This is a genomic window from Achromobacter sp. UBA4530, assembly GCF_002388205.1.
GTDB classification, from domain to species: Bacteria; Pseudomonadota; Gammaproteobacteria; order Burkholderiales; family Burkholderiaceae_B; genus Achromobacter; species Achromobacter animicus.
In genome coordinates this window covers 96796-152792 of record NZ_DGMA01000026.1, presented here as the reverse complement: position 1 = coordinate 152792, position 55997 = coordinate 96796, and the positions used below count along the sequence as shown (strand labels likewise).

The 55997-nt window shown below is 66.5% G+C and carries 53 protein-coding genes, 1 tRNA gene, 2 pseudogenes and 1 riboswitch (1 of these 57 running past the window's edge); of the genes and pseudogenes, 35 read left to right on the top strand and 21 right to left on the bottom strand.

Annotated features, from left to right (window positions below; genetic code table 11):
- The 3 genes in view from B2W22_RS19870 to B2W22_RS19860 are tightly spaced (at most 18 nt apart) and all read right to left on the bottom strand, a layout consistent with a single transcriptional unit that may run on beyond the window.
- On the bottom strand, positions 1-674 hold the 5' portion of the coding sequence (locus tag B2W22_RS19870) for an ABC transporter ATP-binding protein (RefSeq protein ID WP_286939319.1). Its footprint begins 115 nt before the window's first position; only the first 674 of its 789 coding nucleotides appear in the window; its start codon is at positions 672-674; its stop codon lies beyond the left edge, outside the window.
- Entirely contained in the window at positions 662-1432 is a 771-nt protein-coding gene (locus B2W22_RS19865; RefSeq protein ID WP_175124152.1) for an ABC transporter permease, read from the bottom strand. The genes B2W22_RS19870 and B2W22_RS19865 overlap by 13 nt, the downstream gene beginning before the upstream one ends.
- A gap of 18 nt (positions 1433-1450) precedes the next feature.
- Positions 1451-2449 carry an aliphatic sulfonate ABC transporter substrate-binding protein gene (locus B2W22_RS19860; RefSeq protein WP_286939318.1) on the bottom strand — a complete coding sequence of 333 codons (999 nt, stop codon included), beginning with the start codon at positions 2447-2449 and terminating at the stop codon, positions 1451-1453.
- 202 nt (positions 2450-2651) lie between these two features.
- Here B2W22_RS19860 and B2W22_RS19855 point away from each other — a divergent pair, with 202 nt between their 5' ends.
- The 4 genes from B2W22_RS19855 (at position 2652) to B2W22_RS19840 (ending at position 6213) form a co-directional block, all read left to right on the top strand.
- Positions 2652-3839, top strand: a complete 1188-nt coding sequence (locus B2W22_RS19855; RefSeq protein ID WP_286939317.1) for an NAD(P)/FAD-dependent oxidoreductase — start codon at positions 2652-2654, stop codon at positions 3837-3839.
- Positions 3823-4464: a HutD family protein gene (locus B2W22_RS19850; RefSeq protein WP_286939316.1), complete on the top strand. Its 642-nt coding sequence runs from the start codon at positions 3823-3825 to the stop codon at positions 4462-4464. Before B2W22_RS19855 ends, B2W22_RS19850 begins: the two co-directional genes overlap by 17 nt.
- A gap of 67 nt (positions 4465-4531) precedes the next feature.
- Positions 4532-5281 (top strand): electron transfer flavoprotein subunit beta/FixA family protein, encoded by a 750-nt coding sequence (locus B2W22_RS19845; RefSeq protein ID WP_175185127.1) that lies wholly within the window; start codon positions 4532-4534, stop codon positions 5279-5281.
- Positions 5281-6213 carry an electron transfer flavoprotein subunit alpha/FixB family protein gene (locus B2W22_RS19840; protein WP_286939315.1) on the top strand — a complete coding sequence of 311 codons (933 nt, stop codon included), beginning with the start codon at positions 5281-5283 and terminating at the stop codon, positions 6211-6213. The genes B2W22_RS19845 and B2W22_RS19840 overlap by 1 nt, the downstream gene beginning before the upstream one ends.
- 90 nt (positions 6214-6303) lie before the next feature.
- Here the strand turns inward: B2W22_RS19840 and B2W22_RS19835 are convergent, their stop codons facing one another.
- Positions 6304-7317: a LysR family transcriptional regulator gene (locus B2W22_RS19835; protein ID WP_175124158.1), complete on the bottom strand. Its 1014-nt coding sequence runs from the start codon at positions 7315-7317 to the stop codon at positions 6304-6306.
- Between the two features lie 32 nt (positions 7318-7349).
- Positions 7350-8153 carry an N-formylglutamate deformylase gene (gene hutG / locus B2W22_RS19830; RefSeq protein ID WP_175138903.1) on the bottom strand — a complete coding sequence of 268 codons (804 nt, stop codon included), beginning with the start codon at positions 8151-8153 and terminating at the stop codon, positions 7350-7352.
- 266 nt (positions 8154-8419) lie between these two features.
- On the opposite strand from hutG, the gene B2W22_RS19825 reads away from it, so the two are divergent.
- Together B2W22_RS19825 and B2W22_RS19820 are read left to right on the top strand one after the other, a co-directional pair.
- Entirely contained in the window at positions 8420-9103 is a 684-nt protein-coding gene (locus B2W22_RS19825; RefSeq protein ID WP_279975433.1) for a MarC family NAAT transporter, read from the top strand.
- 254 nt (positions 9104-9357) lie between these two features.
- Positions 9358-9591, top strand: coding sequence for a hypothetical protein (locus B2W22_RS19820; protein ID WP_286939314.1), 234 nt, complete (start codon positions 9358-9360; stop codon positions 9589-9591).
- A 32-nt stretch (positions 9592-9623) separates the two neighbouring features.
- Here the strand turns inward: B2W22_RS19820 and B2W22_RS19815 are convergent, their stop codons facing one another.
- On the bottom strand, positions 9624-10910 hold the full coding sequence (locus B2W22_RS19815) for an LLM class flavin-dependent oxidoreductase (protein ID WP_175124161.1): 1287 nt from the start codon (positions 10908-10910) through the stop codon (positions 9624-9626).
- A 228-nt stretch (positions 10911-11138) separates the two neighbouring features.
- A riboswitch (TPP riboswitch) is annotated at positions 11139-11245 on the top strand.
- Between the two features lie 100 nt (positions 11246-11345).
- Between B2W22_RS19815 and B2W22_RS19810 the strand changes: the two genes are divergently transcribed.
- The 5 genes and pseudogenes from B2W22_RS19810 to B2W22_RS19790 all read left to right on the top strand — a co-directional run bounded on the left by B2W22_RS19810 (position 11346) and on the right by B2W22_RS19790 (position 15352).
- Positions 11346-12797, top strand: coding sequence for a sodium:solute symporter family protein (locus B2W22_RS19810; protein ID WP_175124162.1), 1452 nt, complete (start codon positions 11346-11348; stop codon positions 12795-12797).
- 101 nt (positions 12798-12898) lie between these two features.
- Complete coding sequence (locus B2W22_RS19805) at positions 12899-13567, top strand: DUF6088 family protein (protein WP_286939313.1); 669 nt, start codon at positions 12899-12901, stop codon at positions 13565-13567.
- Between the two features lie 26 nt (positions 13568-13593).
- Positions 13594-14241: pseudogene (locus B2W22_RS19800) on the top strand (nucleotidyl transferase AbiEii/AbiGii toxin family protein); the annotation flags it as partial.
- A gap of 122 nt (positions 14242-14363) precedes the next feature.
- Complete coding sequence (locus tag B2W22_RS19795) at positions 14364-14639, top strand: hypothetical protein (protein ID WP_254595000.1); 276 nt, start codon at positions 14364-14366, stop codon at positions 14637-14639.
- A 14-nt stretch (positions 14640-14653) separates the two neighbouring features.
- Positions 14654-15352, top strand: coding sequence for a metallophosphoesterase (locus B2W22_RS19790; RefSeq protein ID WP_175124164.1), 699 nt, complete (start codon positions 14654-14656; stop codon positions 15350-15352).
- 149 nt (positions 15353-15501) lie between these two features.
- Here the strand turns inward: B2W22_RS19790 and B2W22_RS19785 are convergent.
- The 5 genes from B2W22_RS19785 to B2W22_RS19765 all read right to left on the bottom strand — a co-directional run bounded on the left by B2W22_RS19785 (position 15502) and on the right by B2W22_RS19765 (position 18685).
- Positions 15502-15577: transfer RNA gene (locus tag B2W22_RS19785), tRNA-Ala, on the bottom strand.
- A 70-nt stretch (positions 15578-15647) separates the two neighbouring features.
- Positions 15648-16430, bottom strand: a complete 783-nt coding sequence (gene xth, locus B2W22_RS19780) for an exodeoxyribonuclease III (RefSeq protein WP_286939312.1) — start codon at positions 16428-16430, stop codon at positions 15648-15650.
- Positions 16431-16772: 342 nt separating this feature from the next.
- The gene (locus B2W22_RS19775) at positions 16773-16994 is read right to left on the bottom strand and encodes a hypothetical protein (protein WP_175138907.1); all 222 of its coding nucleotides are present in this window, start codon (positions 16992-16994) and stop codon (positions 16773-16775) included.
- Positions 16995-17081: 87 nt separating this feature from the next.
- Positions 17082-17864 carry a 3-oxoacyl-ACP reductase gene (locus B2W22_RS19770; protein WP_286939311.1) on the bottom strand — a complete coding sequence of 261 codons (783 nt, stop codon included), beginning with the start codon at positions 17862-17864 and terminating at the stop codon, positions 17082-17084.
- Positions 17865-17881: 17 nt separating this feature from the next.
- Positions 17882-18685 (bottom strand): FadR/GntR family transcriptional regulator, encoded by an 804-nt coding sequence (locus tag B2W22_RS19765; RefSeq protein WP_175185135.1) that lies wholly within the window; start codon positions 18683-18685, stop codon positions 17882-17884.
- Between the two features lie 291 nt (positions 18686-18976).
- Here B2W22_RS19765 and B2W22_RS19760 point away from each other — a divergent pair, with 291 nt between their 5' ends.
- Positions 18977-20413, top strand: a complete 1437-nt coding sequence (locus B2W22_RS19760) for an aldehyde dehydrogenase family protein (protein ID WP_200952151.1) — start codon at positions 18977-18979, stop codon at positions 20411-20413.
- Between the two features lie 139 nt (positions 20414-20552).
- Positions 20553-21257: a riboflavin synthase gene (locus B2W22_RS19755; protein WP_056569982.1), complete on the top strand. Its 705-nt coding sequence runs from the start codon at positions 20553-20555 to the stop codon at positions 21255-21257.
- Positions 21258-21328: 71 nt separating this feature from the next.
- Here the strand turns inward: B2W22_RS19755 and B2W22_RS19750 are convergent, their stop codons facing one another.
- Positions 21329-22825 carry a M81 family metallopeptidase gene (locus B2W22_RS19750; protein WP_286939310.1) on the bottom strand — a complete coding sequence of 499 codons (1497 nt, stop codon included), beginning with the start codon at positions 22823-22825 and terminating at the stop codon, positions 21329-21331.
- Between B2W22_RS19750 and B2W22_RS19745 the strand changes: the two genes are divergently transcribed.
- The 12 genes from B2W22_RS19745 to B2W22_RS19690 all read left to right on the top strand — a co-directional run bounded on the left by B2W22_RS19745 (position 22796) and on the right by B2W22_RS19690 (position 36067).
- Positions 22796-22966, top strand: coding sequence for a hypothetical protein (locus B2W22_RS19745; protein ID WP_239214438.1), 171 nt, complete (start codon positions 22796-22798; stop codon positions 22964-22966). The genes B2W22_RS19750 and B2W22_RS19745 overlap by 30 nt on opposite strands.
- 165 nt (positions 22967-23131) lie before the next feature.
- Entirely contained in the window at positions 23132-24565 is a 1434-nt protein-coding gene (locus B2W22_RS19740; protein WP_286939309.1) for an amidase, read from the top strand.
- Between the two features lie 59 nt (positions 24566-24624).
- Positions 24625-26208: an ABC transporter substrate-binding protein gene (locus tag B2W22_RS19735; RefSeq protein WP_286939308.1), complete on the top strand. Its 1584-nt coding sequence runs from the start codon at positions 24625-24627 to the stop codon at positions 26206-26208.
- Positions 26209-26226: 18 nt separating this feature from the next.
- Positions 26227-27168: an ABC transporter permease gene (locus B2W22_RS19730; protein ID WP_175185139.1), complete on the top strand. Its 942-nt coding sequence runs from the start codon at positions 26227-26229 to the stop codon at positions 27166-27168.
- An 8-nt stretch (positions 27169-27176) separates the two neighbouring features.
- Positions 27177-28040 carry an ABC transporter permease gene (locus B2W22_RS19725; protein ID WP_175124173.1) on the top strand — a complete coding sequence of 288 codons (864 nt, stop codon included), beginning with the start codon at positions 27177-27179 and terminating at the stop codon, positions 28038-28040.
- 5 nt (positions 28041-28045) lie between these two features.
- Positions 28046-29698, top strand: coding sequence for an ABC transporter ATP-binding protein (locus B2W22_RS19720; protein ID WP_239214445.1), 1653 nt, complete (start codon positions 28046-28048; stop codon positions 29696-29698).
- An 11-nt stretch (positions 29699-29709) separates the two neighbouring features.
- A complete protein-coding gene (locus tag B2W22_RS19715) occupies positions 29710-30636 on the top strand; it encodes a 2-hydroxyacid dehydrogenase (RefSeq protein WP_175185141.1) in 927 nt (308 codons plus the stop codon).
- 48 nt (positions 30637-30684) lie between these two features.
- Positions 30685-31665 (top strand): alpha/beta hydrolase fold domain-containing protein, encoded by a 981-nt coding sequence (locus tag B2W22_RS19710; RefSeq protein ID WP_239214450.1) that lies wholly within the window; start codon positions 30685-30687, stop codon positions 31663-31665.
- A gap of 8 nt (positions 31666-31673) precedes the next feature.
- The gene (locus B2W22_RS19705) at positions 31674-32393 is read left to right on the top strand and encodes an FMN-binding negative transcriptional regulator (protein WP_239214452.1); all 720 of its coding nucleotides are present in this window, start codon (positions 31674-31676) and stop codon (positions 32391-32393) included.
- 18 nt (positions 32394-32411) lie between these two features.
- Positions 32412-33152: a class II aldolase/adducin family protein gene (locus B2W22_RS19700; protein WP_175124178.1), complete on the top strand. Its 741-nt coding sequence runs from the start codon at positions 32412-32414 to the stop codon at positions 33150-33152.
- Positions 33149-34351 (top strand): pyridoxal-phosphate-dependent aminotransferase family protein, encoded by a 1203-nt coding sequence (locus tag B2W22_RS19695; RefSeq protein ID WP_286939307.1) that lies wholly within the window; start codon positions 33149-33151, stop codon positions 34349-34351. Before B2W22_RS19700 ends, B2W22_RS19695 begins: the two co-directional genes overlap by 4 nt.
- 144 nt (positions 34352-34495) lie before the next feature.
- The gene (locus B2W22_RS19690) at positions 34496-36067 is read left to right on the top strand and encodes an ABC transporter substrate-binding protein (RefSeq protein ID WP_286939306.1); all 1572 of its coding nucleotides are present in this window, start codon (positions 34496-34498) and stop codon (positions 36065-36067) included.
- 25 nt (positions 36068-36092) lie between these two features.
- Here B2W22_RS19690 and B2W22_RS19685 read toward each other — a convergent pair whose 3' ends face one another.
- Complete coding sequence (locus tag B2W22_RS19685) at positions 36093-36884, bottom strand: IclR family transcriptional regulator (RefSeq protein WP_175124180.1); 792 nt, start codon at positions 36882-36884, stop codon at positions 36093-36095.
- A gap of 185 nt (positions 36885-37069) precedes the next feature.
- Between B2W22_RS19685 and speG the strand changes: the two genes are divergently transcribed.
- Positions 37070-37654 (top strand): spermidine N1-acetyltransferase, encoded by a 585-nt coding sequence (gene speG / locus B2W22_RS19680; protein WP_175124181.1) that lies wholly within the window; start codon positions 37070-37072, stop codon positions 37652-37654.
- Positions 37655-37762: 108 nt separating this feature from the next.
- Here speG and B2W22_RS19675 read toward each other — a convergent pair whose 3' ends face one another.
- From B2W22_RS19675 to B2W22_RS19655, 5 genes are all read right to left on the bottom strand, one after another.
- Positions 37763-38080 carry an NIPSNAP family protein gene (locus tag B2W22_RS19675; RefSeq protein ID WP_056316357.1) on the bottom strand — a complete coding sequence of 106 codons (318 nt, stop codon included), beginning with the start codon at positions 38078-38080 and terminating at the stop codon, positions 37763-37765.
- Between the two features lie 34 nt (positions 38081-38114).
- Positions 38115-39101 (bottom strand): tripartite tricarboxylate transporter substrate binding protein, encoded by a 987-nt coding sequence (locus B2W22_RS19670; protein ID WP_175124182.1) that lies wholly within the window; start codon positions 39099-39101, stop codon positions 38115-38117.
- A 49-nt stretch (positions 39102-39150) separates the two neighbouring features.
- Positions 39151-40836: a thiamine pyrophosphate-binding protein gene (locus B2W22_RS19665; RefSeq protein WP_286939305.1), complete on the bottom strand. Its 1686-nt coding sequence runs from the start codon at positions 40834-40836 to the stop codon at positions 39151-39153.
- A gap of 191 nt (positions 40837-41027) precedes the next feature.
- On the bottom strand, positions 41028-41927 hold the full coding sequence (locus tag B2W22_RS19660; protein WP_175185145.1) for a helix-turn-helix domain-containing protein: 900 nt from the start codon (positions 41925-41927) through the stop codon (positions 41028-41030).
- 180 nt (positions 41928-42107) lie between these two features.
- Positions 42108-44267 (bottom strand): heavy metal translocating P-type ATPase, encoded by a 2160-nt coding sequence (locus tag B2W22_RS19655; protein WP_414631992.1) that lies wholly within the window; start codon positions 44265-44267, stop codon positions 42108-42110.
- Positions 44268-44351: 84 nt separating this feature from the next.
- On the opposite strand from B2W22_RS19655, the gene B2W22_RS19650 reads away from it, so the two are divergent.
- The 7 genes from B2W22_RS19650 to lpdA all read left to right on the top strand — a co-directional run bounded on the left by B2W22_RS19650 (position 44352) and on the right by lpdA (position 51179).
- Positions 44352-44621 carry a hypothetical protein gene (locus tag B2W22_RS19650; RefSeq protein ID WP_175126098.1) on the top strand — a complete coding sequence of 90 codons (270 nt, stop codon included), beginning with the start codon at positions 44352-44354 and terminating at the stop codon, positions 44619-44621.
- A gap of 103 nt (positions 44622-44724) precedes the next feature.
- On the top strand, positions 44725-45159 hold the full coding sequence (gene cadR / locus B2W22_RS19645; protein WP_175126100.1) for a Cd(II)/Pb(II)-responsive transcriptional regulator: 435 nt from the start codon (positions 44725-44727) through the stop codon (positions 45157-45159).
- 104 nt (positions 45160-45263) lie between these two features.
- Positions 45264-45857, top strand: a complete 594-nt coding sequence (locus B2W22_RS19640) for a nitroreductase family protein (RefSeq protein WP_175185146.1) — start codon at positions 45264-45266, stop codon at positions 45855-45857.
- Between the two features lie 199 nt (positions 45858-46056).
- Positions 46057-47289: a 3-methyl-2-oxobutanoate dehydrogenase (2-methylpropanoyl-transferring) subunit alpha gene (locus B2W22_RS19635; RefSeq protein ID WP_175126102.1), complete on the top strand. Its 1233-nt coding sequence runs from the start codon at positions 46057-46059 to the stop codon at positions 47287-47289.
- A gap of 2 nt (positions 47290-47291) precedes the next feature.
- Complete coding sequence (locus B2W22_RS19630; protein ID WP_175126103.1) at positions 47292-48335, top strand: alpha-ketoacid dehydrogenase subunit beta; 1044 nt, start codon at positions 47292-47294, stop codon at positions 48333-48335.
- 1 nt (position 48336) lies between these two features.
- On the top strand, positions 48337-49773 hold the full coding sequence (locus B2W22_RS19625; RefSeq protein ID WP_175138923.1) for a dihydrolipoamide acetyltransferase family protein: 1437 nt from the start codon (positions 48337-48339) through the stop codon (positions 49771-49773).
- A gap of 2 nt (positions 49774-49775) precedes the next feature.
- Complete coding sequence (gene lpdA / locus B2W22_RS19620) at positions 49776-51179, top strand: dihydrolipoyl dehydrogenase (RefSeq protein ID WP_175138924.1); 1404 nt, start codon at positions 49776-49778, stop codon at positions 51177-51179.
- Positions 51180-51349: 170 nt separating this feature from the next.
- Here the strand turns inward: lpdA and B2W22_RS19615 are convergent, their stop codons facing one another.
- The gene (locus tag B2W22_RS19615) at positions 51350-53371 is read right to left on the bottom strand and encodes a PEP/pyruvate-binding domain-containing protein (RefSeq protein ID WP_286939304.1); all 2022 of its coding nucleotides are present in this window, start codon (positions 53369-53371) and stop codon (positions 51350-51352) included.
- Positions 53372-53535: 164 nt separating this feature from the next.
- Here B2W22_RS19615 and B2W22_RS19610 point away from each other — a divergent pair, with 164 nt between their 5' ends.
- A complete protein-coding gene (locus B2W22_RS19610) occupies positions 53536-53955 on the top strand; it encodes a type II toxin-antitoxin system HicB family antitoxin (RefSeq protein ID WP_175185149.1) in 420 nt (139 codons plus the stop codon).
- Positions 53956-54026: 71 nt separating this feature from the next.
- Here the strand turns inward: B2W22_RS19610 and B2W22_RS19605 are convergent, their stop codons facing one another.
- Complete coding sequence (locus B2W22_RS19605; protein WP_175126108.1) at positions 54027-54464, bottom strand: GFA family protein; 438 nt, start codon at positions 54462-54464, stop codon at positions 54027-54029.
- A gap of 96 nt (positions 54465-54560) precedes the next feature.
- On the opposite strand from B2W22_RS19605, the gene B2W22_RS19600 reads away from it, so the two are divergent.
- Positions 54561-55451, top strand: a complete 891-nt coding sequence (locus tag B2W22_RS19600; protein WP_286939303.1) for a LysR family transcriptional regulator — start codon at positions 54561-54563, stop codon at positions 55449-55451.
- A 123-nt stretch (positions 55452-55574) separates the two neighbouring features.
- On the opposite strand, the pseudogene B2W22_RS19595 reads toward B2W22_RS19600, so the two are convergent.
- A pseudogene (locus tag B2W22_RS19595) lies at positions 55575-55997 on the bottom strand (argininosuccinate lyase); the annotation flags it as partial.

The window sequence follows — 55997 nt, the reverse complement described above, 5'->3', positions numbered from 1 at the left end:
GGCAGGTCGTTCTGGATGTCCTGCACGATGCGGCCGGGCTTGGAACCCATGACCGCCATCCGCGTCGACAGGGTCAGCGCCTCGTCGATGGAGTGCGTGATGAAGACGATGGTCTTGCCGCTCTGCTCGTAGATCGACAGCAATTGGTCCTGCAGCACCTGCCGGGTCATCGCATCAAGCGCCGCGAACGGCTCGTCGAACAGCATCACGTCCGGGTCGTTGGCCAGCACGCGCGCAATCGACACGCGCTGCTTCATCCCGCCCGACAGCGCGTGCGGATACTTGTCCGCCGCGTGCTTCAGGCCCACCATCTCGATGAACTTGCGGGCGATCGGCGCGCGCTCCTGGCGCGACATGCCGCGCATCTTCAGGCCGAACTCCACGTTCTCATGCACCGTGCGCCACGGAAACAGCGCGTACTGCTGGAACACCATGCCGCAGGCGGCGGTCACGTCGGTGACCTTTTTGCCGTTGATCTCCACCGACCCCGTGTTGGGCGTGATGAAGCCCGCCATCAGGTTCAGCAGTGTCGATTTGCCGCAGCCCGAGGCGCCCAGCAGCACCAGGAATTCTCCGCGCTTGACCTCCAGGTTGACCTTGTCCAGCACCGGCACTTCGCCATAGGCCTTGGAGACGTCCGTCAGCCGGATCATCGTGTCGTTCATCGCTGCCATGCCAGCACCCATCGTTCAAGAAGCCGCAAACACAGATCGGTCACCAGCACGGTGAAACTGATCAGCACCATGCCCAGCACCACGGTGTCGGTCTGGAAGAATTCCTTGCCGTTCATGATCATGAAGCCCAGGCCTTCCTTGGACGCCACCAGTTCGGCCGAGATCACGCAGGTCCAGGACAGGCCCAGGATGATCTTCATGCCCGACAGGATCTGCGGCAGACAGCCCGGAAACAGCACCTCGCGCATGACCTGCCAGCGGTTGGCGCCCAGGTTGCGCGCGGCGCGCACCAGCACCGGGTCGATGCTGCGCGAGGCCTCCATCACGTACAGCAACGCGGGCACGAAGGACCCCATGAACACGATGCTGTACTTCTGCGTTTCGGTGATCCCGAACCACAGCAGCGACAGCGGAATCCAGCTCATGGACGGCAGGGGACGCAGAAACGAGATGATGGGATCGAAGACGGCGCGCGCCACCTTCGACGTGCCCAGCAGGATGCCCAGCGGAATCGCCACGATCACGGCAGCCAGAAAGCCCACCATGACGCGGCGCGTGGAGGCCAGCACGTTGTAGAACAGCGTGCCCTGGTCGGACATGGAAAGCGCGCGCGCCAAGACCTGGGACGGCGCGGGCAGGAAGATGGGATCGACCGCGCCGGCACGGCACAGGCCTTCCCACATCAGCAGAAAACCCAGCAGCGAAAACACGCTGACCCAGAGCAGGCGCGTTTCGCGGGATGACGAACGTGTGGACATAGGCAGACTGTCCCGGGTTTAGAGGTACGAGGACTGGACCCAGTCCTTGACGGTGGGCGCGCGGTCGATCTGCTTGAGCGACACCAGCATCTCAGCCAGCTTCTGCATGCCGTTCACAAAGTTGCCGGGCTCGATCATCAGCGCCTTCTGGTCTTCAGCCGAATACCACTGCGTCTGCTTGATAACGGCAAGCTGCTCGTCCTTGGACAGCCCGGTCAGTTCCAGCAGCACGCCGGCCGCTTCCTCGGGCTGGTTCGTCAGCATGGCGTTGGCCTGGAACACTGCCTGCAGGAATTTGCGCACGGCGTCTGGGTTCTCCTTGCCCAGCTTGGCGTGCGTCAGCAGCACGTCGGGTCCGGGCGTGATGGCGTATTGCTTGTAGAGCGAGAACGCGGTGTCGTCCAGCAACACGTGCGTGTCCGGCACGGCCTTGATGCGGTCAAACGCCGGCGTCCACGCCACGGCCGCGTCGATCTGGTTGCCCTGGTAGGCAGACAGCAGGTTGGTCGCGGGCAAATTGATGATCGAGACATCGCGATCGGGATTCAGGCCGGCCTGGCGCAGCACGTCCAGCAGCAGCACGTGGGCGCTGGAGGCGTACGTGACGCCGATCTTCTTGCCCTTCAGGTCGGCAACGGATTTGACGTTGTCGCGCACGAGCACGCCTTCGGCACGGCCGAAGTTGTTGGGGGTGGCGATGACCTGGAACTGGCGCGCGCCCGCGGCCATCAGCGCCAGCGACGACACCACGCCGGTGCCCGCCAGATCGACGTTGCCCGCCATCACCGCGCTCATGCGGTCCGACGACGTGGCAAAGCTCTGCCACTTGATGTCCAGACCCTGCTTGGCGAACAGCCCCGTCTTCATCGCGATGTAGGCGGAGTAATGGCCCAGCCAGGCCGAGCCGCCATAGGTGTAGGACGCGCCGGCGGCGCGGCCGATCATCGGAAAGCCCAGGGCGCTTGCGCCCGCAAGTGCAGCGGTGCGCACCAGCATGGCGCGGCGATTCATGTTCATATTTTCCCCTACTTGAATGTAGATTGACCGATAGATTCCATGTCGCCGGCACTCTGGGGTGCGGCAGACGAGACTTTCGCCCGAGCGCCTGGCGGCGGCATGAATATAAGGAGCGGCGATGGTCAACATCAGCGGCGCTTAAATTTCTGCAGCTCCGAAACGGCGGGTCCACACTCGCCGCACTTGTCCTTGGAGCCTTGTCGTGAAAAGTTTTGACGTGATCGTGATTGGTGCCGGCGTGATCGGCAGTTCGGTGGCGTTTCACCTGGCCGAACTCGGTGCGAAGAACGTGCTGGTGCTGGACCGCGAGACCATCGGTGCGGGCACCACGTCGCAGTCGTCCGGCATCCTGCGCACGCACTATTCCGTGCGCGAGAACGTGGAGCTGGCCCAGCGTTCGTGGAGCGTGTTCAACAATTTCGCCAGCTATCTGGGCGACGATGAGGCCTCGTGCGGCCTGGTCAAGTGCGGCTACCTGATCACCGCCGCCGACGACGACAAGCTGGAACCGTTGCGCGGCGCGCTGGCGCAGCAGCAGGCGCAGGGCATCGCGCTGGAATTGCTAGATGCGACGCAGGCGCGTGAGCTGCTGCCCATTGCGTCCTTCGACAACGCCGCGCTGATCGGCTATGAGCCCGAGGCGGGCTTTGCGGACGCGTATCTGGTGGCCACCAGCTTTGCGCGCGGCGCCCGCCGCCGCGGCGTCACCATCCGCGAAAACGTCAACGTCCAGCGCCTGATCATCGACAACGGCCGCGTGACGGGCGTGGTGACGTCCGAAGGCGACTACAGCGCGCCGCTCGTCATCAGCACGCAGAACATCTGGACGCCGGAACTCGCCGGCTGGACCGGCGTGGCGATGCCCGTCGTGCCGGAGCGCCACGCCGTGCTCGCGCTGGAATGCGACGCGGCGCCCTATACGTATTCGATGCCGGTCTTCAAGGACCTGGCCTCGCCCGGCATGCTGTATTGCCGCAGCTACGGCGGCAACCAGATGCTGGTCAGCGAAGGCATCGTCGGCGAGGCGCTGCAAAAGAGCGACGCCGAGCAGGGCGACATTCCGCTGGACTACGTGGCCGAGGTCGGCGCGCAGGTGGCGGACCGCTTCCCCGCCTATGAGACCGCCGGACTGGCATCGTCGTGGACCGGTGTCTACGACGTGACGCCTGACTGGAACCCCGTGCTGGGCCGTGTGCCGGGGGTCGAAGGGCTGATCGTGGGCTTCGGCTTCTCGGGCCACGGCTTCAAGCTCTCGCCCACCGTGGGTCGCGTGCTGGCGCAGGAAGCGCTGGGTCTGGCGACCGACGTGTCGCTCACGCCTTACGAATTGGGGCGCTTTCAGCGCGGCGCGCTGTTGACCGGGAAGTACGGCCTTGGCGCAGTCTCCTGATCCGCGCGGTCCGGTGCAAGCCAGCTGGTTGGCGCTGCCGCCCGAGCCGTGGAAGAACGGCGGGGGTGTCACGCGCACGCTGGTGGCCGACCCAGCCGGACGCTGGCGCGTCAGCATCGCCGATATCGAACGCGACGGCCCGTATTCACGGTTTCCCGGGTATGACCGCGTGTCGGTCGTGCTGGCGGGCGAGGGCGTGATGCTGCAAGGCGAGGGTGTGGCCGTGCCGTTGCGGCTGCGTGAACCGGCTGTGTTTGGCGGCGATGCGTTGCTGCAATCCACGTTGGTGGGCGGACCGGTGCAGGTGCTGAATCTCTTTGTCTTGCGCGGCGGTGCGAGGGCGTCGGTGACCTGTTCGGGGTCGGCGTCCGGTTGCTGCGAGGTCGGCGCGTTGCCGGCCGGCGCGGATGGGCTCGAGGTTACGCGGGTGCGGGTGACGGCGGGGGCATACGAGATAACGCGCAGCGTGGAAATGCCGGGCGTCGATTCGCCGGGCGTCGACACGCCGGGCGTCGATACGCCGGGCGTCTGTACGGCGGGCGTCGCCACCCCCGGCGCCCCAGCCACGCAAACCGACTTCACCGTGATCCTGGACATCACGGTCCAGAAAAGCTTCCCGGACTGACCAAACTACAGCCGTCCCAGTCACAACCCGGGGCGTCCGTTGATTCCTTTCACTCAGGAGTGTTTCCATGAAGGTACTTGCCGCGGTCAAACGCGTGGTTGACTACAACGTCAACGTGCGCGTCAAGGCCGACCAGAGCGGCGTGGACATCGGCAACGTGAAGATGTCGATGAACCCGTTCGATGAAATCGCCGTCGAGGCAGCCGTGCGCCTGAAAGAGCAGGGCGCGGCTGCTGAAGTCGTGGCCGTGTCGTGCGGCACGGCGCAGTCGCAGGAGACGTTGCGCACCGCGCTGGCCATCGGCGCCGACCGCGGCGTGCTGGTGCAGACGGATGCCGCCTTGCAGCCGCTGGAAGTCGCCAAGCTGCTGCGCGCCGTCGTGGTCAAGGAAGCGCCCGCGCTGGTGATCCTGGGCAAGCAGGCCATCGACGACGACGCCTGCCAGACCGGCCAGATGCTGGCGGCCCTGCTGGGCTGGCCGCAGGCCACCAACGCCAGCGCCATCGCCATCGGCGACGGCACGGCGCGCGTGACGCGCGAAGTGGACGGCGGCCTGGAAGTGGTGGAACTGACGCTGCCGGCCATTGTGACGGCGGACCTGCGCCTGAACGAGCCGCGCTATGTCACGTTGCCCAACATCATGAAGGCCAAGAAGAAGCCGCTGGATGTGGAAACGCCGGAGGCGCTGGGCGTGGACCCGGTGTCCCGCCTGCAGACGCTGCGCGTCGAAGAGCCGGCGGCGCGCGCACCCGGCATCAAGGTCGCCGACGTGGCCGCGCTGGTCGACAAACTGAAGAACGAAGCCAAGGTGATCTGATGACTGTCCTTGTTATTGCCGAACACGATAATCGGGCGCTGAGTGGCGCCACGCTCAACGCCATTTCTGCCGCGGGCAGGCTGGACATGCCGGTCCACGTACTGGTCGCGGGCGATGGCGCGCAGCCGGTGGCCGAGGCGGCTGCACGGGTCGCCGGGGTGGCAAAGGTGCTGCTGGCGCAGGCGCCGCAGCTTGCCAATGGCCTGCCGGAAGCCGTGGCCGCGCAGGCCGTGGCGGCGGCCGCCGGCTACTCGCACGTCTTCCTGGCCGCGACGGCGCAGGGCAAGAGCGTGGCGCCGCGCATTGCCGCGTTGCTCGATGTGGCGCAGGTGTCGGACGTGATAGAAGTGCTGGCGCCTGATACGTTCAAGCGTCCGATCTACGCCGGCAACGCGATCGCGACGGTCAAGAGCGGTTATCCGGTGGTCGTGGCCACGATCCGCCCCACGGCATTCGATGCGGTGTCTGCCGAAGGCGGCAGCGCCACGGTGGAAGCGGTCGAGGCCGTGACGGCGGCGGGCCAGTCGCGTTTCATCAGCCGCGAGATAGCGGTGTCAGAACGCCCCGACCTGGGCGGCGCGCGCGCCGTGGTGTCGGGCGGACGCGGCCTGGGCAGCGCGGAAAACTTCAAGCTGCTCGATCCCCTGGCCGAAAAGCTGGGCGCGGCGCTGGGCGCCTCGCGCGCTGCCGTCGACGCGGGTTATGCGCCGAACGACTGGCAGGTCGGCCAGACCGGCAAGATCGTTGCGCCGGACCTGTACGTGGCCGTCGGGATTTCGGGCGCGATCCAGCATCTGGCGGGCATGAAGGATTCCAAGGTCATCGTCGCCATCAACAAGGACGGCGACGCGCCGATCTTCGGCGTGGCGGATTACGGGCTGGTGGGCGACCTGTTCGAAGCCGTTCCGGCGCTGACGTCCTCGCTGCCGTGATGGATGCGGCGTTGGCGCCGCAGAACGCGCCAACGCCGCAGGCAGCCCTTCGCTGCCGAACCCCGCGTTCGGGGCGCCGCGGGCGTTACGTCAACGCCGCAGGCTGCGCCACAGCGTGGCCGGCGGCAGCCCCAGCGCCGGGGCCAGTTCCTTCTGGATCAGGCGCTCCATCGCCATCAGGATCACGTCGCGCGCCTCGGCGGGCAGCTTGCCCACCTCCTGCTGGCGCGCGGCCAGATACAGCGTGCGCGACAGCGCGGGATCGTCGGCCCGCGCCGCGCCCAGGAAGGGCGCCAGCGGCAGCACGCGCAACTGGTCCAGGAAATGGCGCGACTGCCAGATGCACAGCGGCGTGCTGATGCCAAAGCCCAGCCCGGCCGTGACCAGGCTGAGCAGCGGATCGGTATTGTCGAATTCGTAGGTCCGCTCGATCATCACGCCGTGCGACTCGACCAGCCGGTCGATCTCGGCGCCGATGAACGAACGCGCGCTGTAGCGGATGAACTGGGCGCGCTGGCCCAGTTCCTTCAGCGTGTCGATCCGGTCCATGCTCATCGAGCGCGGCACGATCAGCACGTAGGGTTCGCTGAACAGACTGTACTTGCGGATGGTGGGCCTGCCTGCCGATGCGCTGGTGGTGACGACGAGGTCTAGCTGCCGGTCTTCCAGCTGCTTGTCCAGCACGGGCGTGATGCCCGACCACAGCCGGATCTGGCGCGACGCGCCGGACAGGCCGTGGATCAGGGTCGGTCCCAGCGTGCCGGCAAACGAGTCCACGCAGCCGAAGCGCACGATGTTGCGCTTGGCCCGGCTAAGGTTGCGCACGCTTTCCGTCATGTCGCCGGCCTGCGCCAGCAGCCGCGCGGCGTGTTCGAACAGCAGCTCGCCGGCCGGCGTGGGCCGGGCAGGGCGGGTGCTGCGGTCCAGCAGTTCGGTCGACATGGCGGCTTCAAGCTGCTTGATCCGCTGCGACACCGCCGCCTGCGAAAAACCCAACAGCCGCGCCGCGCCCGAGACCGACGCCGCTTCCACCACCGCCACCCACGTCAGCAGCAGGCTCCATTCCGGATAGTTTTCCGTGCTGGTGAACGAAAAGCGGTTCATGGCGTGGGCGTCCGGCGGCGTTTCAACAGGGCTTAGCGCTGGCGCGCCGTGGTCTGGCGCAGCGCGGCAGTCACCATGCCTTCGACCACCGGAATGACCTTGTCGGCCAGATCGGGGCGATAGCCGTACGGGTATGTTTCGTCCATGTAGGTGGACTGGCACATCTCGAGCTGGATGGCGTGCACATTGTCAGCCGGCGAACCGTAATGGCGCGTGATGTAGCCGCCCTTGAAACGGCCATTGACGGCCCAGGTGTAATCCTTGCAACCGTTCAACTGTTCATGCACGGCGGCCAGGATGTCGGGCGCGCAGGAGGCGCCGTCGGACGTGCCGATGTTCAGGTCGGGCAGCTTGCCCTCAAAAAGGCGCGGCAGCACGCTGGCGATCGAGTGCGCTTCCCACAGCAGCACCGTGCCGTGCTCGGCCTTGATGCGGTCAATCTCTTCTTGCAGCTTGGCGTGATAGGGCTTCCAGTACGCCTCCAGGCGCTGGGCGCGTTCCGCGTCGGTCAGCACGGCGTCGTTCTGGTAAAGCGCATCGCCGCGAAAGGCCTGGGTGGGGCACAGGCCGGTCTTGGTCTGCCCGGGATACAGGCTTTCGTCGTTGGGCGGGCGGTTCAGGTCGACCACGTAACGCGAATAGCGCGCGCCCAGCACGGACGCGCCCAACGCCTGGGCGAACTGGTACAGGGTGTCCAGATGCCAGTCGGTGTCGCCGGATTGCAGAGCTACGTCCGTCATGTGCGGACGCTGCGCGTCGGGAATCTGGCTGCCGAGGTGGGGAATGGAGATCAGCAGCGGGGCGGTGCCGCGGCTGAATTGAAAGAGGTCGGTCAAGAGGAAACTCCGGGTGGCAATGGCAATGCGCCGCGGCAGAGCCGCAGGCAACGGGCGCTTGTATGCTAGGCAGCACGGCCCGCTGCGGGAATTGCATCAGTTTAATGGATGCTGATGATTAGCCGCGCCGATGCTCATTCCGATGGCCGCGGCGTGGTCACGATGAGCGGCGTTCTGGGTCGCGCTGGTCAGCCGCTGCCCGTGGACCGAGTTGCTGGGCCGCGGGTGAGGTAGAGTAGACGGCGCGCACACTCTAGCGAGCGGACATGATTGATGAACTGATTCAACTGGGCAAGCTCGTCAGCCTGGGTCTGGCGCTGATGCTGCCGCTGGCCAATCCGCTGACGTCCATGACGCTGCTGCTGTCGCTTGGCCAGCAGATACCGTTCAAGGAACGGCAGAAGCAGGTGACCCAGGCGGCGTTCTACGTGGTCGGGATCATGCTGGTGACCTACTACGCCGGCGCGCTGCTGATGCACACCTTCGGCATTTCCATCCCCGGCCTGCGCATTGCGGGCGGATTGATCGTGGTCAGCATCGGCTTCAGCATGCTGTTTCCGTCGGACCAGCCGCGCGCCCTGGAGGCCGAGGCCGCGGCCGACGCGCAGGAGCGCCAGAGCCCCAACATCGCATTCGTGCCCCTTGCCCTGCCCGGCACGGCGGGACCCGGCACGATCGCCATGATCATCAGCGGCGCATCGTCGGTCGATTCGGCCATTGCACCGGACTATGCGCGCTGGGTGGTGGGCGTGGCCCCGGTCATCGTGTTTGCGCTGCTGGGGCTCTTGTTCTGGGTCTGCCTGCATTTCGCGGGCCGCATCGTCGCCGTCATCGGCAAGAGCGGTGTCGAGGCGATCTCACGCGTGATGGGATTCCTGCTGGTCTGCATGGGCGTGCAGTTCGTCATCAACGGCGTGTTGGAGATCGTGGAGAAGTTTCCCAACGTGTAGCGGGCATAGCGTCAGGCGGTCCGTCCTTGCCTGCCTGCGCTGCGCCGGGCAGTCCATAAAGTCACGCGGATTTTGATTTCACCCCGTTTCGTGAAGCTTGTAGAAACATAATCTACGCTACATTACATTTTTGATTTTTCGCCGTGGGCAGTCATGCTTGCCCGCGACGGCAGTTTTTGTATGTGCAACATCATTGAAGACAAGATCAGGCAGTGCGCGGTAGCCCGCGAATCCATCGCGGTCGGCGCGCCGAAGTGCCGGTCAAGCTCCTGCGGTACGGCCGCCGCAATCTGCAAGCGTGCGTCATGATGGCCTGGCTACCCTTGATCGTGTTGGGGCTGGTGGTCAGCGGCGTAGTCACCGCCTTGATGCGCGAGCCGGGCGTTCGCCTTTACGACTGGATCGCCACCCGTGCTCGCCGGCCGCAACCGGCTGCCCGGCCGCGTGTCCCCGAAACCGAACGCGAACCATTGACCCAGACAAGCTGATCGGCACGCTTTTCGGTCCGGCGTCTGCCCTCTCAGCGGCCCGGTCGTTCCAGGCCCAGATGCCCGCGCAGCGTGGCGTGTTCGTAGTCCTTACGGAACAGCCCGCGCTGTTGCAGCACCGGCACCACCTGCTCCACAAAGTCGTCGATGCCGCCCGGCAGTGACGGGGGCATCAGGTTGAAGCCGTCGGCGCCTTCATTCCTGAACCAATGTTCCATCCGGTCCGCGATCTGCTCCGGCGTGCCCACCATCGTGCAGTGCCCGCCGCCCGCGGCCAGCCGGCCGAGCAACTGGCGCACGGTGGGCTGCTCGGTTTCGATGATGCGCAGGATGGTGCCGTAACGGCCCTTGGGACCTGTGAACTCGGGCAGCGGAGGCAGGGGCGGCACGGGCGCGTCCAGTTCCCAGCCCGAACAATCCTGCAGGACGAACGTCCCAAGTTGGCGCAATGAGGCGTCCGCGGGCAGGAGTTCGTCCAATTCGCGCTGCTTGGCGCGGGCCTCGGCTTCGGTCGAGCCGACATAGGTCACGAGGCCCGGCATGATGGGCACGAACGCGTCGCGGCCAGCGGCCCGGACACGTTGCTTGATGTCGCGGTAATAGGACTGCGCGGCGGGCAAGTCGTAGGCCACGGCATAGATGGCTTCCGCGCGGCGCGCCGCCAGATCGCGGCCCTGATCCGAGGCGCCCGCCTGGAACAGCACCGGATGCCCCTGCGGCGGTCGCGGCACGGTAAGCGGGCCGTCCACCAGAAAGTGTTCGCCATGGTGATCTATCTTGTGCAGGCGGTCCGGCACGCCGAAGTGGCCGTTGCGGTCGATGACCAGCGCGTCGTCGTCCCACGAGTCGAACAGCCTCAGCGCAACGTCGACAAATTCCTCGGCGCGCGCGTAGCGCCAGTCGTGGCCGGGCATGGCTTCGTAGCCGTGATTGCGCGCCTCGGCGTCGAACATCGAGGTAACCACGTTCCAGCCCATGCGGCCGCCGGAAATGTGATCCAGCGAGGCCACCATGCGCGCCGCATGAAAGGGCGTGAAGAACGTGCTGGAAACCGTGCTGATCAGGCCGATGCGGGTGGTGGCGCGGGCGATCGCGGCCATCGTGGTGAGCGGTTCGAGATACCAGCGCGGCCCGTCGCCGATGTTGTCCATCGACTGGCCGTCGGCAAAGAAAATGGCGTCGAGCTTGCCGCGCTCGGCCGTGCGGGCCAGGCTTTCGTAGTAGCTGATGTCGCCCAGCCGCTCGGCCGCCGAGTCCGGGTGGCGCCAGGCCGCGCGATGGTGGCCGCAGCCGAAAATGAACAGGTTCAGGTGCATCATGGCGATCAGCTCGTCGATTGCGTCATCAGTTGCGTCATTGATTGCGTCATTGATTGCCGCGTCCGGCACGCCCGCAGGTGCCGCAAGCGGGCGAACTTAGCATAAAACGGCGGGCGGGCGCGGTTGCGGTGGGCGGGGCTTGCGCGGCCGCGGCGCCTGCCCGGCATGCCCGGCCCAACGTTTCTCACGCCGCGCGTTGACATCGCCGCGCCGCTCTCCTAACCTTGCGGCAATTCCTGGGGGAGCCCTGTACGGGCTGAGATTCCGCGTCTATGCGGTAACCCTTTGAACCTGATCCGGGTAATGCCGGCGAAGGGAAGGACACCGCAAGTCTCTCGCGCGCCCTCCCTGATTCCATTCATCTCGCGGCTCCCTGACGGCGGGCCGCCGCGTTACGCGTCCGGCCTCAGGCCGCCCGCGGGAGGACCGACCTTCATGTTGACCCAAACCACCGCCCTGGTATGGCTGCTGCTGTTCTCGGGCGGCTTCGCCGTGGCCAGCGTGCTGTACACCCGGCGCAAGCGCGGCACCCTGGAAGACTACATCGTCGCGCGCAACAGCCAGGGGTCGTTTGGCACGATCCTGACGCTGATGGCGTCCACGCTGGGCGCATGGATTCTCTTTTCGCCGGCGCAGGCCGCAACCTGGGGCGGGCTGGCCGCCGTGATCGGCTACGCGCTCGGGTCGATGTCGCCGCGCCTGGTCATGATTCCGCTGGGCCGGCGCATGCGCGAACTGATCCCGCACGGTCACACGCTGACCGAATTCCTGATGGCGCGCTACGGCCGGCCCATGTATGGCCTGGCGCTTTTCATCATGCTGTTCTACCTGTTTATCGCGCTGTCGGCCGAGGTTACCGCCATTGCCAAGCTGGTCGCGATGCTGGCGCCCGTGCCCCTGTGGGCCACCGCCGCCATCGTGATGGGGACGACCTTGCTCTACACCACCTACGGCGGCCTGCGCTCGTCCATCTTCACCGATCAGGTGCAGATGATGATCATCGTGCCGCTGCTGGTGGTGCTGTGCGTCGTCGGCTGGCAGGCGGCCGGTGGCGCATTGCCCACCATCGAAGCCCTGCAGGCCAAGGCGCCGCAACTGCTGGACCTGACCGACCCGGTGGGCGTGAAGGCGGGGCTAACCTTCTTTGTCGCCATTTTGCTGACCGGCATCTTCCACCAGGGCAATTGGCAACGCATCTACGCCGCCCGCGACACCCGCACGATGCGCAACGGCTTTCTGCTGGGCGGCGTGCTGGTAGCGCCGTTCATCTTTTTGATGGGCCTGTTCGGCCTGGCGTTTGTCGGGTTGGCGCCCGAGGGCGACAGCTCGATTGCGCTGTTCAGCGTCATCATGCCGCACGCCCCGGCGTGGTTCGTCATCGCCCTGATTCCGCTGGGTCTGTCCCTGGTCATGAGCACCGCCGACACCGCCATCAGCGCGGTGTCCAGCATCATCGCGGTCGACCTGCGCCGCCTGATGCCCAACGCCGGCGGCGCCACCATGAAGCGCCTGGCGCGGTGGCTGGTGCTGCTGATGGCGATCCCCGTGATGATCGTGGCGTCGCAAGGCTACAGCGTGCTGTACCTGTTCCTGCTGGCCGACCTGCTGTGCTCGGCCGCCGCCTTCCCGGTGTTTTACGGGCTTTTCAGCCGCAAGCACGATGGATTCACGGCGACCACGGCCACCATCACGGGGCTGATCGCCGGCCTTTTCTTCTTCCCCGCGCCGGGGGACAAGCCGACCTTCCTGCTGGAATCGTTCCTGCTGGCGGCGTTTGTGCCGGTGGTGACGACGGTGCTGATCCGGCTGGTGATGCGCGGACGGAAGGAGTTTGATTTTTCGACGCTGAGCGCGGCGGTGCGGCGGTTGGATAAGGAGACGGTTTGAGAGGGGCGTAGTAATCACGCCGTCCGAAATTGGCCTACAAATTTCGGACAGATTTGCCGCCTGTCCGAAAAAGATATACAAATATCGGACAAGGATGCCCTATGAACGATATCAAGACTCAGATTGTGGCCAGCATGGAGGCCGCCAGGCCCGGCCATGTCTGGGGGCCGGCTGATTTCGCCCATCTGGGTGGCCGCGACGCGGTGGACAAGGCGCTGCAGCGCCTTGCTGCCGCGGGGAAATTGCGCCGGATCGACCGTGGGTTGTATGACCGGCCCAGAGTAAACAGCCTGACGAAAAAGGCCGCAGTCCCGGACTATCGCGCGGTGCTGGATGCGATCGCCCGTCGGGATCAGTTGCGTTTGCTGGTCGATGGCATGACCGCAGCGAACGATCTGGGACTGACTCATGCTGTGCCCGCGCACGTCACGATTCATACCGATGCTCGCCGGCGGGCCATCCGGTTCGACAATCTGGTGATTCAGTTCAAGCTCACTGCTCCAAGCCGTTTGTTTTGGGCCGGAAGGCCTGCAATGCGCGTTGTGCAGGCGTTGCACTGGCTCAAAGACACTTTGCCCGCCAACAAACCCAACATCCTCAAACGGCTGTCTGCCATCCTGGCAGACTCTCCTCAAGGAGCTGCCATTCGCCAAGACATATCGGCGGGATTCAGCACCTTGCCCGCGTGGATGCAGGACTTGGTCCGAGAATTGCCCGGTTGCACTCCACAGGTAGGTGCGCCCGAGGAGACAATGACGGTCTCCAGATAGCGCCAGTCGCGCAGTGGGACCTCGGCATGAATTTGAATTTCCAGACGGTCATTCAGGCGAGCGGCGCAGAGCGTCGCGGCTTGTTTCTGACCACGGCCGCGCGTTTGGGCACCGCCGTTCAACATGTCGAAAAAGACTTCTGGGTGTGCTGGGTCCTGGATGCCCTGTTCAACGGCTTGCCGTCCAAGGGGCCGCGTTTGCTGTTCAAGGGCGGCACGTCGCTGTCCAAATCATTCGGACTGATTTCGCGCTTTTCCGAGGACATAGACATTACGGTGTTTCGCCAGGATATCGGCGAGCCCATCGAGGTGTCGGACCTCCACGCCTTGAGCGGCAAACAACGCCGCGTCCGTCTCGATCGCATCCGCGACGCCTGCCGGCAATACATTGCCGAGGTGATGGCAGTGCATTTGGGCGAGATTGCAAATCGGATCATGCTCACCGACCAATTCCGTGTGGAGCTGGACCTTGAAGATCCCGACCGGCAGACGTTGCTGTTCTGGTATCCCGCCGTGACGTCTGCGGAGGGCGACTACATTCGTTCCGCTGTAAAGATTGAGGCAGGCGCCAAGTCGGCGTTGGACCCGCACGAGTCGGCCACCGTCATTCCTTATATCGCTGACGATTTGGCCGATCTGGACATGGCGGTGCGCGACGTCACAACCGTTAAGCCCGAGCGCACGTTTTGGGACAAGATCATCATCTTGCACGGGGCGCGCCAATGGCATGACCGCCGGGGGAGTTACGCCAGGGCGGGCAGCGGGTCTCGCGTCACTTTTACGACATCCACCGCCTATTGCAGCACCCGGACATCAGTACGTGGTTGGCCGACCAGGATTTGGCTCAGGACTGCGCGCTGCACGCGCGGATGTTCTTCGGCAGCGGCGATCTGGGGCTGGACCTGGCGCAGCGCGGCTCTTTCACTTTGGCGCCGTCGCAGCCCATGAGCGAATCGCTAGCGCGCGATTACGTGGCGATGGGAGGAATGGTTTTCGGCGCGCTGCCCGAGATCCAAGATGTGTTGCAATCCATTGGGACGCTGGAACAGCGCCTCAACGCCAGGGAAGGGTAAGGGTGAAAAGCCGCATGGAAGCAGCTCAAAGGTCCGGAAATCTGCGTGTAGAGCGCTTTGGTCTAAACACCAAAGGCCGCGATCTCGCCGTCGGCGACATTCACGGCCATTTCGGCCGGCTTGAAGCCGCGCTTGCCGCAGCCCGGTTTTCCCCTGAGCATGACCGCTTGTTCGCCGTCGGTGATCTCGTCGATCGCGGGCCAGAGTCCGCCGAGGTTCTGGCTTGGCTGGAGCGCCCCTGGTTTCACGCGATCTGCGGGAATCACGACCTCATGACGTGGCGGCGCGCCATGAACAACCCCATTCCCGACGTGGATCATCGCCTCCATGGCGGGGAATGGCTGGACGCGTGCGATGGCGACACCCAGGTCCGCATCGCTACATGCCTGAATGCCTTGCCGTTGGCCATCGAGGTGGAAACGCCGGGCGGTGTCGTCGGTCTGGTGCATGCCGACTTTCCCTATGACGATTGGCAAGCCATTCATGGCGCCGGCTTCAGTCTGGACGATGAAGACGCGTGCCTGTGGTCCATCGACCGCTATCGAATGCAATATGCCAAACCTGTCCGAAACGTCCGTGCGGTGGTCCACGGGCACATGACGCTGCGCAAGCCGGCGCAGTTGGGCAATGTGTATTACATCGACACGGGGGGTTGGCTGGACGGGGGGCGGTTCACGCTGCTGGATCTGCACACGTTGAAGCCTTGCCGGTGAAACGGTCAAGCGCCGTCGCGCTTGCCGTACAAATATTGCGGCTCCATAGGCGGGCTGTAGGTTCCACCTACGGGCCGTAGAGATTCTGCCCGTAGAAACAAAAAAGCCTTGGCACACAAAAAGTGTCCAAGGCTTTTCCGTCTGGAATTTGGTGGAGCGGAGGAGGATCGAACTCCCGACCTTCGCATTGCGAACGCGACGCTCTCCCAGCTGAGCTACCGCCCCAAATCAAGCAAGACCAGAAATATACAGGAATTCCCCCCGGCTGCGCAACACGCGTCGGCGCCGATATTTTTCAGACAAATGCGAGCGTGGCGATGACCGGCGCGTGGTCTGACGGTTGCTCGTTGCGGCGGGGTTCCTTGTCGATCACGCAGGCGGTGCAACGCTTGACCAGGGGGGCGGACAGCAGCACGTGGTCGATGCGCAGTCCGGCGTTGCGGCGGAACGCGAATTGGCGGTAATCCCACCACGTAAACGACTTTTCCGGCTGCTCGAACAGGCGGAACGAGTCGGTCAGGCCCACGTCGATCAGCGAGCGCAAGGCCTGGCGTTCAGGTTCGGACACCAGGACCTGGCCTTCCCACTTTTCGGGGTTGTGCACGTCTTCGTCGGCGGGCGCGACGTTGTAGTCGCCCAGCACGGCCAGGCGGGGGAATTGCTTGATCTCTTCAGCCAGCCATTTGCGCATGGCTTCAAACCATTCCAGCTTGTACGCGTACTTGTCGGACCCGACCGACTGGCCGTTGGGGCAGTAGGCGCAGACGACGCGCACGTCGCCTTCGGGGCTGGGGACGGTCAGGGCCAGGACGCGCTGCTGCGGGTCATCAAAGCCGGGGATGTTGCGCACCATCGTCGTGCCGGGCACGCGGGAAATGATGGCGACGCCGTTATAGGTTTTCTGGCCGGCCCACACAGCGTGGTAGCCGGCTTCCTTGAATGCCGCCTCGGGGAACTTGTCGTCGGTGAGCTTGAGTTCCTGGATGCACAGCACGTCGACGGGATTGGCGGCGAGCCAGTCGAGGACCTGTTGCAGGCGCACGTTCAGGGAGTTGACGTTCCAGGTGGCGAGTTTCATGTTTTGTTCAGATGTTTGTTTACGCGGCTCTCGCGGCATCGCGTCGGCGTGACGGGCCGAGGGCATCAAATCCGGCTTCGATGGCGTCGTTGAAGCGAGAGCAATTCGGGGGGGCGAGGCCGCCCCATGCAGATGCGGAATGATACCGCGCCGCCATGACGCGCTTTTTTGCCCGGCCTGCGCATATTGGCTGTCTGACACCCGCGGGAGGCGATCGCCAGTTCGGGGCAGCGTCTCATTGCGGTGTCAGACACCGGCCAGCGGAGCTCCACCGCCGCCGCAAGGTGTCAGACACGCACAAACAAAAACCCCGATTCCTGCGAATCGGGGTTTTGGCTTTAGCTATTCGCTGATGTGATTGAACTCAACCGATCCCGGCTCGATTCCCCCGCGCCGCAGCCGGCCGTCGACATCGTCCGGATTTCCGCCCGCCGCGTCCGCCGCCGGCAAGTCCAGCCAATTCGCCAGTTCCTGCTTTGCCTGCTGCGTCTCGGATATCCCGCCATTCACCAGCGCCACGCCGTCGCTGCCGTCGAGCTTTCGATAACTGATCTGTGTCTTCATCTTGCCTCCTGGGTTGCGGTGGATTTGCCGGTCCACCGTAACACACGACGCATTAGCGTCATCCGGGAGGCTTCCCGGATGCGGCGATCAACCCTTCACCAGTCCGCCGTCGACAATCAGGTTCTGCCCGGTCACCGCACGCGACCAGGGGCTGGCGAAGAACAGCACGGCATCCGAAAATTGCTCTGGCGTGGTGACTTCGCGCAGCGGGGTGCCGGCGGCGATCATGTCGAAGACGGCGTCGGGGGTGGCGGCCGAGGCGTCGGTGGTGCGCAGCAGGCCGCCGGACACCATGTTGACGGTGATGCCGTCCGCGCCCAGTTCGTGGGACAAGGTGCGGGTGAAGGCGAGCAGTGCGGCCTTGGCAGCGGTGTAGTCGTGGTACGGCACGACCGGGTTCTGGACCAGGTTGGTGCCGACGTTGATGATGCGGCCGCCGCCGGCGGCGCGCATGCCGGGCAGGGCGGCCTGCGTGGTGTTGAGCGCCGCGCGCACGCTGCCTTCGATCTGGGCGTTCATCTGCGCCCAGTCCAGCGTGTCGGCGTGGGGACGGGCGTCGCCGTTGAACTGGAAGGCGGGCAGGGCGTTGTTGACGATCGTGCTGACCGGCTGGCCAAAGTGCTGGCTGGCGCGGGCGACCAGGGCGGCGACGGCGGCGGGGTCGCGCACGTCGGCCTGCACGGCCAGGGCGCGGTCCGGGGCGGAAGCCGCCAGAGCCTCGGCGCGCTCTGCGCTGTTCAGGTAGTTGATGACGACATTGGCGCCTTCACGCAGGAAGGCCTGCGCGATGGCGGCGCCCAGGCCGCGGCTGGCGCCGGTGACGATGACGAGTTGCTGGTTCAGGTTCAGTTGCGGGCGTTGCGATGACATGGGGTACGGCTTCCTGCTCAGTGTTCCGAGCCGCTATTTAGCATGCGGCTGCGGGCTTTTTCGATATGGGCGCGCATGACGTTGCGCGCGCCCTCGGCATCCTGATCGCGGATCAGTTTGTAGATGTGGCGGTGTTCGTCGATGGCGGCGCGCGTGCGCTTCCAGGGTTCGCTGTGGACCAGATGGCGCATGACGTTCACGGCGTGGCTCACGTCGTATTCCAGCGACTTGAGCACCTGCACGAAGCGCTGGTTGCCGGTGGCCGTGGCAATGGCGCGATGAAAGCCATAGTCGTGATGGTGGGCGATGGCGCCCGATGCGTCGGCCTCTTCGTAGCCGGTCAGCATGCGGTCCATTTCCTGCAGGTCTTCGGGTGTGCGGCGCAGTGCGGCCAGGTGCGCGCATTCGGGCTCGATCACCATGCGCAGTTCCAGGCCTTCCAGGATGTGGCCCACGCGGCGCGCGGGGTCCACGGCGGGCATGCCGCCCATCAGGTCCGGTTTGGACTTCACGTAGGAGCCCGATCCGCGGATCGAGTCCACGAGCTGGTCTTCACGCAGCCGGTCCAGCGCCTGGCGCACGACGGGCCGCGACACTTCAAAGAGCGCGGCCAGTTCCAGTTCGGTCGGCAGCTTGTTGCCGGGGGCAATCTTGCCGGTGGCGATCGCGTAGAACAGGCTTTCGTAGACGCGCTCGGCAAAGCGCTCGGCGCGGACATAGCCCAGGCCTGACGCCACCTCGGCCAGCACGTCCAGTTCGGGACGGGGGCGGGTAGCCGCGGCCAGCAGCGATTCAAGCTGCGGGTCACGTACGTTGCTCATCGGGCGCTCCTTCAAGTAGGGACAGGTTGTCATGCGGCATGACTAACCGGCGGGCCGCTAAGCCCCTGAAATATTAGGGATAACCCGATCATCCAGAAAAATATCCTGAAGGTTGGGATTAAAGCTGTCATTTCAATTGACAAGTTGCGGAGGCCTCCCGTACCTTGCCATTCAAACCACAACGCCCGCGCGCACGACGCGCAGGCGGCGCGGCCGGCCCAGCTGCTGGCAAGCGCTCCGAGACATGCTGCTTCCCCCAACCGGCCGTTCGGCCGCTACTTTACTCCGCACATCGTGACTCAGAAGAACTTTATCGCCAACCAATGGGTGGCCGCGGCCACCGGTGAAACCATTCCCGTCCTGAACCCGTCCGATGGCAAGCCTTTCGAGGAACTGGCCCGCTCGAACGAGGCCGACGTGGACCGCGCCGTGCAGGCCGCGCGCCAGGCGTTCGAAGGCGAGTGGGGCCAGATGGCGCCCGCCGTCCGCAGCCGCCTGCTGATGAAGATTGCCTTTGCGCTGCTGGACCGCCAGGAGGAACTGGCGCAGCTGGAATCGGCCGACACGGGCAAGCCCATCAAGCAGGCGCGCGCCGATGCCGCCGCCGTGGCGCGCTATTTCGAGTTCTATGCCGGCGCGGTCGACAAGCTGCACGGCGAGACCATTCCCTACACCCCGGGCTTCACCGTGCTGACGGTGCGCGAGCCGCATGGCGTCACCGGCCACATCGTGCCGTGGAACTACCCCCTGCAGATCTTCGGCCGCAGCGTCGGCGCGGCGCTGGCGGCGGGCAACGCGTGCGTGGTCAAGCCCGCTGAAGATGCCTGCCTGTCGCTCTTGAAGCTGGCCGAGATCGCCGCCGAAGTCGGCCTGCCCGCCGGCGCGCTGAACATCGTCACGGGCTACGGCCATGAGGCCGGCGCTGCGCTGTCCGCGCATCCGGGCATCGACCACATCTCGTTCACGGGCTCGCCGCAGACCGGCAAGATGGTCGCGCACGCCGCTGCCGAGAACCACGTGCCCGTCACGCTGGAACTGGGCGGCAAGTCGCCGCAGATCGTGTTCGACGACGCTGACCTGGACGCCGCGATGCCGGTGCTGCTGGGCGCCATCATCCAGAACGCCGGCCAGACGTGCTCGGCCGGCAGCCGCGTGCTGATCCAGCGCGGCGTGTACGAAACCGTGCTCAAGCGCCTGTCGGACGCGTTTTCCGCCACGGTGACCGGACCGGCGGCGGCGGACCTGGATGTCGGTCCGCTGATCAACGCGCGCCAGCAGGACCGCGTGCGCGGCTTCCTGGCCGAAGCCGAGGCGCAAGGCATGAAGGTCGCCGCGCGCGGCAAGCTGAAGGACGGCACGCCCGAGGCCGGCTTCTATCAGCCGCCCGTGCTGTTCCGCGACGTGCCGCCCGACAGCCGCTTGGCGCAGGAAGAAGTCTTCGGCCCGGTACTGGCCGCCATGGTGTTCGACACCGAGGAAGAAGCGCTGGAAATCGCCAATGGCACGTTGTATGGCCTGGTGGCGGGCGTGTGGACGCGCGACGGCGGCCGCCAGATGCGCTTGGCCCGCAAGCTGCGCGCCGGCCAGGTGTTCGTCAACAACTACGGCGCGGGCGGTGGCGTGGAACTGCCGTTCGGCGGTTCGCGCCAGTCGGGCTACGGCCGCGAGAAGGGCTTTGAGGCGCTGTACGGCTTCACCAGCCTGAAGACCATCGCGATCCGCCACTGATCCCGGCGCGGGGGCGCCGCGTTCGCGCAAGGACCCGGGCAATGGCCCGGGCAGCGGCCCCCAGCAAGGACCCGGACAAAATATCGGTTAACGTTGATGTTTTGCTTCCGGGGCCTGCCGCCCCGCTTTCAGGATCCGTATGTTCACCGGTATTGTTCAAGGCACCGCGAAGATCGCAAAGATCGCGGATCGCGAAGGCCTGCGCACCTTCACGCTGGATTTTCCCCCTGGTTTCTGCACTGACCTGGCCATCGGCGCCAGCGTGTCGACGGACGGCGTCTGCCTGACCGTCACGGAAATCCTGTCCGAAAACCAAGCCACGTTCGACGTCATGCTGCAAAGCCTGGCGATCACCACGCTGGGCAGTTATGGCGAGGGCGACAGCGCGAATGTAGAGCGCGCGGCCAAGGACGGCGCCGAGATCGGCGGCCATCCGTTGTCGGGCCACGTGGACTTCACGTCGCAGGTGCTGATGGTGAAGTCGTCGGACACCAATCGCCTGATGCGCTTCAGCATTCCCGAGGCCTTCCGCAAATACGTGTTCGCCAAGGGCTATATCGCCATCAACGGCGCCAGCCTGACCGTGTCGGAAGTGAACCGCGCCGAAGGCTGGTTTGAGGTCTGGCTGATTCCCGAGACGCGCCGCATGACGGTCTTCGAGGACAAGCAGGTGGGCGACGCGGTCAACATCGAGATCGAGCGCAGCACGCAGGTCATCGTCGATACCGTGCGCGAGACCGTTCAGGAAAGCCTGGGCAAGCTGCAACCGCTGCTGGAGGCGATCCTGAAGGAAAAGGGACTGACGCTGGAAGACTTCGTCAGCCCGCAGGGCAAGCTGAAGTAATACCGCTTGATGGCGGCCACGATGGCGCCTTCGTCGGCATGGCCGGCGCCTTTGCGCCGGCCATGCCGTTTTCACGCCGCCACGAACGGCCGCCCCTGCGGCCGCACCCGCATCCCGGGCGCCAGACGCGTCCATGGCAGATCCGCGGGATCGGCCTGCATCGGGCCGGGCGCCTTGGCCACCAGCACCTCGTGCGCGATGGGCTGGAAGTCGGCCCGGAAATGCACCGAGCTTTTCACCACCAATATCCCGATTTCCTCGGGCTGCACGCCGCCGACGCGGAACAGGTTGCGGTCCAGCATCTGCGCCTTGCCGGCGCTGACCACCACGCGCACGCCGCCAATCCGCAGCGTGGCCGTCCCGCCCAGGTCCACGTCCATGCCGTTCATCATCGGACCGTCAAAGCGCAGCTTGCCGTCCGATAAGGCCTCGACCACGAACTCCCCGTCAAAGGCCGCGTCGCCCGCCACGCCCGATTGCCCGCCCAGCTTGAGCGCAACCGTGGCGCCAACGCCTGCCTCTGCCGCCTGACGCACCACGTCGGGGTCGTACAGCAAGCCCAGCGCCGCGTTCTGCGCGTCCGCTTCCACCAGCGCGCGCAGCATGCCGGTGGTGTTGGCGTCACCGCCCGCGCCGGGGTTGTCCTGCGTGTCCGCAATGACGATGGGCCGCGTCGCTTCCGCGGCCAGGGCTTGCGCGCGGCGCACCGCCTCGGCCGGTTCCAGAAAGTCCGGCGACCACTCGGGTTCCAGCGCCAGCACGCGCGCATACAGCGATTCCGTGACCTGCTCGACCGCGGCGGCGTCCGTGCCGTAGGCCCACACCACCGGCCCGCACTCCGGGAAATCCGCGGCGGGAAAGCCCGGCGCGAACGAGATGGAGGCCACGCCGGGCGTCTGTTCCAGTTCACCCAGTAAGGCATACACGCCCTGCGAGGGTTCGAGCATCGTGCACATGCCGTTGATGGGAATCAGGAAGGGCAGGCGGCGTTCGCTGCGGGTCCATTTGCCGCCGGCCTGCATGCGCGCCATGAGCAGCCGCGCGGCCAGCACGCCGGTGTCGGCCATGTCCACGTGCGGATAGGTGCGAAACGCCACCAGGCCGTCGGCGCTTTGCAGCATCTGCGCGGTGACATTCGCGTGCAGATCCAGGCTGGCGACCACCGGCACGTCCGATCCCACGATCTCGCGCACGCGGGCCAGCAGTTCGCCTTCGCCATCGTCCAGATGTTCCGTGACCATGGCGCCGTGCAAGTCCAGATAGATGGCGTCAAAGCCGCCCGCCCGCACCGCGTCCAGGATCTCGCCGGCGATGCGTTCGTAGGCGTCGCGCGTCACATGGGCAGACGGGCTGGCGCCTGCCCAGATCACGGTCTGCACGGTGTGGCCTTCCGCGGCTACCGCGTTGATGAAGCCGCCGGCCGGAATGTTGACCTCGCGCAGCGCCAACATGTCCGCGCCCCGCACCATCGCGGGAAAGCCTTCGCCGCGCACGAAGTTGTCGTAGCTCGCCTTGGAGGGCGCGAAGGTGTTGGTCTCGTGCTGGAAGCCAGCAACCAGGATGTGCATGAGCGTTTTTCCTTGCCGATGAGAGGAGGGGAATTCGAGCGTGCGGAAATTATTGGGGGCGGCGCCGCGATCGGCAATACCGATGTCCGCGGCACAACGCGCCAACGCCTCGACAAGCCCGCCATCGCGGGAAATCCCTGATGCATCGCGCGTTGCGTGCCCCGAAGTTGCTCGCTTAGAATATTTTTATGAGCTACATCGGTATTGCTAAACAATACCTGAAAAGTAGGCGGCAAAAGCAGGGCATCGAATCGGATGCGGGCTATCGCGCCGGCCACCCAGGCGCATCAAGGTTGCAGGGAAGTCATGCGGACAGACGAGTACGAAGGGCAGGACGGATTGGCGTTGGCGGGGCTGCTGGCGCGCGGACAGGTGACGCCGGCCGAGCTGATGGAATGCGCGTTGCAGTTGGCCGAAGAACGCGGCGCGCCATTGAACGCGCTGACCTACGTGCAGCCTGAAACGGGCCGTAAATTGGCCGGCGGCTGGACCGAGCGCGGCCTGTTCCGCGGCATTCCCTTTCTGCTCAAGGATTCGGGTCTGCCGAGCGTGCGCTTTCCGTCCAGCCTGGGTTCGGCACTGTTTGACGACACGGAATACGCGTTCGACGCGACGTTGGCCCAGCGATTCGAAGCGTCGGGACTGATCCCATTCGCACGGACCACGGTATCGGAGCTGTGCATGGGACCGTCCACCGAGGCGCGCCGCAACGGCGGCGCCACGCTGAACCCGCGGGCGCTGGACCGGTCGGTCGGCGGTTCGAGCGGCGGCGCCGCGGTTGCAGTGGCGGCAGGCATCGTGCCGGTGGCACACGGCAGCGATGGCGGCGGGTCGATCCGCATCCCGGCTGCCTGCTGCGGCGTGTTTGGCTTAAAGCCCAGCCGGGGCCGCGTGCCGATGGGGCCGGCTCGCGGCGAAGGGTGGGGCGGCATGGCCTGCGAAGGCGTGCTGACGCGCAGCGTGCGCGATACCGCGGCGGCGATGGACGGGATCAGCGGCTATGCGCCGGGTTCGCCCTACGCCGCGCCGCCCGCGCCGGGCTCGTATCTGGATTCGGTGCGCGAGCAACGCCGCGAGCCCCTGCGCATCGCCGTGTGGCGCCAGGCCTGGAATGGAATCCCCATCGCGCCGGAATGCCTGGCCGGCGTCGAACGCACGGCCCGCCTGTGCCGGGAACTGGGACACGAGGTCGTCGACGCGCCGTTGCCGGACCTGGACTACTCGGGATTCGTCCGCGCCCACGGCACCGTGCTGGCCACGAACATCGTGCTGGCCGTGCAGGCGCGCCTGGCAATCCGCGGCCGCGCGCTGCGCGACGACGACCTGGAACCGGTCATCCGCGACGGCCTGTCGGTGGGCCGCGAACTGACCTCCATGCAATACGTGGATTCGATCAACCGCTTTCACGCCATCGGACGCGCCATCGAGTCGGCCATGACGGACGTCGACCTGGTGCTGACGCCCACGCTGGCGCAACTGCCGGCCAAGCTGGGCGACCTGGCGCTGGAAGGCGAATTCTGGGCGTTCCGCGAAAAGGTGTCGCGCTATGCGACCTTCCTGGCGGTGATCAACGCCTCGGGCCAGCCGGCAGCCAGCCTGCCGCTGGACTGGACGGAATCGGGCGTGCCGGTGGCCAGCCAGCTTATCGGGCACTTTGGGCGCGAGGACCAGATCCTGCGCCTGGCGGCCGAGCTGGAACGGGCCGCGCCCTGGACGGGGCGGCAGATCCTGTTGCCCTGATCCGCACCAAGGCCCGCCGGCACGCTGCCGGCGCAGGACCAAACCATAAAGGGGAAGTAATGAAGCGATCCTTTCTGTTTTCCGCAGCAATGTTCCTGGCCGCAGCCGCGCCGCTGGCCGCCGTGCCAGCCGCCAGCCAGGCCGAGACCACCGCCAGGTTCGTGATGCACGCGCCGCTGCGCGTGCTGGACCCGATCCTGACGTCGGCCTACGTCACCCGCAACCACGGCTATCTGGTCTACGACACGTTGTTCTCGATGGACGCGTCAGGCCGTCCGCAGCCGCAGATGGTGGAGTCGTGGACGGTGTCGGCAGACGGCATGAACTATGTCTTCAAATTGCGCCCCGGACTGGTGTTCCATGACGGCGCGCCGGTCACGGCTGAAGACGTGGTCGCGTCCCTGCAGCGCTGGCAGGCGGGCGACGCGACGATCGGCAACCGCCTGAAGAACGCCACCGCCGAACTCGCCGCGACGGGCGCCGACACCTTCACGCTCAAGCTCAAGGCGCCCTACGGACTGGTGCTGGAATCGCTGGCCAAGGAAAGCTCGCCGGTGCCGTTCATCATGCCCAAGCGCATCGCATCCGCGCCGGCCTCGCAGGCGATCAGCGAGACGATCGGGTCCGGCCCTTACAAATTCGTGCAGGCCGATTTCCAGGCCGGCGTGAAAGCCACCTATATAAAGTTCGACGGCTACGTGCCGCGCAAAGAGCCGGCCAGTGCGTTCGCGGGCGGCAAGGTCGTCACGGTGGACCGGCTGGAACTCCTGAACATCCCCGACAGCCAGACCGCGGTGAACGCGCTGCGCAACGGCGAGATCGACTTCCTGGAGGACGTGCCGCCCGACCTGATGCCGCAGTTGAAGGACGCCAAGGGCATCGCGCTCAAGTCCTACGGCAAGAACTCCAACATGTTCACCTTGCGGATGAACTGGCTGCAGGCGCCTTTCAACAACGTGAAGGTGCGCCGCGCGGCGCTGGCCGCCCTGTATGAAGCGGACTACCTGGACGCGCAGATCGGCGATCCGGACGTCTACCAGGTGTGCGGGGCGGTGCTGACCTGCGTGTCGCCCTACGCGTCCGAAGAAGGCGCCACGCAGATCAACCCGCCGGATCTGGCAAACGCCCGCAAGCTGCTGAAGGAAAGCGGCTACGCCGGCGAAAAGGTCGTGGTGCTGCATCCGACCGATCTGCCCATCTTCGCCAACATCGCGCCCGTCACGGTGCAGGCGCTGCGCAGCATCGGCATGAACGTCGAGATCCAGTCGATGGACTGGGCCACGCTGCTCAGCCGCCGCAGCAAGAAAGAGGGCGTGGATCACGGCGGCTGGAGCATCTTCCAGTCCAACATGTCCAGCCTGGATCTGATCTCGGCGGTGGGCAATCCCAACCTGGACGGGCGCGCGGATTCCACCTATCCCGGCTGGACGCACGACGCCGTCATGGACGAGCTGCGCGGCCGCTTCGCCGCCGCGCGCACCGAGGACGAACGCCGCGAACTTGCCCAGGCCATCCAGCGCCGCAACTATGAACAGGTGATGTACGTGCCGCTGGGCGGGTACTCCAAGTTCAAGGGCTACAACGCCAAGTTCGCGGACATGGTCGATGCGCCGATTCCGCTCTTCTGGACCTCGCCCAAGTAGCGGGAAGGGATCTCCATCATGCTCAATCTGATCTTCAAGCGCGTGCTGGCCGCCATCCCCGTGATGCTGGTGGTGGCCACCGTGGTGTTCCTGCTGTTGCGGCTGGCGCCGGGCGACCCCGCCCGCGTCATCGCCGGCGACATGGCCAGCGAGGAAGCCGTGGCGCAGGTCCGCGCCGAGATGGGTCTGGACCGCCCGCTGCCCACGCAATACGCCCTGGCGATGGGCGCGCTGCTCCAAGGCGACCTTGGTTCCTCGATCATTTCGAAGGACCCGGTGACCACGCTGATCGGCCAGCGGCTGGGGCCGACGATGGCGCTGGCCATCTGCGCGATCCTGCTCACCATCTTTGCCGCGATTCCGCTGGGCGTGTTTTCGGCGTGGTGGCACAAGGGGCTGTTCGACCGCGTCACGCTGGCGGTCACGGTGCTGGCGTTTTCGGTGCCGGCGTTCGTGGTGGGCTATCTGCTGATCCTGGCGTTCTCGGTGAAGCTGAACTGGTTTCCGGTGCAGGGCTACGCGGGGCTGGCGTCGGGGTTCGGGACGTTTCTGTACCACATGGCGCTGCCCACCATCACGCTGGCAACGGTGTTCGTGGCGCTGATCACCCGCATCACGCGGGGCAGCATGCTGGAAGTGCTGGGCGAAGACTTCGTGCGCACGGCACGCGCCAAGGGCGTGCCCGAACGCTACGTGCTGTACCGCCACGCCCTGCGCAACGCCGCGGTGCCCATCGTCACCGTCATCGGGCTGGCGCTCACCACGCTGATCAGCGGGGTGGTCGTCACCGAGACCATCTTCAACATCCCGGGCGTGGGACGCCTGATCGTCGACGCCGTGCTGGCGCGCGACTATCCGGTGGTGCAGGGCACGATCCTGTTCTTCTCGTTCGTGTATGTCTTCATCAACCTGGCGATCGACCTGCTGTATGTCGTGCTCGATCCGCGCATCCGCTACTGAGGCCGGACATGAACACAACTGCTCTGGATCGTCCCCGTTCCTTCTGGCCCGCGCTGACGCGCGATCCCATGATGTTCACCGGGTTGGCGCTGCTGGTGGCGCTGGTGGGGCTGGCCATGCTGGCGCCGCTGATCACCTGGCATGACCCCGCCGCGCTGGCGCCCCGCATGCGGCTCAAGCCGGTCAGCGCCGAATACTGGCTGGGCACCGATTCGCTGGGCCGCGACCTGTTTTCGCGCGTGCTGTACGGTGGGCGGCTGTCGATCACGCTGGCGGCGCTGGTCAGCGTGATCTCGGTGTGCGCCGGGCTGCTGCTGGGCCTTTTGGCAGGCTATTTCCGCCAGCTGGACGCGGTGGTGATGCGCATCATCGACGGCATCATGGCTATTCCCGGCCTGCTGCTGGCCATCGCCATGGTGGCGCTGGGCGGCGCGACCATTCCCACGATGGTGACGGCCATCGCCATCCCCGAGATTCCGCGTGTGGCGCGGCTGGTGCGCAGCGTGGTGCTGTCGGTGCGCGAAGAACCTTACGTCGAAGCGTCGCTGGGCATGGGCACGGCGACCTGGCGCGTGCTGTGGCGCCATGTCCTGCCCAGCACGATCAACCCGCTGGTGGTGCAGGCCACGTTCATCTGCGCCTCGGCCATCCTGATCGAAGCCGTGCTGGGCTTCCTGGGCCTGGGCTTTCCGCCCGAGATCCCCAGCCTGGGCAGCATCATTTCCGAGGGCCGCCCGTTCTTCCAGCGCGCGCCGTGGATCGTCCTGTTTCCGGGCGTCTTCCTGGCGCTGCTGATCCTGTCCGTGAACCTGTTCGGCGACGCGCTGCGTGATCGCCTGGACCCGCGCATGGCGCGCCAACGCAAGGGTTGAAGCCGATGTCCTCACCTCCCATTCTGGAAATCCGCGACCTGAAGGTCAGCCTGCCCGGCGCCGGCGACCGGCGTTACGCCGCCGAGGGCATCGCGCTCACCGTCAGCCCGCGCGAAATCGTGTGCATCGTCGGTGAATCCGGCTCGGGCAAGTCCGTCACGGCCAGCGCCGTGATGGGCCTCTTGCCCAAGAACGTGCTCAAGCTGGAAAGCGGGCAGATCCTGCTGTCCGGCCGCGACATTACGCACGCCTCGTTGGCCGAGCTGCGCGCGCTGCGCGGCGACCGGATGGCCATGATCTTTCAGGAGCCCATGACGGCCCTGAACCCGCTGATGCAGGTAGGCGATCAGATCGCCGAGATCTTCCAGTTCCACGGCCCGTCGCTGTCGCGCCGCGAGGTCGACCAGCGCGTGCTGGCGCTGCTGACCGACATGCGGCTGCCTTCTCCCGAAACCCTGCGCCACGCCTTTCCGCACCAGTTGTCGGGCGGGCAGCGCCAGCGGGTGATGATCGCGATGGCGCTGGCGATGGAGCCGGCGCTGATCATCGCCGACGAGCCGACCACCGCGCTGGACGTGACGTCGCAGGCGCAGGTGCTGCGGCTGCTGCACGGCCTGCGCGAGCGCCACGACACCGGCATCCTGTTCATCACGCACGACTTCGACGTGGTGGCCGAGATCGCGGACCGCGTGATCGTGATGCAGCACGGCCGCATCGTGGAGGCCGGCGCCGCCGCCGACGTGCTGGCCAACCCGCAACATCCCTATACCCGCAAGCTGATCGACGCGGTGCCCAAGGGCAAGTTCGGCGCCGGGGCGCCACTGGCCGAAGGCGACCCGGTCATTTCGGTCGAAAACCTGGGCATGCGCTTCGTGACGTCCAGCCTGTTCCGGTCCAAGCGGCGCGAGGTCAATGCGCTGGACGGCGTGTCGCTGTCGCTGGCGCGCGGCGAAACGCTGGGCATCGTCGGCGAGTCCGGCTCGGGCAAGACGACGCTGGGCCGGTGCCTGGCGCACTTCGCGCGTCCCACGTCGGGCCGCATCGTCATGAATGGCGAGGACGTGTCGAACCTGTCGCGCGCGGCGTGGCGCCAATGGTGCAAGCGGATTCAGATGGTGTTCCAGGATCCGTACCGGTCCTTCAACCCGCGCCTGACCATCGAGGCCACGCTGTCCGAAGGGCCGCTGAACTACGGCGAAGACCCGGCCCGCGTGCAGGCGCGGATGCGCGACATGCTGGCGCTGGTCAGCATCGATGCCAGCGCGCTAAAGCGCTATCCGCATGAGTTTTCCGGCGGACAGCGCCAGCGGATTTCGATCGCGCGGGCGCTGATGATGGAGCCGGAGATCCTGATCGCGGACGAGGCGGTGTCGGCGCTGGACGTGTCCGTGCAGGCGCAGATTCTGGATCTGCTGGAGCGGATCCGCGCGCAACTGAACCTGAGCATGATCTTCATCACCCACGACCTGCGCGTGGCCGCCCGGCTGTGCCATCGCATCGCCGTCATGCAGCGAGGCCGCGTCATGGAGATCGGCCCCGCCGAGCAGATCTTCACGCGGCCCGGCAGCAGCTACACCCAGGAACTGCTGGCCGCCATTCCCGGCAAGGACGGGTTGGGCAGCCGGCCCCCGGCCGGACTGGCATTGGCCGGCGCTTGAAGGAAACCCCGATGACACGCGTTGCCTTATTGAGCCGATCGGCCAATCTTTCCTACTTTCAGCCTTTGTTGCAGGGACTGGCGCCCGAGCTGGACGTCGCCGTCTGGCCGGACCCGCGCAGCCTGCATGCCGACGTGGCGGTCTGCTGGAACCCGCCCGTGGGTGTGTACGACGACATGCCCAACCTGAAACTGATCCACAGCATCGCCGCCGGCGTGGACAACCTGCTGGACGGCCAGCGCACGCGCGGGCTGCCGGTCTGCCGAGTAGTGGATCCGCAGTTGGCCCAAGGGATGCTGCAGTATGTGCTGTGGTGCGTGCTGACGTTTCATCGCAAGCTGGACCTGGCGCTGTCCAACCAGCGTGCCGCTCGCTGGAGCCGGCCGCCGCAGACGCCGGCGTCGCAGTGCCGGATCGGCCTGATGGGCCTGGGCGAACTGGGCGGCGCCATTGCCGCCGTGCTGCCCGGAATGGGCTATCCGGTCAACGGCTGGTCGCGCACGCCGCGCGATATCGACGGCGTGCGCGTCTACGCCGGCGAAGCCGCCTTCGACGAATTCCTGGCCAACACCGATGTGCTGGTGTGCCTGGTGCCGCTGACCGACGCCACGCGCGGCATCCTGAACCGCCGCACGTTCGATGCCTTGCCGCAAGGCGCGGCGGTGGTCAATTGCGGCCGGGGCGAACACCTGATTGCGGCCGACTTGATCGACGCCCTGGCGCGCGGGCAACTGCGCGGGGCCGTGCTTGACGTGTTCGCGCAGGAACCGCTGAATCCCGCTGATCCGCTGTGGTCCACGCCCGGCGTGATCGTCACCCCGCACATGGCAACCATGCCGTCGCCGGGCACCGTGGCCGAGCAGGTCGTGGCCAACATCCGCAGGCTGGGGCAGGGCGAGTCCCTGGCCCACACAGTCGACCTGACGCGCGGTTATTGACGCCGCGATACCCCGTTTTCCGATTGCCAACCCAAGACGAGACATTCCATGCATTTCGAAGATCCCGCGTTCACCATTCCGACCGGCACGCCTGCGCCTCTGGACCCGCAGATCGCCGAATTCCTGCGGCGCATGGCGGCGGACGCGTCGCAGTATCCGCGCCGCGACACCCTGTCCATCGAACAGGGCCGCGCCAATGCCGAGAAGGTGCGCCTGCCGTGGGCCCAGGGTGGCCCGCAGATGGCGCGCACGGTGGAACATCAGGTGGCCACGCGTCACGGGCCCGTGCGCGTGCGGGTCTATTACCCCGCGCAGCGCCGGCTGCCGGGCGCGTTCATGTACATCCACGGCGGCGGCTTCGTGCTGTTCAGCATCGACACGCATGACCGCGTGATGCGCGAATACGCCGAACGCGCCGGGGTCGTGGTGGTGGGGGTGGACTACACCCGCGCGCCCGAAGCCAAGTTCCCGCAGCCGCTGGAAGAATGCGTGGACGTGCTGCGCTGGGTTGCCGCGTCGGCGGGCGAGCTGGACATCGATGCCGGCCAGATCTTCGTGGGCGGCGATTCGGCCGGCGCCAACCTGTCCATGGGCTCGGCGCTGACGCTGCGCGATGAAGGCGTCCCGCTGATCAAGGGGCTGGTGCTGAACTACGGCGGCTTCGGCAGCAACCTGTTCCGCAATTCGGTCGTGCGCTACGGCGCCGGCGAATACGGCCTGTCGCTGCACATGATGATCTGGTTCCGCGGCATGCACATCCGCCACGGCAAGGACTTCTTCGATCCGCGCGTGGACATCCTGCGCGCCGACCTGAAAGGCCTGCCGCCGGCTTGGCTGGTGGTGACCGAGTGCGATCCGCTGCATGACGACAGCATCGAACTGGAGCGCAAGCTGCGCGACGCCGGCGTGGACGTCGCGTCGAAGGTGTATCCCGGCACCGCGCACAGCTTCCTGGAGGCCGTCTCTATTGCCGCGGTCGCGGGCGAAGCCTTCGACGACACGGCGCGCTGGCTGCACGCCAAGGCCTAGGGGGCGACATGTATACCCCGCCGGCCTATGCCGAAGCCGATATCGGCGTCCTGCACGCGTTCATGCGCGCGCACAGTTTCGCCACCCTGGTGACCGTGGGCGCGGCGGGCGCGAACGCCACGCACCTGCCTTTCCTGCTGCGCGACGATGGCGGGCGCGGAACGCTGGTCACCCATCTGGCGCGCGCGAATCCGCAGTGGCGCGACCTGCAGGACGGCGCGCAGGCGCTGGTGTTGTTCCAGGGCCCGCACGCGTTCATTTCGCCCAGCTGGTACGTGAATCAGCAGACCTTCCCGACGTGGAACTACACCGCCGTCCATGCGCGCGGCACGCCGCGCTTGATCGAAGCGCCCGAGGCCATCCGCGCGGTGCTGTCGGAGACGGTGGCGCGCTACGACACGCCGCTCGGCGGCGAATGGCGCTTTCCGGACATGCCCGAGACCCTGACGGCGCCGCGCCTGAAGGCGATCGCGGCGCTGGAGATTCCGATTGCCGGGCTGGAAGGAAAGATGAAGCTGAACCAGGACAAGTCGGTGGCCGACCGCGTGGGCGTGATCCGCCAGCTGGAACGGCGCGGCGACGCGGGGAGCGTGGCGATAGCCCGGTTGATTCGCGCGCAGCCCGATCTTGCGGCTGGTCTTGCGGCGGATCTTGCGGCGGATCTCGCATCGGATTTGCCGGCTGATGTGGCGACCCACGTCGCCGGTCACGCGCCGAACAACGCCTGAAGAAACCGGAGCCTCATCATGCATGAACCTACCGAAGCCCGCGTGCGCGACGAACTGGCGGCCCTGTACCGTCTGGTCGCGCACTTTCGCATGACCGATCTGATCGACACCCACATCAGCGCGCGGGTGCCGGGCACCAAGCACCATTTCCTCATCAACCGCTACGGCGTGCTGTTTCACGAAATGCGCCCGCAGGACCTGGTGAAGATCGACCTGGACGGCAATCCGGTCGATCCCGGCGACGCCGACAGCCAGCTGGTCAACGCGGCCGGCTTCACCATTCATTCGGCGGTGCATGCCGCGCGCCACGATCTGGCGTGCGTGGTGCATACGCATACCGCCGACGGCATCGCCGTGGCGTGCCAGCGCGATGGCCTGTTGCCGATCACGCAGCACGCGCTGCGCTTCTACAACCGGTTGGGCTATCACGATTACCAGGGCATCGCGCTGGACCTGGAAGAGCGCGAGAGCCTGGTCGCCAGCCTTGGCCGGCATAAAGCCATGATCCTGCGCAACCACGGCCTGCTCGCGGCTGGATCGTCGGTGGCGGAGGCCTTCGTCAACATCTATTACCTGGAGCGCGCCTGCCAGGCACAGGTCAAGGCCCAATCGGCCGGCGCGCCGCTGGTATTCCCGTCGGAGGCGGTGTGCGAACGCACCGCGAGCCAGTTTGAACGGCCCACCGCCCCGATCTACACGCAGCGGGTATGGACCGCCGCGCGGCGCCTGCTGGAGCCGGACCTGGAGACAATCGAATGAAAGACAGCCTGACGACACCCCGCGCCGCATTGGCCGGTCCGCAATTCCTGCATACACCAGGCCCGACGCATGTGCCCGATGCGGTGCGCGAGGCCATGGGCCGCCAATGCATGGATCTGTCCGATCCGCGGCTGGCCGATCTGATCGCGGATTGCGAGGCGGGCCTTGCCCGCCTGCTGGGCACCCGGCACGCGGACGTCCTGATGTATGCCGCCAACGGCCACGGCGCGTGGGAAGCCACCATTGCCAATCTGGTCGCGCCCGGCGCGCAGGTGCTGGTGGCGGGGAGCGGCCATTTCGCGGAAGCGTGGGCCGTGCATGCCGAGGCAATGGGCGCCACGGCCCTGCGCACGCCGACCCGTCCGGGACAGGCGTTGGATCCGGCCGCGATCGAGGCGGCGCTGCGCGCCGACACGGCGCACCGCATTGCCGCCGTCTTTGCCGTGCACACCGACACGGCCAGCGGCGTGACCAGCGACATTGCGGCGGTGCGCCGGGCCATGGACGCCAGCGGCCATCCGGCGCTGCTGGTGGCCGATGTGATCGCATCCTTGGGCGCCACGCCGTTCCGCATGGACGATTGGGGCGTCAACGTGGCGATCGGCGCGTCGCAGAAGGCGCTGATGGGGCCGCCGGGGCTGTCCTTCACCGCAGTGGACGCGCGCGCGATGCAGGCCGCGCAGGCCAATCCCACTCCGCGCGCCTATTGGGACTGGGCCAAGCGCAAGAGCGATCTGCTCTACCGCAAGTTTTGCGGCACGCCGCCGCAAAGTTTGCTGGCAGGCATGCGGGCCGCGCTGGATCTGATTGCGGCCGAAGGCGAGGAGGCCGTGTTTGCCCGGCATCGGCGCGTGGCGAATGCGGTGCATGCGGCGGTGAATGCGTGGTCGCAAGGCGGCGCGTTGAAGCTGTTTGTTGAAGACCCCGCGGCGCGCGCGGTGTCGGTCACGACCATTTCGGTCGCCGACGGCGTGGACGTCGAGGCGATGCGAACCGTTGCGCGCGAACGCTTCCACGTTGCGGTGGCGGGCGGGCTGGGGCCGCTTGCAGGACGGATGTTCCGCATCGGCCACCTGGGCGACGTGCATCCCGCCATGATCCTGGGCGCGCTGGGCGGTGTGGATGCCGCGCTGCGGGCGTGCGGGATTCCCGTGGGCGACGGGGCGCTGCAGGAGGCCGTGAAGGCGCTGCAGGAGTGAATCGCAAGACTGAAACGCAGGACGGAATCGCACGACTGAAACACCAGACTGATACGCAAGACTGATACGAAACCCTGGAACGGCTTTCAGACGCGGCCCGGACGCGGCCGCCATTTCTTCTTCACCTTGAATCGGGATAAGACGATGAGACAACGTGGTTTCGCGGCGGCCGCCCTGGCCGTCCTCGCGGTGGCGGTTCCCCTTTGCCCGGCCCAGGCCGAGCCGGTCAATGCCAAAGTGGTCATGCACGCGCCGTTGCGTGTGCTGGACCCCGTCCTGACCAATGCGTACATCACGCGCAATCACGGGTACATGGTGTACGACACGCTGTTTTCGCTGGACGCGGCCTCGCGCCCGCAGCCGCAGATGGTGGAATCGTGGACGGTATCGCCCGACCAGCTGACCTACGTGTTCACGTTGCGGCCAGGCCTGAAGTTCCACGACGGTGCGCCGGTCACCGGCGAAGACGTGGTGGCGTCGCTCAAGCGCTGGGCGCAGCGCGATCCCATCGGTTCGCGCCTGTCCGCCGTCACCCAGAGCATGGACAGCCCGTCCGCCGACACCTTCCGTATCGTGCTCACCAAGCCGTACGGACTGCTGCTGGACGCGTTGGCCAAACCGGGTTCGCCGGTGCCGTTCATCATGCCGCGGCGCATCGCGGCCACGCCGCCGTCCGAGGCCATCAAGGAAACCGTGGGCTCGGGACCCTACAAGTTCGTGCAGGCCGAGTTCCAGGCGGGCGTGAAGGCCGCGTATGTGAAAAACGCGGACTACGTGCCGCGCAAGGAGCCCGCCAGCCGCTTTGCCGGGGGCAAGGTCGCCATGTTCGACCGGATCGACGTCGTCAACGTGCCGGACGCGCAGACCGCGGTGAACGCGCTGCGCCAGGGCGAGATCGACTTCGTCGAGAACGTGGCGCCCGACCTGCTGCCGCAACTGGATGGCGTGAAGACCCTGACGGTGCAAAGCTATGGCGACGCATCGGAAACCTACACGCTGCGCATGAACTGGAAGCAGCCGCCGCTGGACAACGTGAAGGTGCGCCGCGCCGTGCTGGCCGCGCTGTACCAGGCCGACTACCTGGATGCGTCGCTGGGGGATCCCGCCCATTACAAGCTGTGCGGCGCCATGTTGAGCTGCATCTCGGCCTACCAGACCGAAGCCGGCGCCACGCAGACCAAACCCGCTAATCTGGCGCAGGCGCGGGCGTTGCTGAAGGACAGCGGCTATGCCGGCGAGAAGATCGTCGTCCTGCATCCCACCGACGTGCGCAGCCTGTCCGCGCTGGCGCCCGTCACCGCGCAGGCCCTGCGCAGCATCGGCATGAACGTGGAAGTGCAGTCGATGGACTGGGCCACGCTGCTGTCGCGGCGCAGCAAGGACGCGCCGCTGGCCGACGGCGGCTGGAGCATCTTCCATTCCAGCCTGACCAGCATGGACCTGCTCAACCCCATCGTGAACGCCAATCTGGATGGGCGGGGCGAGGGCGGTTATCCGGGCTGGACCCGGGACGACACCATCCAGCGCCTGCGCGCCGAGTTCGAGTCGGTGACGGGATTGGATGCGCAAAAGCGTGTCGCCGCGGAGATCCAGCAGCGCGCCTATGAACAGGTGATGTTCGTGCCGCTGGGCGGCTATTCGGAGTTCAAGGCCTACGACAAGAAGTTCGACGGCATGGTGGCCGCGCCGTTGCCGTTGTTCTGGCGGGGCAAGTAACGGGTTGGGGCGGCGGGCAGGGCGGTCAGGACAGGCCGACCTTGCCGCTCAGCCCCCGCGCCGCGGTCAGCAGCAGCGGCGAATAACGCCGCGCAAATTCCGCCGGCGAGGCCCATTCGGACACCAGCCCCGCGATCTGGATGGCCGCCACCGGCCGGTGGCGATGATCCAGGATGGCGGCGGCCAGGTTCAGCTCGCCCAGCATGCTCTCCTCGATGGCCGTCGCATAGCCGTCCTGGCGCGCCTGCTGGACCAGGCCCCGGATGCGGTCCGGATCGTTGTCGGTCTTTGGCGTGCTTGGAATCGTGGCAAGCGGCATGTCCTTGGACCGCGCAAGGATGTCCTCGACTTCCTCTTCGGGCAGGTGGGACATGATGGCCCGGCCCCCGGCCGTCTGCACCATCGGCAGGGCGCGGCCGGCCAGCGTGCTGCTGAAAGTCTGACGCTTGGTCTGGCGGCGCAGCGCAAAAATGATGTACAGGTCGTCGAACAGGCTCAGTTCCACGCGTTCGTTGGTTTCGCGTTGCATCTCGGCGATGAGCGGGGTGGCGCGTTCAAGCAGCGGCACGCTGCGCATGTAGTCGAAGCTGCGCTGCAGGATCTTCTTGCCCGGCGTATAGCCCTTGCCACCGGCGCCGCGTTCCAGATACCCCAGCGTGACCAGCGTGTGCGTCATGCGCTGGGTGGTGCTGCGGTCGAATCCCGTGATTTCCATGAGTTCGTTCATGCTCATGGTGGACGGGCGTTGGGCAAAGGCTTCCAGCAGTTCGAAGCCTTTGGCCAGGGATTGAACGAAGAGAGGGTCGGGACGGCTCATGGGATTCGCTGTAAGAGTGGGCGGTGGGCGTCCGCGGCGGGCGGGGGAATCAGGGATTTTATAAAGATTCTTAGGTATTTCCTAGAGATACTTATGTGCTCGCAACCCGGCAACGGTTTCCTGAACGCAGGACCCGTGGGCTTGACATAGAATGGCCGCACCCCAGCGGTCATTTCGAGGTATCTATGTCGGTCGCATCCGATATCAAACTACGCCCGCTCGAACGCGGCGACCTGCACTTTGTGCACAAGATCAACAATAACGACGTCATCATGCGCTACTGGTTCGAAGAGCCCTACGAGGCCTATGACGAACTCGTGGCTCTGTACGACCGCCACCTGCATGACCAGAACGAGCGGCGTTTCATCATCGAGCACGACACCGGGCAGCCGGCCGGGCTGGTCGAACTGGTCGAGATCGACTACATCCACCGCCGCGCCGAATTCCAGATCATCATCGCGCCCAGCTACCAGGGCCGCGGCTACGCCAAGGCCGCCACGCGCATTGCGGTGGGTTACGCGTTCCGCGTGCTGAACCTGCACAAGGTGTATCTGGTGGTGGACAAGGACAATACCGCTGCCGTCCACGTGTACGAGCGCTGCGGCTTCCAGATCGAAGGCCTGCTCAAGGAAGAGTTCTTTTCCAACGGCGCGTATCGCGATGCCTACCGGATGGCGCTGTTGCAGCACGACCATCTGCGCGACGTGGGACCGGGCGCGCCGGACGCGCCCGTGCTGCGGGACTGGCCGCAGGAAGACCAGGCGGGCTGACGCCGCCTGCAAAGGCGAAGGCCGCGGCATCACACGCCGCGGCCTTCGCCGAACGAAACCTGAACCATCGCGCCGCCCCGCGCTTCATGCGCGAGGCGGCGTTTTACATCAGGGCTTGAAGAATGCCGTCGGCGTCATCAGGCGGTTTTCCTGGCTGATCAGGTAGCCGGCCTCGGCGCTTTTGGTCAGATAGGTCGCCCAGGCCGGATCCTTCTGCAGCGCCTGGCGCTTGGCTTCGCGGTCGGCGGCGCTGTCATAGACCCAGATGTGCATGTAGGTGTTGACGTTGCCCGTCTCGGTCTGCATGTAGGCGAGCGGCTTGCCCAGATGGCGGCTCTGCACCTCGTAGCCGTGTTCGGCATACAGCGCCAGGTGCTTCTTGATGGTGCCGGCGCGGCAGGTGTAGGTACGTACGTCGTAAAGCATGATGAATCCTTGATGGCGGTTGCAAAAACGGGTGTCAGTCGGCGGTGGCGCCGGACTGCTTGACCAGCACGCTCCAGCGTTCCACTTCCGTGTTGACGTATTTCTGGAAGGCGGTGTGACCATCGCCCACCGGGTCGGCGCCCAGGCCCTTGAGCTTGTCCTGCACCGCCGGGTCGGCGATGCCGTCCGTGATGGCCTTGGACAGTTTTTCCACCACGGGCGCGGGCGTGGCGGCCGGTACGAACAGGCCAAACCACGAACGCGCGTTCATGGCCGTGTAGGCTGTCTCGGAAAACGCGGGCACGTTGGGCAGGGCGGCGTGGCGCTGCGTGCCGGTAACGGCGATGGGGGTGAGGCGGCCTGCCTGCACCTGCGACAGCACCTCGGGCAGGTTGGCGAACATGATCTGGACCTGTCCGCCCATGAGGTCGTTGAGCGCCTGCGCGCCGCCCTTGTACGGCACGTGCGTCATCTGCGCGCCGGCCAGCGAATTGAATTGCGCGCCCGCCAGGTGCGAGGCCGTGCCGGTGCCGCCGGACGCGTAGTTCACGCGGTTGCCGTTGGCCTTGGCGTAGTCGGCCAGTTCTTGCGGCGTCTTGGCCGGCACGGACGGGTTCACCACCAGCACCAGCGGCACCGAGGCCAGGTTCGACAGGCCGGCGAAGTCGCGCGTCAGGTTGTAGTCCAGCTTGTGATAGAGCGAGGCGTTAATGGCGTGGCTGGACGTGGCCATCAACAGCGTGTAGCCGTCGGCCTCGGAACGGGCCGCCATGACGGCGCCGATGTTGCCGTTGGCGCCGGCCTTGTTTTCCACCACGACGGGCTGGCCCAGCCGGGTGGACATGGACTGCGCCACGGTGCGGGCGATGACGTCGGTGGCGCCGCCTGCGGCGAACGGCACGATGATGCGCAGGGGGCGCTCGGGGAAATCAGCCGCGGCAGCCGTTGCGGCCGCGCCCAGCGAGGCGGCGGTCATCAGGAAGGCGGCCGCCAGGCGGCGCGGGGTCAGGGTTGTGGTCATGTCTCTCTCCAGTGTTGGATTTTTTTATGTAAACGCCGCGCCTGATCTGTCAGGCGCCGGCGGTGCGCGCCTTTTCGCGCAGGCTCGTCAATGTGGCCCGGGGCGTGATCACCTCGGGGTCCAGACTGAGTTCGATCAGATAGGGGGAACCGCTGTTCAGCGCACGCGCCAACGCGGGGCCGAACGCTTCATGGGTGTCCACGCGTTCGGCCGTCACGCCGAACGATTGGGCGTAGGCCACGAAGTCCGGGTTGCACAGGTCCGTGCCGATGGTGCGGCCGGGGTAGTGCACCTCCTGGTGCATGCGGATCGTGCCGTACATGCCGTTGTTGAACACGATGAAGACGATGCCCAGCTGGTGCTGCTTCACGGTGGCCAGTTCCTGCGAGGTCATCAGGAAGCAGCCGTCGCCCGCCAGGCAGATCACCTGGCGATCAGGATGGCGCAGCTTGGCCGCGATGGCCGCGGGCACGCCGTAACCCATGGCGCCGCTGGTGGGCGCCAATTGCGTGCGCGGTTGGCTGAAGCGGTAGTAGCGATGCGCCCAGGCGCTGTAGTTGCCCGCGCCGTTGGTCAGAATGGCGCTCGGGTCGAGCTGGTCGCGCAGCGTGGCAATGACGCGCGCCGGGTCCATGTCTCCGCGCGCGGCGGGCAGCTCGGTGTAGCGCAGGTAGTTGCCGCGCAGCGTCTGCGTCCAGTCGCGCCACGGGGTTGCATCTACGGGCGTCAGTTCCGCCGCCGACGCCGCAAAGGCGTCCATGCCGGACTGGATCTTCAGCGCGGGTTGATACACGCGGCCCAGCTCTTCGGCGCTGGCCAGCACGTGGATCAGCGTCTGGCTGGGCACCGGCGATTGCAGCAGGGTATAGCCGCCCGTCACCATCTCGCCCAGCCGGGCGCCCACGGCCAGGATGACGTCGGCCTGGCGCACGGCCTCGGCTAGTTCCGGGTTCACGCCGATGCCGACTTCGCCGACGTACTGCGCGTGGTGGTTGTCGAACAGGTCCTGGCGGCGGAACGAGCACGCGACCGGCAGGCCGTTCAGTTCGGCAAAGCGGGTCAGGCTTGCCAGCCCCGCGTCCGTCCAGCCGGAACCGCCGGCGATCAGCAGGGGACGCTGCGCGTTGGCAAGCAGCGTGCGCATGCCGGCCAGCGCGTCGGGCGCCGGGTAGGCCTGCGGCACCTGGATCGCGCCGCAGGACAGGGCCGGGGCCACGTCCGTCAGCATGTCCTCGGGCAGCGCCAGCACCACGGGGCCGGGGCGGCCGGACGTGGCGACGGAAAAGGCGCGGTTCAGGTATTCGGTGACGCGCGTGGCGCTGTCGATCTGCGCCACCCACTTCGTGAACTGGCCGAACATGCGGCGGTAGTCGATTTCCTGGAAGGCCTCGCGCTCGACCATGTCGTTGCCGACCTGGCCCACCAGCACGATCATCGGGGTGGAATCCTGGAATGCGGTCTGCACGCCGATGCTGGCATTGGTGGCGCCTGGGCCGCGCGTCACCATGCAGATGCCGGGCCGGCCGGTCAGCTTGCCGTGCGCTTCGGCCATGAATGCCGCCGCGCCTTCGTGCCGGCAGGACACCAGGCGGATCTGCTCGCGGTGCGCATACAGCGCGTCCAGGACGTCCAAATAGCTCTCGCCGGGCACGCCGAATACGGTGTCCACGCCGTGTTCCAGCAAGGCCCGCACCACATGCTGGCCGCCCGTCATCAATGTCGAAGTGTCATTCATCGCAGTTTCAATCTGGCCGCAGCGCGGCGGGTTGAGTCCGGATGAACTTTACGCAGCCCGGGTCAGGGCGCGTTAGGACAGATCAGAGCTTGTTTTGCACTTTTTTGCGGGCCGGGCGACGCGGCCGCCATTCGGTATGGCCGTCATCCGACGGCGCCGTCATTCATTACGGCCGCCATCCGACGGGGCCGTCATTCGATGGGGCGGTAGTACTTCTTGCGGAAGTCGCCCGGGGTGCAGCCCGTGTGCTTCTTGAAAAAGCGCGTGAAGTAAGCCGGGTCCTCGATGTTCAGCTGGAATCCGATCTCGGCGATGCTCAAGTCCGTGTTGCACAGCAGCCGCTTGGCCTCCAGCGCAATGCGCTCCTGCACCAACTGGCTGGCGGTGCGCCCCACGCTGCGCTTGACCGCGTCGTTGAGCTGGCGCTCGCTGACGCACAGGGCGTCGGCGTACTGGCGGATAGCCGAGAAGTCCAGGTAATGCTCTTCGATCAGCATGGTGAAGCGCTTGGCCAGCGAATAACTGGGACCGGCGGCGGTCTCGCGTTCGTCGGCCGGATACAGGCGGCGAAGCTGCGTCAGCAGGATCAGCAGGTACGAGCGCACCACGTCAAAGCGGCCCGTCTGCCGGTCGCGCGTTTCGCGTTCGATCTCGGCCAGCAGCGGCAGCATGGCGTCGTGCTGCTCGCGGGTCAGGTAGATCACGGGCGGGCCGCCCGCCATGTGAAAGAACGGAAACTTGGCGATGTCGTCCGCGCGCGGGAACATCTGCGCGAAGAATTCGGTGCTGATGTTCATGACGTAGCCGCTGGGTTTCACCGACGACGTCCACGCGTGAATCTGGCCCGGGGACAGGAAGAAGACCGAGTGGTCGCGCACCGCGTGCTGCTCGAAGTCCAGAAGATGCGTGCCCTGCGCCTCGGTCATCCACAGCAGGTGGTAATAGCGGTGCCGGTGCAGGAAGCCGCGCGGAATGTCGTCGTGATCCTGCAGGCGCACGAGGTCGAAATAGAAGGATCCCTCTCCCGAGAAATCCGATGATTCAAAGGTGGGAAACGTTTCCGGGATGGGCGAATGCGAACCTGCGGACAAGCGGGAGTCTCCTTGATGGCGCGCGGGGCGGCTCTGTTTTTCGCCATCATACGGGCAATCGCGGCGGGGGTTTTCGGTGGAGACTGCGTTCGCAGGCCGCTTCGGATCGGCGCCGCCCGCTGCAGCGAGCCCGCCGCAGTCGGCCCGACTGTGGAGGCGGCGCGGCCCCTTGCTTGCCGGTCAGCGGCTGGCCGGCGCGGCGCGCAGCAGCCGCAGGCCGTTGGCCACCACCAGCAGGCTCGCGCCCACGTCGGCAAACACCGCCATCCACAGCGTCGCGTGGCCCGTCACGGCCAGCGCCAGGAACACCACCTTGATGCCCAGCGCCAGCGCGATGTTCTGAACCAGCACGCGATGCGTGGCACGAGACAGGCGCAGGAAGGTGCCGATCTTGCGCAGGTCGTCGTCCATCAGCGCCACGTCGGCGGTCTCGATGGCCGTGCCGGTGCCGGCCGCGCCCATCGCAAAGCCGATGTCGGCGCGGGCCAGCGCGGGCGCGTCGTTGATCCCGTCGCCCACCATGCCGACCCGCACGTCCGGCGCAAGCTTGTCTTCAATGGCGGTCAGCTTGTCCTCGGGCAGCTGGTCGCCGCGCGCTTCGTCGATGCCGACCTGGCGCGCGATGGCCTGCGCAGTCGGCGTGTTGTCGCCCGTCAGCATCAGCGTGCGCACGCCCAGCCCGTGCAGGTCGGCGATGGCCTGGGCGCTGGTGGGCTTGACCGTATCGGCCACGGCGGCCAGCGCCAGCACGCGGCTGCCGTCGGACAGCGCGATGACGCTTTTGCCCTGGCTTTCCAACTCGTCGAAGCGGGCGTCGAGCGTGGCATTGGAAACGCCCAGCTCGCGCATCAGGCGGCGGTTGCCCAGGTGATACGTCTGGCCGTCGACCTGACCGCTGACGCCGCGGCCGGGCAGGGCGGTGAAGGCGTCGACCTCCAGCAGCGCGCTGCCGGCCTCGCGCGCGGTGGTGGCCACGGCGAGCGACACGGGGTGGTCGGACCGGGCAGCCAGACTGGCGGCGATCAGGGCGGCGGGGTGGCGATCCTGCGCCGGGGCGTCCCAGTCCTGCAGATCGGTCTGCACCGGCTTGCCGTGCGTCAGCGTGCCGGTCTTGTCCAGCGCCAGCCATTTCAGGTTGCGCCCTTCTTCAAGATAGACGCCGCCCTTGATGAGGATGCCGCGGCGCGAGGCGGCGGTCAGGCCGCTGACGATGCTGACGGGTGTGGAAATCACCAGCGCGCATGGGCAGGCGATGATCAACAGCGCCAGCGCGCGGTAGATGGCGTCGAACCACGGCTGGCCCCACAGCAGCGGCGGCAGCACGGCCACGGCCGCCGCGACGGCCACGACGGCGGGCGTGTAGATGCGCGAAAACCGGTCGATGAAGCGCTGCGTGGGCGCGCGCGCGCCCTGCGCCTGTTCCACCGCGTGGATGATGCGCGCCAGCGTCGTGTTGCCGGCCGCGGCGGTCACTCGGTATTCAAAGGACCCGGAGGTATTGATGGTGGCCGCGAACACCGGATCGTCCTGGGCTTTTTCGACGGGCAGGCTTTCGCCCGTGATGGGCGACTGGTCCACGGCCGAAGTGCCGTTCACGATGATGCCGTCCGCGGCGATGCGCTCGCCCGGCCGCACGCGCACGATGCCGCCCGGCTGCAGCGACGCGGCGGGCACTTCCGCCCAAGTGCCGTCCGGCTGGCGCAAGGTAGCGGTGTCGGGCGCCAGGTCCAGCAGGCCGCGCACGGCGTTGCGCGCGCGGTCCAGCGAGCGGGCTTCGATCAGTTCGGCCACGTTGAACAGGAACATCACCATGGCCGCTTCGGGCCATTGGCCGATCAGCACGGCGCCGGTGACGGCGATGCTCATCAGCGCGTTGATGTTCAGGTTGCCGTTGCGCACGGCAATCCAGCCCTTGCGATAGGTGCTGACCCCGCAGGCCAGGATGGCGGCCACGGCCAGTGCCGCGGTCAGCAGCAACGGGCCGCCGGCAAAATGCGAGAACTCGGACAGCGCCGCCAGCACGCCCGCGCCGCCGATCAGCCACCAGTTCACCGCCTTGGCGGCGGGGGCGGGCGCGGCCGCCGCGCCGTCGGCCAGGGGCTCGGGCGTCATGTCCAGCGATTTGATGGCTGCGATGATTCGGTCCAGCGCGCCGTCGGCGTGGACCACGGTCAGGATGCGCTGCATCAGGTTGAAGTCCAGCGCATGCACGCCGTCCACGCCGGCGAGCTTCTTGCGGATCAGCGTTTCCTCGGTGGGGCAATCCATCTGGCCGATGCGCAGGCGCGCCAGCAGCTGGCCGGGGCCGGCCGTGAGCGTCGCGGCGGCGGCCGGCTGCAGAACGGCGCCATGCGCGTGGCCGCAGCAGGAAGCGTCCTGGGCAGCCGGGGCCGGGGCAGCGGACGCGCAGCAGGTGTCGGCGCCATGTTCGCTGCCATGGCCGTGGCCGTGGCGGTGACGGTGATCGTGGCCGGTGTGGGCATCGTGCCCGTGGCTGTGGTCGTGGCCCGCGTGCGCATCATGCCCACGGCCGGGGGCCTCGCCCGCCGCCTTCGGATGTTCGTGGCCGCAGCAGGCGTCATCGCCTGGCGTCTCAACGCACGCGACGACGACCGGCGCAGGCGAGTGTCCGCCACCGCAGCAGGCGCCGCCGTGCTTGCCCGACTGATGTTTGTGTTCTTTGACCGGAGGTAAAGACATCCGCTTGACCCTTCAAATAAGCTGATGACGCAATTCCACACCTTGGAGTTACTATAGGGTCAACCCCTAATCATCGGATCGGATCCGGGAGGCAGTGATGCGTATCGGCGAATTGGCCACGGCGGCCGGCACCACGGTCGAAACCGTCAGGTATTACGAAAAAGAGGGGTTGCTGCCCGCCCCGGAGCGCGGGTTGAACAACTACCGCACCTATGGCCAGACGCATCTGGAGCGCCTGCGCCTCATCCGCAACTGCCGCGCGCTGGACATGACGCAGGACGAAATCCGCGCCATCCTGTCCGTGGCCGACAACCATCGCACCGGTTGCGGCCCCATCAACAAGCTGTTCGACGAGCACATCTCGCATGTGGACGAGCGCATCGCCGAACTGATGCAGCTGAAAGCCCAATTGAGCGACTTGCGCCAGCGCTGCGTGTCGGCGCGGCCCGACTCGGACGATTGCGGCATCCTGCACGGGTTGAGCGAAATGCAGGTCGAAGAGCGGCAGGAGCGGCACACCCACCTGGGCTGAGCGCACCGCCGGGATGTCCTTGTTGCAGTCCGGGGGATCAGCGACCGGTCAGACGTCATCGCGTACTATGAGAATCTGTTTCTTTCCCATTTGCGCATCGATCAATGACCGTAAACCAGACCGCCACGCCGCTCCACGCCCTGACCTCGCGCCGCTCCTTCAAGTTCCTGCGGGCGCCGGCGCCCAAACCCGACGAACTCGAACAGATCCTGCAGGCCGCCATGTCTGCGCCCGATCACGGCGCGCTGCGTCCGTGGCGCTATGTCGTGATCCAGGGCGAGGCCATCGGCAAGCTGGCGGACATGGCGCTTGACGCCGTCAAGCGCAGCGGCGACCCGCGCATGACGCCCGAAAAGGAAAAGTCGGTCCGCGAATGGATGGCCAGCGTGCCGCTGTTCATCGCCGTGGCCCAGAAGATTGCCCACGGCAACACCAAGATCCCTGAACAGGAACAGCTGCTGGCCGCCGGCTGCTCGGTGATGAACATCCTGAACGCCGTCCACATGCTGGGCTACGCCGCGTTCTGGAGCACCGGCCTGGGCACGTACGTTGAAGACGTGCAGGACGCGCTGGGCCTGGACTCGCTGGATTACCGCTTCCTGGGCTTTCTGGCCGTCGGCACGCCCGCGTGCGCGGTGCCGCCTGCCAAGCGTCCGGATTACCGTGAATTCGTCACGGAATGGACCGGCGCCGCTTGAGGAAAACCCTCAGTCCAATGCGGCCCCAAAAGGCCGCGCGGCCCGCTCATCGGCCCTGTCCCCTGTGCTAATCTCGTCAACGGCTTTGCCCAAGTATCCCCGGGCGCAAGCCGTCGACGGCAGCGTCCGAGGTCACACGCCTCTGGCAACGCCTTGGTAGGAAGAAAACGCATGACACGATCAAGCGTGGAGACAATACATGAGCCAATATGGGCCGCTGAAGTTGCACGTCCCCGAGCCGACAGGGCGACCGGGTTGCAAGACAGACTTCTCCTATCTGCATCTTTCGCCGCCCGGCGAGGTGCCCAAACCCCCCATTGATGTTGCCGCGGTCGACACCGGTCCACTGGCCTACAGCCTGGTCCGCGTCATCGACGAGCACGGCCGCGCCGTCGGCCCGTGGGCGCCTGAGATCAGCCACGACCAGCTGCGCGCCGGCATGCGGGCGATGCTCAAGACGCGCATCTTCGACGGGCGCATGCTGACCGCGCAGCGCAAGAAGAAGATCTCGTTCTACATGCAGAGCCTGGGCGAAGAGGCCATCGGCACCGCCCACGCGATGGCGCTGGAAAAGGGGGATATGTGCTTTCCCACCTATCGCCAGCAAAGCATCCTGTTGTCGCGCGACGTGTCGCTGGTGACGATGATGTGCCAGCTCATGTCCAACGAGCGCGACCCGCTCAAGGGCCGCCAGCTTCCGGTCATGTATTCCGACCGCGAAAACGGCTTCTTCACGATTTCGGGCAACCTGGCCACGCAGTTCATCCAGGCGGTGGGCTGGGCCATGGCCTCGGCCATCAAGGGCGACACCCGCATTGCCTCGGCCTGGATCGGCGACGGCGCCACCGCCGAAGCCGACTTCCATACCGCGCTGACCTTCGCGCACGTCTACCGCGCGCCCGTCATCCTGAACGTGGTCAACAACCAGTGGGCCATCTCGACCTTCCAGGCGATCGCCGGCGGCGAGGGCGCGACCTTCGCGGGCCGCGGCGTGGGCTGCGGCATTGCGTCGCTGCGGGTGGACGGCAACGATTTCCTGGCGGTCTATTCCGCGTCGATCTGGGCTGCCGAACGTGCGCGCCGCAACCTGGGCCCGACGCTGATCGAGTGGGTCACGTACCGCGCCGGTCCGCACTCCACCTCCGACGATCCCACCAAGTACCGTCCCGGCGACGACTGGAGCCACTTCCCCCTGGGCGACCCGATCGAGCGCTTCAAGAAACACCTCATCCTGTTGGGCATCTGGTCCGACGCCGAGCACGACGCGGTCCGCGCCGAACTCGACGCCGAGATCCTGGCGGCCCAGAAGGAAGCGGAGAGCTACGGCACTTTGGTGGACGGCCACGTCCCCAGCGCCGCCAGCATTTTTGAAGACGTGTACAAGGACATGCCGGAGCATCTGCGCCGGCAGCGCCAGCAGCTCGGAGTCTGACCATGGCAATCGATAACAACGCTGGTCCGGCCTCGGCGCCGATGACCATGATCCAGGCTTTGCGCTCGGCCATGGATGTCATGCTCGAGCGCGACAACAACGTCGTCGTGTTCGGGCAGGACGTGGGCTACTTCGGCGGCGTGTTCCGCTGCACCGAAGGCCTGCAGGCCAAGTACGGCAGCTCGCGCGTGTTCGACACCCCCATCTCCGAAGGCGGCATCGTCGGCGTGGCGGTGGGCATGGGCGCGTACGGGCTGCGGCCCGTGTGCGAGATCCAGTTCGCCGACTACTTCTATCCGGCGTCGGATCAGATCGTGTCTGAAGCCGCGCGCCTGCGCTACCGCTCGGTGGGCGAGTTCATTGCGCCCATGACCATCCGCATGCCTTGCGGCGGCGGCATCTATGGCGGGCAGACGCACAGCCAGAGCCCCGAGGCCATGTTCACGCAGGTCTGCGGGCTGCGCACGGTGATGCCGTCCAATCCGTACGACGCGAAAGGCCTCTTGATCGCCGCCATCGAGAACGACGATCCGGTGATCTTCCTGGAACCCAAGCGCCTCTACAACGGCCCGTTCGACGGTCACCATGACCGCCCGGTTACGCCGTGGACCGGCCGCCCGGGCAGCGTCGTGCCCACCGGCTACTACACCGTGCCGCTGGAATCGGCCGCCATCGTGCGTCCGGGTTCGGAACTGACGGTGCTGACCTACGGCACCACCGTGCACGTGTCGCTGACCGCGGCCGAAGAGACCGGCATCGACGCCGAAGTCATCGACCTGCGCAGCCTCTGGCCCCTGGATCTGGACGCCATCGTCAACTCCGTCAAGAAGACCGGGCGCTGCGTGGTCGTGCACGAAGCCACGCGCACCTGCGGCTTTGGCGCGGAACTGATTTCCCTGGTGCAGGAACACTGCTTCCATCATCTGGAGGCGCCCGTCGAGCGCGTGACCGGTTGGGACACTCCCTATCCGCACGCGCAGGAATGGGCGTACTTCCCCGGCCCGCGCCGGGTCGGCGAAGCGTTCAAACGCGCGATGGAGGCATGACATGGGGATTCATATCATCAAGATGCCCGACATCGGCGAAGGCATCGCAGAGGTCGAGCTGGTGGGCTGGCACGTCAAGGTGGGCGACACCGTCGCCGAGGACCAGCCGCTGGCGGACGTCATGACGGACAAGGCGACGGTCGAGATTCCGTCGCCGGTGGTCGGCAAGGTGATTTCGCTGGGCGGGGATGTCGGCCAGGTGATGGCCGTGGGCGGTGAATTGATCCGGCTGGAAGTCGAAGGCGAGGGGAATGTGAAGGCGGGTGCTGCGGCGGCGCCGGCGGCGAAGGCGGCTGTGCCTGCGGGTGAGGGGATTGCTGCGGACGGGGCGCAGCGGGCCGGTGGGCCGAGTCTGGTGGAAAGTGGTGCTGCGGCGTCTGGCGTAACGACGCCCGGCGTAGCGACGCCCGCAACTTCCACGCCGGCCAAGTCGTCGACCCCGTCATCGGCATCGGCATCGGCATCCGCGTCCGCATCCGCATCCGGCTCCACGTCGGCGTCGGCCAAATCGCCCGCCGCGCGCCAATCCGGCGGCGCGCCCGCGACCATCCGCCAGCCTGGCGAAAAGCCGCTGGCCTCGCCCGCCGTACGCAAGCGCGCGTGGGATCTGGGCGTCGAACTGCGCTACGTGCAAGGCAGCGGCCCGGCCGGCCGCATCCTGCATGAAGACCTGGACGCCTGGCTGCAAGGGCAGGGCTCGGCCAGCAACGCCCGCGCCGGCGCGGCCTACGCCGAACGCAACGACGAAGACGCCGTGCCCGTCATCGGGCTGCGCAGGAAGATCGCGCAGAAGATGGCCGAATCCAAGCGCCGCATCCCGCACTTCAGCTACGTCGAGGAAATCGACGTGACCGAGCTCGAAGACCTGCGCGTGCAGCTCAACGCCAAATGGGGCGAGCAGCGCGGCAAGCTGACGCTGCTGCCGCTTCTGGCTCGCGCAATGGTCGTGGCGCTGCGCGATTTTCCGCAGATCAACGCGCGCTATGACGACGAGGCCGGCGTCGTGACGCGCTACGGCGCGGTGCACATCGGCATCGCCACGCAAAGCGACGGCGGCCTGATGGTGCCGGTGATGCGTCATGCCGAGGCGCGCGATCTATGGTCCATGGCGGCCGAGATCACGCGGCTGGCGCAGGCGGTGCGCAGCGGCTCGGCCGGGCGCGACGAACTGTCCGGCTCGACCATCACCATCACCAGCCTCGGTCCCTTGGGCGGCATCGTCACCACGCCGGTGATCAACCACCCTGAAGTTGGCATCGTGGGCGTGAACCGCATCGTCGAACGCCCGGCCTTCCGCAACGGCGCCGTGGTGGCGCGCAAGCTGATGAACCTGTCGTCGTCCTTCGATCACCGCGTAGTGGACGGCATGGACGCGGCACGCTTCATACAGGCCGTGCGCGCGCTGCTGGAACAACCCGCGCTGCTTTTCGTGGAGTAAGCATGAGCCAGATCACAAAGACAACGACATTGCTGGTGATCGGCGGCGGTCCCGGCGGCTACGTGGCCGCCATCCGCGCCGGGCAGCTGGGCGTGCCCACCATCCTGGTCGAGGGCGCGCAATTGGGCGGCACGTGCCTGAACATCGGCTGCATCCCGTCCAAGGCCCTGATCCACGCAGCCGAGGAATTCGACAAGGCGCGTCACTACGCCGGCGAATCGGCGCTGGGCATCGCGGTCGACGCGCCGCGCATCGACATCGCCAAGACCGTGGCCTGGAAAGACGGCATCGTAGGCAAGCTGACGGGCGGCGTCGGCGCGCTGCTCAAGAAGAACGGCGTGGAAGTGGTGCGCGGCTGGGCCACGCTGCTGGATGGCAAGACGGCCGAAGTCGAAACGCCTGATGCGGGCCGCTTCCGCATCCAGTGCGAACACCTGCTGCTGGCGGCGGGATCCGAACCCACGCCGCTGCCGTCCATGCCATTCGGCGGAATGGTGGTGTCATCCACCGAGGCCCTGTCGCCCACCAGCATCCCGAAGCAACTGGTCGTGGTGGGCGGGGGCTATATTGGGCTGGAACTCGGCACCGTGTACCGCAAGCTGGGCGCAGAAGTCGCCGTCGTCGAGGCGCAGGACCGCATCCTGCCGACCTACGACGCCGAACTCACCAAGCCCGTCGCGGCCGCGCTGGGCAAGATGGGCGTGGCGCTGCATCTGGGTCGCAAGGTGCTGGGACTGAACGGCAAGGGCGACGCGGTGCGCGTGCAGGACGCCAGCGGCGCCGAAACGCTGCTGCCCGCCGACCGCGTGCTGATCTCGGTGGGACGCCGCCCGCGCACGCAAGGCTGGGGACTGGAAAGCCTGCAGCTCGATCGCAAAGGCAACGCGTTGCGCATCGACGACCAGTGCCGCACGTCCATGCGGGATGTCTGGGCCATTGGCGACATCGCAGGCGAGCCCATGCTGGCGCACCGCGCGATGGCGCAGGGCGAGATGGTGGCCGAACTGGTGGCGGGCAAGCGCCGCCACTTCCAGCCGGCGTCCATTCCTGCGGTGTGCTTCACGGACCCCGAGGTCGTGGTCGCAGGCCTGTCGCCGCAGGACGCCGAAAGCGCAGGGCTGGATTGCGTGACTGCGGCATTCCCCTTTGCCGCCAACGGCCGTGCCATGACGCTGGAATCCACCGACGGCTTCGTGCGCGTGGTGGCCCGGCGCGACAACCATCTGATCGTGGGGTGGCAGGCGGTGGGGCGCGCGGTGTCGGAGCTGTCGACGGCGTTCGGGCAGTCGCTGGAAATGGGCGCGACGCTGGAAGACGTGGCGGGCACGATCCACGCGCATCCCACGTTGGGCGAGGCAGTGCAGGAGGCCGCGCTCAAGGCGCTGGGGCACGCGTTGCATATCTGAAGGCGGGGCCGGCGCGGATGCAATGTCCGCGCCGGGTCTCTGTTGCTTTGCCGGTTCTACCGCGCCGATGTGCTGTGCCCGATGCAACATGCGCGATCCGGCCGGCCTTTGGCGGTGCGGTTCATGCTGTGCGGGCTGGGCAAGCCGCCTACCGCCCCGCGCGATTGCTGTCAGCGGCCGCCGTCGATGTACGGCCGCGCCTGCAGGATCAGGATCTCATCGCCATGGACGGCCCATTCGATGTCCTGGTCCGCATTTCCCAGCCGCTTCTTCACCTGCCGTCCCACGGCGGCCAGGCGCGCGACCAGCGCGTCATTCAGCACCTGCCTGGCGCCCTCGATGGGCACTTCTCGTACGCCGCCACTTGCGGCGGCTACGAGCTGCGTGTCTTCGGCCGATCGGCTCAGCACCTGTACGGCCTTGGACCAGCTTGAATACATGACCTGCTCAGCCTGGCGCTTGCCTTCCACCACCTTGATGCCCAGCCCGCGCTTGGCGGACAAATACGTGACATGGCGGCGCGAGGCGTCGAAGGGATCGCGCGTGATCATGACGCCCGAACTGTCCGATGCCGCGGCCAGTTGCACCAGCACGGCCATGACCACCGCGTCCTGGTTGAAGCCCGCGGCGCGGCGCGCTTCGTAGGCCTCGAAGTTGTAGACCGACGCCCACACTGTCTGCACGGCCCGGGCCAGCGCGTCGGCCTGCGTGACGTTCGGCACAGTGGTGTACAAGCCCGCGCCGCTGAAGCCGGGCAGGTCTTCGGAATTGGACGAGCTGCGCACAAAGACGCCGCGGCCGCCCAGCTGTTTTTTCCAGCGGGCGAGCCAGTCGGCCGACAGGGCGTCGGGCGGTGCGTCGGCGATGTCCTGGCGCAGCTTGGCCAGTTCGGCGCGCCGCACATTGGCGTCGGACGCGAAGTCGGCCCGTTGTTCCAGCGCCGCCAAGCGGGCAGGCACGCCCAGCTTGTGCATGAACGCCGCGTACTGGGCAAAGGGAATGCAAAAACCGTCCGGCACGCTGGCGGCGGGCGGTAGCACGGACTTCAACGCGCCCAGGTTCGCCGCCTTGACGCCGCAATAGCGGCTGTCGCGCGTGGTCATGCCGGACAGCGGCTTGGCGGCGGGCACCGACAGATCGGGTTTGGGCAGCGGCGTGGCGGCTTTTGCGGGCGTCGTTGCCGCTTGGTTGGCATTGACCGCAGGCTGTGCAATGCGTTGCACCCGATAGCCGTTCCTTTCGACAATCAGCTCGACCCACTGGCCGTCATGCTCGCGCAACGCCGCCACGGCGTCCCGCACATAGGCATTGGGAATGCGCCAGCCCTTGGCCAGCAGGTTCACGTGCGAGAGCAGGGTGGACGGGCGCGGTGTGAGCAGTCCGGCCACGGGCGTCAGCGCGACGGGCACCTCGTCCAGCACCACGATGTCGGTGGGCGACAGGTCAGGCGTCTCGTCCACGGATTTGACGATGCGCAGCCGGCCCTGCGCGCGCCCCGTATTCAGCGGCAGGAAGGTCTGCTCGCGCAGCAGCGCCTCTTGCGTGACAACATCCATCCCGGCGCGCTGCGCCGTCTGCTCCTGCAAGGTGGAGTTGCTCTTGAAACGCAGCGGTTCGTAGAACGTGGCCGCCAGCCGCTGCGCGGTCAGGGTCAGCAGTTCCGGCGTCAGCAGATCGCCTTCCCAGAATTCAAACGTGTAGCCCGGCAGGCCGTTCTGCCAGCTCAGCGTGCCGAACAGCAGACGCCGGTTCGGATCCTTGTACTGCGCGATCAGCTTGGCCTTGTCGCCCGACAGCAGACGCCGCTCGCGCGCAAAGGTTTCGTGCAGGCCGTAGCGGGGCGTGTGCAGGTAGTAGATGCGGTCCTTGCGCTGGCGGTCGATCACGAACAGCACATGCGGAATTTCGAGCGGCGTGCCGGCGTTGTAGACCCGCGCCAGTTGATCGAATTCGCCCCGGGTCTGGATCTTCTCCAGAAACCGCGGGCCGCCCCATCGCGCGTCCTCCGCCTTGCGCGCCTCGACCTCGTCGGGGCGCAGGGGGCGGCCGTTTTCGTAGGGGGAGGGTTTGCGGGCGGTTTGGGCTTGGGCGGAACCGCTGGCGGCGGTCCCCAGCATGCACAGGACGGCCAAGACGATTCGGGATACGCGGGAAAGCGGGAAGTGCTTCGACGACGCACTCAGGGTGGGCATGGGACGTGGGCCGGCTACGGGAAGCCGCAATCATATCCAACGTTATTGGGGACGCGCCATCGGTGGGTTAAGCGACGGAAGCTCTCCCTCCGACGTGCGTTAGTCTGATTTCGCCTCGATCGGGAATGTGTGAGGGGGCAGAGCGCAATATGCTGGCGCCTGCCATGCTGACCTATCCCTACACGTTGACTCCCGATACGAACGGCACCTTTCTGGTGCTGTTTCCGGATTTTCCGGAAGCGACGAGCGTCGGCGAGGATGAGCAAGATGCGCAGGTGAACGCGCTGGAAGCGCTTGAGGCGGCATTGGAGATCTATTTCGATGAACGTCGCTTGATCCCGATGCCGTCGGAGAAAACGTCATCGCCGTATGCGGTCACCTTGCCGGCGGTCGTTACCAGCAAGGTGTTTCTGTCGAATGAAATGATTCGCCAAGGCGTGCGCAAAGCCGAGATGGCTCGCAGGCTTGGCGTTCATACGCCGCAAGTGGATCGATTGCTGAATCTGCGGCACGGGTCGCGGATCGAACAGGTGGAGGCGGCGCTTGGAAAACTCGGCCGCCGGCTGGAAGTTTCCATCGTGTAGGCGGGAGAACCGTTGCGCGGGCTAATCCGACGCCTCGACGTTTCGGCCAGCCGCGCATCACTGGCCCATCATCACCCTCCCATCACCACCCGCCCAAATTCCTCCGGCGAGGGGCTTTCGGGCCAGCTCGGCACGTCAGCGGGCAAGTTCAGCCAAGCGTGTTTACGCCGGGTCCAGATATGCGCGGCCGGCGTCAGCTCGGCTGCTTCATCCAGCGTGCCGGCGCGCAACACCCGCATCCCGGGCGCGGCCTCGGTCGTGTTGAAGATGCGCGTGTGGCAGCACGCGCACAGAAACTGGCAAGACCGCTTTCCCTCGTGTTCATGGCGGTATTCATCGAGCGCACCGGTTATGCTCATCGCCGTTTCCGGCAGCAGCAGGTGCAGCCCGAAGGCGCTGCCGCTCCAGCGTTGGCAGTTCTGGCAATGGCAGGCGTAGACCATCGGCTTGCCGGCCGGATCGATCGAGTAGCGGACGGCGCCGCAGCGGCATTGGCCGGTCAGGGTCATGAACGGGTTCCTTCAACTTCAATGGAGTGCGACAGGATGCCCGGGATGCCGGCCGCTGGGAACCGCCATAATGAACCATCCGTTAGCAGATTTTGTATGAGCATTGATTCTCTCGACTGGGAAAGCCAGCGCGTCTTTCTAGCCGTGCTGCGCACCGGCAGCCTGTCGGGCGCGGCCCGGATGCTGGGCATTGCGCAGGCCACCGCCCGCCGCCGCATCGAAAAGCTGGAAGGCAGTGTAGGCGTGAGCCTCTTTCTGCGGACCCCGGCCGGGCTGCAACCCACGGACGCCGCGCGCGAACTGGGCGAGCATGTCGAGGCCATGGACGCGGCGGCGCGAGCGTTCAGCCGGCGGGCGGGCGAGGGGGCGGATGCGGCCGAAGGCGTCGTGCGCATCACCAGCAGCGAGTTGCTGGGCGTGGAGGTGCTGCCGCCGGTGCTGCTGAAAATCCGCCAGACCCTGCCCGGCGTGCGGCTGGAGCTGAGCGTGCAGGACCGGTTGGAGGCCTTGCCCCGGCTGGAAGCGGATATCGCGGTCCGGCTGCAGCGTCCCAGTGAAGCCAACGTGGTGGCGCGGCGCGCCGGCGCGCTGCGGGTCGGGCTGTTCGCCACGGCGGACTGCATCCAGGCGCATGGGCTCCCGCAAACCCGCGACGACTTGCGGCACATGCCGATGATCGGCCCCGACCGCCGCCTGGCCGACCGGCGCGTGCTGGCCGAGCAGGGCGTGATCGACGCCGACCAGCCGTTCGCCATTGCTTGCGACCACCACGTGGCGCAGTTTGCCGCTTTGAAGGCGGGCCTCGGCGTGGGCGTATGTCCGCGTCAGCTCGCGAAGCCGCTCGGACTGGTTCCGGTGCTGGCGCAGGAAATCGGTTTTGACGTCGATGTCTGGATTGCCATGCACGGCGATCTGCGGCGCGTGAAGCGGGTGGCGGGCGTTTTCGATGCGTTGGCCCGGGAACTGGACGGCTGGTTGGCGGAATAGAAACAACAAGGCCCCCGGGAAGGGGGCCTTGCATGACTGACCTTGACGCGGGCCGGGGATATCGGCTTCAACGACCGGTCTCAAGGACGGGCCTCACAGCCCGTCCGCAGCCCGCAGCGGCAATCAGCCTTCCGCCGTTTCCGCCAGAACGCGCTGGGCTTCTTCAGCCACGCGCTCGGGAGCGGTGCCGCCCACATGCTTGCGCGCGGCAACCGAACCTTCCAGCGTCAGCACCTGATGCACGTCTTCGGTGATGCTGGGGTGGTAGGCCGTGAGTTCGGCGGTGGACAGGTCGGCCAGATCGCAGCCGCGCTGTTCGCAATCCCGCACGGCGTGGGCCACGACCTCGTGGGCGTCGCGGAAGGGCACGCCGCGCTTGACCAGGTAGTCGGCCAGATCGGTGGCGGTGGCAAAGCCTTGCAGCGCAGCGGCGCGCATGTTGTCGGCCTTGACCTTGATGCCGCCAGCCATGTCCGCGAAGATCGTCAGCGTGTCGCGCAGCGTGTCGGCGGTGTCGAACAGGCCTTCCTTGTCTTCCTGGTTGTC

Excerpts from the sequence above, each read along its gene's own strand:
- B2W22_RS19835 (WP_175124158.1), bottom strand. The coding sequence starts at position 7,317 with ATGAACCGCTTTTCGTTCACCAGCACGGAAAACTATCCGGAATGGAGC.
- B2W22_RS19690 (WP_286939306.1), top strand. The coding sequence starts at position 34,496 with ATGAGACAACGTGGTTTCGCGGCGGCCGCCCTGGCCGTCCTCGCGGTG.
- B2W22_RS19805 (WP_286939313.1), top strand. The coding sequence starts at position 12,899 with ATGAACGATATCAAGACTCAGATTGTGGCCAGCATGGAGGCCGCCAGG.
- B2W22_RS19705 (WP_239214452.1), top strand. The coding sequence starts at position 31,674 with ATGTATACCCCGCCGGCCTATGCCGAAGCCGATATCGGCGTCCTGCAC.
- B2W22_RS19700 (WP_175124178.1), top strand. The coding sequence starts at position 32,412 with ATGCATGAACCTACCGAAGCCCGCGTGCGCGACGAACTGGCGGCCCTG.
- B2W22_RS19860 (WP_286939318.1), bottom strand. The coding sequence starts at position 2,449 with ATGAACATGAATCGCCGCGCCATGCTGGTGCGCACCGCTGCACTTGCG.
- B2W22_RS19635 (WP_175126102.1), top strand. The coding sequence starts at position 46,057 with ATGAGCCAATATGGGCCGCTGAAGTTGCACGTCCCCGAGCCGACAGGG.
- B2W22_RS19840 (WP_286939315.1), top strand. The coding sequence starts at position 5,281 with ATGACTGTCCTTGTTATTGCCGAACACGATAATCGGGCGCTGAGTGGC.
- B2W22_RS19730 (WP_175185139.1), top strand. The coding sequence starts at position 26,227 with ATGCTCAATCTGATCTTCAAGCGCGTGCTGGCCGCCATCCCCGTGATG.
- B2W22_RS19735 (WP_286939308.1), top strand. The coding sequence starts at position 24,625 with ATGAAGCGATCCTTTCTGTTTTCCGCAGCAATGTTCCTGGCCGCAGCC.
- B2W22_RS19845 (WP_175185127.1), top strand. The coding sequence starts at position 4,532 with ATGAAGGTACTTGCCGCGGTCAAACGCGTGGTTGACTACAACGTCAAC.
- B2W22_RS19625 (WP_175138923.1), top strand. The coding sequence starts at position 48,337 with ATGGGGATTCATATCATCAAGATGCCCGACATCGGCGAAGGCATCGCA.
- B2W22_RS19675 (WP_056316357.1), bottom strand. The coding sequence starts at position 38,080 with ATGCTTTACGACGTACGTACCTACACCTGCCGCGCCGGCACCATCAAG.
- B2W22_RS19605 (WP_175126108.1), bottom strand. The coding sequence starts at position 54,464 with ATGACCCTGACCGGCCAATGCCGCTGCGGCGCCGTCCGCTACTCGATC.
- B2W22_RS19665 (WP_286939305.1), bottom strand. The coding sequence starts at position 40,836 with ATGAATGACACTTCGACATTGATGACGGGCGGCCAGCATGTGGTGCGG.
- B2W22_RS19755 (WP_056569982.1), top strand. The coding sequence starts at position 20,553 with ATGTTCACCGGTATTGTTCAAGGCACCGCGAAGATCGCAAAGATCGCG.
- B2W22_RS19825 (WP_279975433.1), top strand. The coding sequence starts at position 8,420 with ATGATTGATGAACTGATTCAACTGGGCAAGCTCGTCAGCCTGGGTCTG.
- B2W22_RS19650 (WP_175126098.1), top strand. The coding sequence starts at position 44,352 with ATGTTCGCTGCCATGGCCGTGGCCGTGGCGGTGACGGTGATCGTGGCC.
- B2W22_RS19865 (WP_175124152.1), bottom strand. The coding sequence starts at position 1,432 with ATGTCCACACGTTCGTCATCCCGCGAAACGCGCCTGCTCTGGGTCAGC.
- lpdA (WP_175138924.1), top strand. The coding sequence starts at position 49,776 with ATGAGCCAGATCACAAAGACAACGACATTGCTGGTGATCGGCGGCGGT.
- cadR (WP_175126100.1), top strand. The coding sequence starts at position 44,725 with ATGCGTATCGGCGAATTGGCCACGGCGGCCGGCACCACGGTCGAAACC.
- B2W22_RS19750 (WP_286939310.1), bottom strand. The coding sequence starts at position 22,825 with ATGCACATCCTGGTTGCTGGCTTCCAGCACGAGACCAACACCTTCGCG.
- B2W22_RS19810 (WP_175124162.1), top strand. The coding sequence starts at position 11,346 with ATGTTGACCCAAACCACCGCCCTGGTATGGCTGCTGCTGTTCTCGGGC.
- B2W22_RS19600 (WP_286939303.1), top strand. The coding sequence starts at position 54,561 with ATGAGCATTGATTCTCTCGACTGGGAAAGCCAGCGCGTCTTTCTAGCC.
- B2W22_RS19815 (WP_175124161.1), bottom strand. The coding sequence starts at position 10,910 with ATGATGCACCTGAACCTGTTCATTTTCGGCTGCGGCCACCATCGCGCG.
- B2W22_RS19695 (WP_286939307.1), top strand. The coding sequence starts at position 33,149 with ATGAAAGACAGCCTGACGACACCCCGCGCCGCATTGGCCGGTCCGCAA.
- speG (WP_175124181.1), top strand. The coding sequence starts at position 37,070 with ATGTCGGTCGCATCCGATATCAAACTACGCCCGCTCGAACGCGGCGAC.
- B2W22_RS19790 (WP_175124164.1), top strand. The coding sequence starts at position 14,654 with ATGGAAGCAGCTCAAAGGTCCGGAAATCTGCGTGTAGAGCGCTTTGGT.
- B2W22_RS19630 (WP_175126103.1), top strand. The coding sequence starts at position 47,292 with ATGGCAATCGATAACAACGCTGGTCCGGCCTCGGCGCCGATGACCATG.
- B2W22_RS19740 (WP_286939309.1), top strand. The coding sequence starts at position 23,132 with ATGCGGACAGACGAGTACGAAGGGCAGGACGGATTGGCGTTGGCGGGG.
- B2W22_RS19610 (WP_175185149.1), top strand. The coding sequence starts at position 53,536 with ATGCTGACCTATCCCTACACGTTGACTCCCGATACGAACGGCACCTTT.
- B2W22_RS19640 (WP_175185146.1), top strand. The coding sequence starts at position 45,264 with ATGACCGTAAACCAGACCGCCACGCCGCTCCACGCCCTGACCTCGCGC.
- B2W22_RS19770 (WP_286939311.1), bottom strand. The coding sequence starts at position 17,864 with ATGTCATCGCAACGCCCGCAACTGAACCTGAACCAGCAACTCGTCATC.
- xth (WP_286939312.1), bottom strand. The coding sequence starts at position 16,430 with ATGAAACTCGCCACCTGGAACGTCAACTCCCTGAACGTGCGCCTGCAA.
- B2W22_RS19710 (WP_239214450.1), top strand. The coding sequence starts at position 30,685 with ATGCATTTCGAAGATCCCGCGTTCACCATTCCGACCGGCACGCCTGCG.
- B2W22_RS19615 (WP_286939304.1), bottom strand. The coding sequence starts at position 53,371 with ATGCCCACCCTGAGTGCGTCGTCGAAGCACTTCCCGCTTTCCCGCGTA.
- B2W22_RS19720 (WP_239214445.1), top strand. The coding sequence starts at position 28,046 with ATGTCCTCACCTCCCATTCTGGAAATCCGCGACCTGAAGGTCAGCCTG.
- B2W22_RS19765 (WP_175185135.1), bottom strand. The coding sequence starts at position 18,685 with ATGAGCAACGTACGTGACCCGCAGCTTGAATCGCTGCTGGCCGCGGCT.
- B2W22_RS19715 (WP_175185141.1), top strand. The coding sequence starts at position 29,710 with ATGACACGCGTTGCCTTATTGAGCCGATCGGCCAATCTTTCCTACTTT.
- B2W22_RS19685 (WP_175124180.1), bottom strand. The coding sequence starts at position 36,884 with ATGAGCCGTCCCGACCCTCTCTTCGTTCAATCCCTGGCCAAAGGCTTC.
- B2W22_RS19670 (WP_175124182.1), bottom strand. The coding sequence starts at position 39,101 with ATGACCACAACCCTGACCCCGCGCCGCCTGGCGGCCGCCTTCCTGATG.
- B2W22_RS19775 (WP_175138907.1), bottom strand. The coding sequence starts at position 16,994 with ATGAAGACACAGATCAGTTATCGAAAGCTCGACGGCAGCGACGGCGTG.
- B2W22_RS19725 (WP_175124173.1), top strand. The coding sequence starts at position 27,177 with ATGAACACAACTGCTCTGGATCGTCCCCGTTCCTTCTGGCCCGCGCTG.